The sequence below is a fragment of the Longispora urticae genome, assembly GCF_053902585.1.
The window spans coordinates 1-57,671 of record NZ_JAQZSH010000019.1 but is presented as its reverse complement, the minus strand read 5'-3'; the positions used below and the strand labels follow the sequence as shown (position 1 = coordinate 57,671).

Sequence of the window (57,671 nt, the reverse complement as noted above, 5' to 3'; positions counted from 1 at the left end):
ACCGCAAGGAACGCAGCCGCATCCACCGGGCCCGGTTCATCAACGCCATCGGCGCGTGCCTCACCGGCGTCGTGCTGGTGGTGGTGCTGGCGACGAAGTTCACCCACGGCGCGTACCTGGTGGTCATTGCCATCCCCGTGCTGTTCGCGATGATGCGCGCCATCCGCCGCCACTACGACCGGGTCGCCGAGGAACTCGTCCCCGACCCCGGCGGAATGGTGCTGCCCAGCCGGATCCACGCCGTCGTCCTCGTGTCGAGACTGCACCGGCCCACCCTGCGCGCCCTCGCCTACGCCCGGGCCACCCGGCCGGACACGCTCACCGCCCTGACCGCCGCGATCACCCCCGAGGAGGTCCGCGCCCTCCAGGCCGACTGGGACGACCGCGACATCCCGGTTCCGCTGACGGTGATCGAGTCGCCGTACCGCGACGTCACCGACACCGTCCTCGAGTACGTGGCCCGGCTCAACCGCGACCGCCCGCGCGACGTGGTCGTGGTCTACATCCCCGAGTACGTCGTCGGACACTGGTGGGAGCACCTCCTGCACAACCAGTCCGCGCTGCGGCTGAAGGCCCGGCTGCTGTTCGAGACCAACGTCATGGTCACCAACGTGCCGTGGCGGCTGCGGTCCAGCAAGGCCGAGCTCAAGCGGGTCCGGCTTCCCGAGGACCCCGCCACGCCGAAGGTCCCGACGCACTAGCGTTCCGACCATGAGCAACTCGTCACCCCCGGAGCTGAACCCGGAGTCGGCCCCCGGGTCGGCCCCGGAGCCGCGCCGCGCGGGGCTCGGCCGGGGTCGGACCCTCGCCGGAACCGCTTTGGCGGCCGTGGGTCTGACCGCCCTCACCGCCGGGCTGGCCGGCGCCCGGGGCGAGCTGTCGCTGGCCAGCGTCGTACTGCTGTACCTGGCCGCCGTGGTCGTCGTCGCCGTGATCGGAGGGGTCTGGCCCGCCCTGGCCGCCGCCGTGGCCAGCGACCTGCTGGTCAACTTCTTCTTCGTGCCGCCCTTCCACACCCTCACCGTGGAGAGCCGCGACCACGTCATCACCCTGGTCGTCTACGTCGCCGTGGCGGTCACCGTCAGCCTCGCCGTGGACCTCGCCGCCCGGCAACGCGCCGCCGCCGCCCGAAGCGGGGTCGAAGCCGCCCTCCTCGCCCGGATCAGCGCCGAACCCGTCGACGCCGGCTCCCTGGACCGGCTCCTGGAACGTGTCCGCGACACTTTCGGCATGGACACCGCCGCGCTTCTGGAGACCCGCGACGGCACCGAGCGGATCGCCGCCGCCGTGGGCGGCACCCCCGGCGACAAGCCGAGCCTGTCCGTGGCCGCTGGTGACAACCTGCGCCTGGTGGTGGACGGTCCGCCAGTGATCGCCGCCGACCAGCGGCTCCTGACCCGCCTGGCCGCGACAGCCGCCCGCGCCCTGCAGGCCGAACGGCTCGCGGCCGAAGCCGCCGGGGCCCGCGAACTCGCCGAGATCGACCGACTCCGCGCCGCACTCCTCGCCGCCGTCGGCCACGACCTGCGCACCCCGCTCGCCGGCATCAAGGCAGCCGTCTCCACCCTCCGCGAACCGGAGATCACCCTCACCGGCACCCAGGAGGCCGAGCTCCTCGCCACCGTCGAGGAGTCCGCCGACCGGATGGACGCCCTCGTGGAGAACCTCCTGGCCATGAGCCGCCTACAGGCCGGGGTGCTGTCGGCGGACCTGCGGCCCGTACCGCTCGACGAGATCGTCGCCACCGCGCTCCTGCACACGCCGGGCGGGCCGGTGGCCGTCGACGTACCCGACGACCTGCCCCTCGCCCACGTCGACCCGGGGCTCCTCGAACGCGTCGTGGCAAACCTGGTCACCAACGCACGACGCGCCTCCCCGCCCTGCGGCAGGATCAGGGTGCACGGCCGTCACGTCGGCGGGCGGCTGGAGTTGGCGGTCATCGACCACGGATCCGGCGTGCCCGCGGGGCAACGCGAGCGGATGTTCGCGCCGTTCCAACGCCTCGGCGACCACACCACCGACGCCGGCCTCGGCCTCGGGCTGGCGATCGCGCGCGGCTTCACCGAGGCCATGGGCGGCACCATCACCCCCACCGACACCCCAGGCGGAGGGCTCACCATGACCGTGACCCTGCGGATCGCGCCGTGATCCGCGTCCTTGTCGTCGACGATGACCGCCAACTCCTGCGCGCGTTGCGGATCAGCTTGACCGCCGCCGGCTACGAGGTCACCGTCGCCCCCGACGGCGTCACCGCGCTGACCGCCGCCAGCAGCACCGCGCCGGATGTGGCCATCGTCGACTTGGGCCTGCCCGACATGGACGGCATCGCGGTGGTGGAAGGGCTGCGCGGCTGGTCGACGGTACCCGTCATCGTTCTCTCCGCCCGGCACACCGAACAGGCCAAGATCGCGGCGCTGGACGCCGGAGCCGACGACTACGTGACCAAGCCCTTCGGCATGGGGGAACTCCTCGCCCGGATCCGCGCGGCCCTGCGCCGCACGACCCCCGCCAGCCAGCAGCCGGTCATCGTCACCGACGCGTTCACCGTTGACCTGACGACGAAGCAGGTGACCACCGCCGCCGGGGTGGTCCGGCTGACCCCGACCGAGTGGCACTTGTTGGAGATGCTGGTCCGGAGTCCGGGCATGCTCGTCACCCAACGCCAACTCCTCCAGGAGGTGTGGGGGCCGCGCTACGAGACGGAGACGAACTATCTGCGGGTGCACCTCGCCAACCTGCGTCGCAAACTCGAACCCGACCCGGCCCGGCCCCGCTACCTGCGCACCGAACCCGGCATCGGATACCGCTTCACCCCGTGACCGGGCACCTGGAACCCGCGTCCTCTCTCTTCTCGCCGGTGAGCTGAAACCCGTGTTTCCCGTAGAAACGCTTGGGACCGTCCTCTCCGGGCTCCCAAATAGGTCCATCTGGGTACCATCGCGGCGTCGGTGTCTTGCTGGGGGCGGCCTTCTTCGGCTCGGGTGCGTCGTGGCCGGTGGGGGGCCGACGTCAACGCCCGCCCCGCCTTCGCGGGGCCTTCTTCTCCGGCTCCGGTTCCTCGCCTCGGCCCTTGCGGGCATCGGAGACCGAGGCTTTCAGGGCGCCCATAAGGTCGAACGGCTTGCCCTTGCTGGAGTCCCACCGTTACGGCAGAGAATTAGGGTCCGAGCCCACTTGTGGAGCTCGACCGCTCGCTGAGGAGCGATCTCAATTTGAGGATCGTTGTCCTGGACCAGCGTCGCCGATGTACTTCTACTGCAAACGAATGCCGTGGAAGCCGGAAGCGGCGTCTGGTTCCATCATGTACGCGGTGGTGCCGCCGATGAGTCGTAGCTCGCAGATGTCTTTGGCTGGTTTTTGTGGGCTGGGGCACGTGATCCTGTGGGCGGAACGAGTAGAGGTGCCGGGTGCCAGGCGCACCGTGAGTTCATACCTCTTGCCTGGTCCTTGAAACCAGCTTCCGTGAAAGTTGTCGGACAATTCGTTGGTGTAGGTGTATTCGACGGTGGTGGTCTCGCCCCGTACCAGGTACGGGAGGAGCAGTTCGCTGATCATGAAGCCGAGGTCGGGGTCGATGACGGTGCGGCCACGTGTGGCCCCCGGGCCCGGTTGAAAGGTCGGCAGGCTGTTCGTCGTGGACTGGAACGACGCGGGCCTCGTGTGAGTTCCGCTGCGCAGTGCGCGTACCACCATGCGGCGGTGGTATCGCCAGCCCTGGGGCTCGACTGTCACGTCGTCGATGACGCTGAGCACGGCGAGGTTGGTGTGCTGATCGAGTCCGAGTTGCGCACTGGCCTGCCGCAATCGAACGTGACAGAGGTCCGGCCGCACGTCGTGGGGTGCGTCCGAGGTCGCGGGCGCCTCGAGGAACTGGCTCAGGGTCCCGGGCCGGAGTTCGAGGACGTCTTCCAGAACGCTGAGCGCGTGCTGGGAGCGGGGACCGTCCGGTCGCGTACTGCCACGTTGCCAGTTGCTGAGCGTGGGAACGCTCAGTGGCGCGCCCAGTTCGGTGAGGCGGCCACAGACCCGGGCCAGTGTCAGTCCTCGTGCTTCGATCGCCTCGCGTACGGCTGTGTGGAATGGCCGTGCCCTGTGGCATGGGAACCTCCGACTGCTGCGGGCCGTCGCAGCGTCCCAGCACGCCCCGTCACTGTTGAACACCCAACCCTGGCGGTGGGAGCTCGCTGGCGACGTCGCCGAGCTGTGGGCCCGCCGTGACCGGCAGGTCACCTCCATCGACCCCGACGGGCGCCTGCTCACCGTCAGCTGCGGGGCGGTCCTCGACCACGCCCGCGTCACACTCGCAGCGGATGGACACTCGTGCGTCATATCCCGGCTGCCGGACCCCCAGCGCCCAGATCTGCTGGCCGAGCTGCGCCTCACCGGGCTGCGCACCCCGGAGGCGGACGACTGGCGCCGGTACCAGTCGATGCTCATCCGCCACACCGACCGCCGTGCGTTTCCCAATATCGCCGTCCCGGAGCCGCTGTTGGAACGGCTTCGCCGAGCCGCGGAACACCGTGGGGCGCACCTTCAGATCCTGCGTCCCGAGGAGATGATCGTCCTGGCCGGTGCGGTCGACCGGGCCGAGGACATCGAACTCGACGACCCGGCCTACCGTGCGGACCTGGACACCTGGACTCACCGGCCTGCCTACAAGCGCGACGGCGTTGACGTCCCGGCTCCCGATCCCACCGTCCGCACCGTCCCGATCCGCACCTTCGACCCCGACCACACCGCGTCGATGGGGGAGAAGGTGGGCGACCAGGCCGCCCGGTACGCAATCCTGTTCACCGACAACGACGACCCCACCGCCTGGCTGACCGCCGGGGAGGCCCTCAGCGACGTCCTCCTCACGGCCGTCGCCGCCGACCTGGCCATCTCACCCATCAGCGATGTCATCGAGGTACCCGTCACCCGCCAACGCCTGCGCGGCTTGCTCTCCGGCCTGGGCTGGCCCATGATCGCTCTGCGGATCGGCGTCACGGAACGGCCCCCGGACCTACCGGCGACCGGACGCCACACGGTCTTCCCCCAGCACTGCGTCGATGTCTAACCGGCCTGTACTCACATACACGATTCTGGCCTACCTGGGGGCGTGGGCGTGGTGGCTCCCGATCGCCCTCACCGGTCACGTGGTGGACCTGCGGGCCTGGCCCACTCACATACCCGGCCTCCTGGCTCCCGCCCTCGCGGCGTTCGTCGTCACCGCACTGACCAAAGGACGCGCCGGGGTCGCCGACCTGCTCCGACGGGTGGGCCGCTGCGCCATAGGGGCCCGCTGGTGGCTGCTCGCCCTGTCTCCGCTGGCGTGTAGGGCGCTCGTGCTCGCCACGATGGCTGTGCTTGGGCACAAACTGCCAGCATGGTCGTCGTTCGGGCAGATCAACGGCTTCCCCCAGTGGGGTGTGCTCGGTACCTTCGCCGTCATCTTCGGCGTTAACGCGATCGGCGAGGAAACCGGCTGGCGCGGATACCTACAACCAACCCTGCAACGTCGCATGAGTCCCACCGCCGCGATTGGCGTCGTCTCCGTCATCTGGGCCGGATGGCACGTGCCCCTATTCCTGATAATGACCGGCTTCCGCGAATTCACGCCAGTCACGATCGTCGGCTGGCTATTCGGCCTATTCTCGGGTGCCGTTGTCCTGGGCTGGATGTACAACAAGACCGGGAGCATCCTCGCCGTCGCCATCTGGCACGCAAGCTACAACCTGGTTTCCGGAACCGTCGCAGCCCACGGACCGCTTGCCGCGACCACCAGCACGCTCGTCATATTCGCCGCAATCGCCCTGCTGATTGCCAACTGGCGCACGAACGGCACGACCCTTGGGCGAACCGACGACGTATCGAGAGAACACCTCCAGCGGGGTACGGCTGCGCGGCCTGGAGGAGCCGCATCGAAGTGAGTCGGAGGTAATGCGGCGAGCGAGTTTCTCCTCGACGCCCTCGCCACATCCCACACCCCATTGCCGCACCCGGCCTATCCAGCAGCCTCGAAGACCCGAGACGGCACCATCGACCTTGGGCTGAAACTCCGCCGGCGATGACCGCCGGCGCCTGCACGTGATCCTCTGGCAAGTCAGAATCCACCGCCGTCCCCGCATCGCGCGTCGCCCAACTCACGGGGCGTGGTTTCGCGTTCCCGACGGCCCACCGCACTGCGACATGACAACGGCACGGAGTATCAACCGAGACTCCCAAGGAGCCAAAATGGACGGCAGGCACCCTGCGGTGATGTCCCGAAGAGCCACGCAGCTCTTCGCGATCACCACACTCCTGATCACCCTGAGCCCACAGCCCACCTACGCGACACCGAAACCTCCAGACGCCAGCTCCGATGTTCTGGTGACCTACCGGGTCGGTCCCGCCCGAGACCAGATCATCAAACAGGCCGGACACGGACACGGCGATCTGCGCGACCCGGAGGCCCGTACGGCCTTCGTCGCACTGACTGGTGAGGCATACCGTGCGGCCAAGGCGGACTCACTGGGACGGGTACGCCGGGGCGTGGTGGTTCTGCGGGACTACGCGCATCTGCCGATTCAATTCGTGCGTGTGCCCTCGACGTCGGCAATGCGCGCCCTGGCGGCGGACCCGGGCGTCGAGGCGATCGAGCTGTGGATGAGAGCCTGCCTCTGGTTCGTCAGCCGGAGGTGGCCGCCGCCGACTTCCATGGAGCTGCGACCAGCGTCGCGGTCATCGACACGGGCGTCGACTACACGAACCCGGCATTCGGGCAATGTTCGAGCGCTGGCCCAGCATGCCGGGTCGCCTACGCCCAGGACTTTCCCGCCACCCGTGATGACGGACGCACCGACGACGACGGACACAGCACGAACGTCGCAGGGATCGTGCTCAGCATGGCCCAGAGAACTCGAATCATCTCACTGGACGTGTTTCAACGCGATGGAGCGCGCAGCTTCGCCGACGACACGAACGTCATCGCCGCCGTCAACTGGGTAGTTGGACACCAAGTCGAATACGGCATCGCGGCCATCAACCTCAGCCTGGGAGACGATTCCTGGAACACCCAACAGTGCAGAGGCGGAAAAGGCGAGGCCGCGTTCCGGGACGCGCGCCAGGTCGGTGTCGTGCCCGTCGTCGCTGCCGGAAACGACGCCTACCACGACAGTGTCTACCAGTCCGGGGTCAGTTGGCCGGCCTGCGTCCCCGGGGCACTGACCGTCGGCGCGGTCTATGACAGTTCCGAACCCGGGCATGACGTTGCCTGGGGAGACGTGACAACCAGGGACCTGTGCAACGACCGTGCCAGCGTGATCCGCGCCGACCGCATCGCCTGCTTCTCCCAGGGCGGTCCCTTGCTCGACCTTCTTGCGCCCGGAGCATGGGCGATCACTGTCCCCGCGATCGACACCCCAGCGAACGCCGACACCAAAGCCGGAACCTCACAGGCCGCCCCGCACGTCGCAGGAGCGGTAGCCGTGCTCTCCGCCGCAGCACCGTTCGCCACCCTGCAGCAGATCACCACAGCCCTCACCAGCACCGGGCCGATGATCCGCGACGACAGGGAAGCCCCGCCACGGTGGACCCACCGGCTGGACCTCGCAGCGGCACTAACCCGCCTGCGGGCAACCGTCGGCGCCGCCAGCTGGACCCACCCGATTACCAACAGCGGTACAGAGACGGCCTACCACCCCGACGGAGCGGTCACCATCGCCGACGGCTGCGCGACCGACACCAGCACCTACCAGAATGTCCGGCGGGATGGCTCCACTGCCTGGACGTACCCGGCCGGCGAGAACGGATACGACTGCTTGCGCCTCACGACACCCAGCCGCACCGACGGAAGGGTATTCACCCAGCTACGCAGCCGCGCCGACAACCGACTTCACATCGCGGCACTCAACGAGACCGGTCTGCTCTGGATCAACGACCTGCCTGAATACGGCTGCCCCCCGCCGTACGGAAGCGGAGCGTACAGGCTCACGGTCGGCGCGGACGGCAACGTCTACGCGCTGATCAACGCCACCGCGCCCGACTGCGGGCACCAAGACGTCCGACTGGTACGCATCGACGCCAGCACGGGCGCGATCGGCTGGGACAGCCTCCTGGGACCGATGGAGAAATGGGGCTACCTGGAATCCTTCGGAGCCTACGACCAGGGCATCACCGTCTCCACGATCACCTCGATCATCCGAGTCGACTACCAGGGGCACCAGCGCGACCTCCGCGATCATGACCCGGCTACCAGCCCTTACGGTGGCGTGACCGCCTGGAACGGGCGGCACTTCACCTTCCTGACGACCGACGCGCCGGAGCACTGCGACGGCACTTACGGCACGGTCGTCGCGGAACTCGCTGGCTATGACCCCCACGACCAGCAGCTCTGGACAACCGCAGCACCCAGGTGCGCGGAGCCTCTGGATCTGGACCCGACACCTGACGGCGGAGCCGTCGCCGTCGTCAAGATCGACGGGCACCCGACCGTCATCCGGTATGACAACCGCGGCCGCCGGATGTGGAGCGTCACCCCACCGGGCGAGTCATATTCGGCAGCCGTCGCGGTGGATGATCGCGGCCACGTTGTCGTCTTCGACGCCGCTCTCGACGCGGACCATCACCTCGCCACAAAGTCACTGTCTTGAGCTCGTCCGGGGCGCCGCCCGACGAGGTGGTGGACCAGCCGACCAACTAGCGGGGTCGGCTGCCGGCCGGGAATCCGTCCGAGCCGCCGTGGCCGCCCGCGTGGGGCCGAGATTGATCCCAGGAACAGACCCGATTCAGTCCGAAAATGTGGATGTGACCTTCACCAGGGCCCTCTTCCTATAGGGGCTGTGTGGGGCGGGTGGAACGCGGGGAGGCGCGCAAGCCCTCCATCGGCCCAGCTTGTTGGGTTCGAGCGGTACTATGCAGAGGTATCGATTTCCGCGGGCACGCCCAGAAGAGGCCATCGATGTATATCGCTAAATCCTATATTAGGTTCTTCCGTTCGTTCAATTTCGACTACCTACGCAAAGCGCATGACAAGTTCGTCGCGGATCCTTGGGACACATTGGAGTCGGGACTACAGTACCCGTTTGTTAAGGTGCTCCTGGAAAGCGGCGTAACTACCGTGGTTGGAGCCAACGAGTCGGGAAAGAGTCAATTGCTTGGGGCGATCAAGCATGCCCTGACTGGGGTGGGGATCGAGCGTGGAGACTTTTGTCGATACTCGCAATTCTTTGCGGTGGATAAATCGATGGCATTCCCTGACTTCGGCCTTGAAATCAGAGGCATGAGCGGCGAGGATCGAGAAGGCCTCGAGAAGGCGCTGGCCGCCAAATTTGAAAACGAAGTTGACGGCTTCTCTATGTTTCGAATTGGGGCCAAGGATCCAATTGTCTATATTCGACAGGGTGGTCAATGGAAAAGTTTTGCCGTTAACGATTCTGAGGCCTTAAGCACGATCCTTCCGCGATGGTTCGAGATTGACGCGAAGGTCGCTCTTCCTGAAAGCGTCCCTGTAAGGTATTTGGCCGAAGGGAAAAGGTCCAGTCAAACTGGCCCCCGTAAGGGGCGCCAAGCTTTATTTAAGACAGTGCTTGACAATCTGGACAACTGGTTTGGAACTGCGGAACAAGTTACCGCCGCAGCACCCCAGCTCATGAGCGCCTTTAGTGCTGCTAGCGCAGGGACAGATGCGCATGACAAGCAACTGGCCCTCGCCGATGACCTACTGCTCAAAGTAGCGAAGATCGACAGGACCGCGTTCCAGGAACTGTTGAAGGCTGCGGAAGCGGGCAATGACGGATTCGCGAACGGAATCGTCGAGCGGATGAACCGAAAGCTGGCGGCTTCGCTGAACTTTCCGAAATGGTGGTCCCAGGATCACCATTTCCAGCTTCTCTTAACGTTGCGCGACCAGGACCTTGTCTTCACGATTCGAGATAGGACCGGCACCGAGTACTCTGCTGAAGAGCGCAGCGGCGGGATGAAGTATTTTCTAAGCTACTTCGTGCAGTACCTCGCCCATGAGCCACCAGAATCAGGTGTTAGTGAAGTGCTGCTCATGGATGAACCCGATGCATATCTTTCCAGCACCGGCCAGCAAGATCTTTTGCGCATATTCGAGGATTTCGCTGCACCGCAGAATCCTGACCGCGTCGCTTGCCAAGTTGTCTACGTTACACATTCTCCATTTCTGATCGATAAAAATCACGGCGAGCGAATTAGGGTCCTTGAGAAAGGAGAAGGGGACGAGGGCTCACGTGTCGTTCGAAACGCCGCTCGAAATCATTACGAGCCTCTCCGCTCAGCGTTTGGAAGCTTTGTTGGAGAGACCACGTTCATCAGTAACTGCAACCTGATGCTGGAGGGCATGTCTGACCAGATTCTACTCGCAGGAATGTCGACGAGACTTCGTGCACAGAGAACCCCTACGTTGAATAACCTTGATCTCAACACGCTGACGCTTGTGCCATCTGGCTCCGCACCTCATATCCCTTACCTTGTATATTTGGCGCGCGGACGGGATGTCGATAGGCCGGCGGTGATCGTCCTTCTTGACAGTGACGAGTCTGGCAATCAGGCCGCCAAGGCCCTCCAGCGAGGGCCAAATGGAAAACCACTTATTGACGCTCGGTTCGTCCTGCAATTAGGGGACATTCCGAGTACCGACGTGGAGAGCGCGTCACCCAACGGGGTTCTGGCCATTGAGGACCTCATTCCCGTTGAGATTGGCGTCGAGGCCGTTAAGCTTTACGCAAACGCCTTCCTGCCTCCTGTTGACGCGAAAGAGATTCAGAGTCTCACGGCGGATGTTGTGAATTTCCACGGCGGGATTGGCATGCATGAGGCGTTGGAGGCGGCAGCGGCGACCATAGTTTCCGGATTCCATCTCGACAAGGTTGGCCTGGCTAGAAGCGTACTCGATGCCATCCGCAGCGATGAGAGTCTTACGGAGTTGGCTGCGACGATGGACACCAACTTTCGAGCGTTGTTCCGCGAGTTGGGGAGCCGTCAACGCCAGGCGCTTCGGGAAATAAGTACGGAGAAGACTGGCTCCAAAATCAAGCGGCTCAAGCGGTCCTTCCTTCTGGACTCTCCGGCTGGTGCGACCAAGGAAAGCGCCACACTCCTTCTTGAAGAGGTCGAAGCGGCCCTCGACAACTCCGTAGATGCGGAGGAGCTTAGAAGTCAGATTCGGTCCGTCAGGCGTCAGTTTGGGCTCGATGACGACCCGACCGATTACATTGAGGACTTCGCTGACTTCCGTAATGCGCTAGAGTCCCTGGTGTATCGTGAAATTAATGATGTTCAGGAAGATGAACAACACGTGTGACCAGCATTCCGGCACCTGCTGGTTGTTCCTTCCCGCACCATGGTGGACGGCCGCCGTATCCAGGCCGGGCCAGGTCGGCGGCCAGCGTGTCGAGGTCGGTGCCGGCGCAGCCGCGCAGCCCACGTTCGGCGGCGGTGATCAGGTCGAGGATCGCGGGAAGACCGAACCTCAGCGCCGGACCCTACCCGAGACCCTTCCGGATAAGCCTCGACCACCGGGCGGACTAGAAGTGGTGGCAACAGCGGCCAAGTACCTGATCGGACGGCTGTGGGGCCGCCGAAGGAAGTCAGCTGATCGTTGTGGACGGCATTGCTCAGTTCGCGCGCAATTTCGCGGTTCGGGCCGCTAATCATGCCGCTCGGCGTCGGATTTTGCTGAAGGCGTCGAGGGCGGTGTCGTCTGCGTCGGGGAGGGTGTGGAGGTAGCCCTCGGTGGTTCTGATGCTGCCGTGGCCGAGGCGTTCCTTGACGACCTGGAGGTCGGCGCCGCCGGCGAGGAGCCAGAAGGCGTGCGCGTGTCGGAAGTCTTTCATGACGATGTCGATGTCGAGCTCTGCGGTCTCGAGGGCGGGTCTGAGGATGCGGTCGCGAAACCACCGTCGTGGGATGTGCCCGTCTGTGTCGTAGGAGCGTGGTTCAGGTCACGGGCAATGTTATATGGTTACAAGATAGATGGCCCTGAATAAGATAGGGCCAGGATAGGGCTTCTGTGTCTACATTTCGGACACATGCCCCATAGCGGGCGGTACAACTGGTAGCAGCGAAGAATCCGCGCAATAGCGCGTGACCTGTGAAAACTCTGAAGTGGACACCGAACGCGAGAATCATTCGGAATCGGCATCAAGGTCACCTAAGCTAACGTTCTGAGAGGTTCGCGACAGATTCCCTGAGTCTCTCCGAGGCGAACTGTCGCATCGCTGACAGATTTCGGAGCCGTCGGCCGTGCTCCGGTCGTACGGTGATGGCACGAGGGCGCTCCGCGCGGTGTTCGGTGTGGTTGTCGGTGCGCTGCTCCTGCCGGCGCTGCTCACGCTCGTGTTCTCCGGCTCGTTGCCGGAGTCGGTCAGCCGGTGGAGATGGCCCACCGTGGTGGCGGCTGTGGTGCTGGCTGCCGCCTGGGCGATCGTCGAGGTTCGGGCCGGTCGGCCTGACCCTGCCGAGTTCGCTGTCGAGCAGATCGCGGACGGTTCCGCTCTTGACCGGGTGGTCGCGCGCAACGTGGGTCATAGCCCCGCCGCAGCGGTGCGGTTCGAGGTCGTCGACCGGCCCGGCGGTCACCTCTTGGTGGTCACGACGAACGCGGCCCCGGTGACGGTGGTGCCTCAGGCTGCGACCGAAGTGCGGTTCCGGAGCGCGTGGCAGGTGACGGGCAGGGGGTTAGACCTGCTGTGGGCCGATCGGCGGGGAGATCCTCGTCAGCCCGTCGACCTGCACTGACCCGGTTTCCCCGCTGGCCGTCGCGGACGTGGTGAGCAGCCGGATAACCATCGACTGTTTGCGGTGGACGTCGTCTGGAAGATGAGCACCTTCCGGGAGATCGGGGTACTCGGCGCGGGTCACCCACACCATCCCGGCCGGTGGGGCGGGTAGAGCTGGTTCGGTGTCGTGAGGTACGGCGAGCAGGGCGCTGAGGGCGGTAGCCGAGAGAAGAGTTCCCGCCGTGCGCTGGGTACGTGATGTCATAAGGCGAACCCTAGACCAACCTCTAAAGGGCCTCTGAGCTGGGCTTTTTATGTCTACGGTGCACTGTCGAGCGGGCCAGGTCAGTGGCCCTGCCGTCACTGGTGGGCGTCAGTCTGCTCTGTCGGCGGTGGGCACCGTCGGTGTCGCAGGGCCGGCCGCGCGCACGCGGCCGTGCTCGGGTCCGTGGGCGCGCCGGTGGTGGGGATGGCGCTGGCGTGTGGTCGTGGTCGAACGCGGGGAGCCCGACGGGGACGAGGAAGTGTCGGGTGGTGCTGGCCCTGACGGCCAGGGCCCTGATGGTGCGGGTCACGGTGCCGCCGGCGGGGGTGTAGTCGGTGGTCTGGGCGTACATCGGGTGCGGCCGGGTGGCGGCCGTCGAGGTGAGGGCGGAGGGCCCGTTGTTGGTGACGGTGACGGTGTGGGAGATATGTCCGAACAGGATGCCCCGGGTGCGGGTCGGTCCCGAGGGTGATGGTGAGGTCGGCGCTGGGGTGGGTGTAGCGGTCGGCGGTGCTGGTCGCGCTGGTGCCGCCCACGACGGTGACGCGCACGCCGACGGTGCGCTCTACGGACTCGGTGGCTCTGCGGTGGCCGGCTGGTGAGGACCGCTCGCCCCGGGGTGAATTGACTCGTCTGGGTAGGAATGCGCGGCGTAGGATTCCGCTCGTGAGCAACGACGCCGGCATCCGGCTTGCGCAGGGGGAACATCGCGAGTACTCCTACCGGGAGTTCACGAACTTCACGCGCCGGTTCGACCAGGAGGAGCTGCTCTTCGCCGTGGCCCGCGCCGCGCTGGAGGCGCCGCCGCGTATCAGTCCGGACCCGCGGTCCACGCGCACCCCTCTCTGGGCGTTGGCGGCGACGGTCAAGGCGTCGATCTGCCACGGGAACCGTTTCCGCTCGACCCGCGTGACCCCCAGGGACGTCCTGCGTGGGTGCCTGATGTACAACAACCTGCGGTCTGACGAACTCGACCAACCGGAGCTGAACTCGGGGTTCGCCATCCTGGTGCGCCTGATGTTCGAGCAGTTCCCCTACCAGATCTCCTCCTTCGAGGAGGTCTGCCGCCTGGAGGCGCTGTTCAGTGGCTACTCCGGCCGCAAGAGGCTGGAGGTCGTCACCGACTCCACCCTGGCCGATCTTCTCGGCGCGCCGTTGATCCCGACCGTCGGCGTGGCGATGATCCTGCACGTGTCGGCGCAGGTAAACGGCGGACTCTTCGATCCTGCGTGGATGGACCAGTCGAACTTCCAGGACGTGCTCGCTGTCGTGCCGCGCCGCGACGTGGAGTCCGTCATCAGGGCCGTGTTCTCCACCACCTTCGAGGAGTTCGCGCTACAGGCGGCGGAGACACCGGCGTTGGAGTTCCTGGACCAGTACATGTTCAACCCGCTGACCGCGCGCCCGCTCGTCCAGCTCCGGGACGGGCGCTACATCGCCCCCGTCCCGCAGCTGATCTTGAGGAAGTTGTCACCGTTGGAGTTGTACTACCCCGGGCTGGACCGGTGGGGGCAGGCGTTCGCCCGGGACATGGGCGAGCTGTTCGAGGACTACGTCGGACGCCAGCTCCGACACCTTCCCGACGCGGTAGTCCACGCCGAGATCAGCTACCGCAGCGGGAAGAACACAGTGGACGGGGTGGACTGGATCGTCGTGTTCGACAACCTGGTCCTGCTGGTGGAGGCCAAAGCCACCCGTGCCTCGGCCTCGGTGCGCGCCGGCGACCGGACCGCCACCGAGCCCTACCAGCGGATCCTGGGAAAAGGGTTCAACCAGATCAACCGGATGCACCGTGCGATCCTCGCCGGCGCCCCGGAACTCGCGCACATCCCCACCGACCGGCCCTTCCTCGGGCTCGTGAGCACCCTCGACGCGTGGCCCGCGGCCAACAACCTGGCCCGCCCGGGCCTGCCGGACACCGATGTCCCCACGATGGTGGCCTCCGCACGCGATATCGAAGCGCTGGTCTCCGCCGGCCAGCGGCGCTCCGCCAGCGAGATCCTGCTCCAGATCATGACCACCGGAGACCAGCTGCTCTCGGAGTTCGGCCCGGCGCTGGGCAAGCACCGGGCCGAAGGCGACCGCAACCCGCTGCTGGACCAGGCGTGGGCCCGCTACCCGTTCGGCCACCGCGCCGCACAGCGCCGCGCCACCACCTGACGAGCCCGGGCTTGCCGGATAATCAGCGGGTGACCTCGGCCCCAAAGAACCAGACCACCCGCTCCAGCGAGGGACTTTCGTCCTCGGACGGCGAGCGTATCGCCGTTGAAGGGCTTGTCGGGCAGTACCTGATCGCCGCGCAGAGGGTGTTGACATTCGCGGACCAGCTTGTCGAGGTCCGGGTCGCTGACCCGGAGGCCGGCGCGGTCGACGACTTCGCGATATACACCGCCGACGAGGTGCACGCCCTGCAGGTGAAGTGGCCGACTTACCCGGGCACCATCACGTTGAACCAGTTGTGCTCGGCGGGCAGGAACGGCCGTAGCCACGTGGGCGACCTCGCTGAGGGCTGGTCGCAGATCACGGAGCGGGAGACGGAGACGGGCTCGGGCCGGCAGGTGACGGTTTGGTTCGTCACCAGGGACCACGCCGCCAAGAACCCCGACAAGTTCTTCGACGGAATGCCGGGCGGTCACACATCGGCGTTCGTCCAGCACGCCCTACAGCTCGTGCAGGAGGTCCTGCGCCGCGGCGAGAAGCCGCCGGTGGAGCTGGTGTCGGCGTGGCAGGACGCGTTCGACAAGCTGCGGGCCGCCTCGGGCCTGCAGGAGCGGGAGTTCTGGGAGTTCTTGCGGTGCGTGCGCTTCGAGTTCGGGACCACGGCTGACACCGCCTGGTTGACGAGTTTCCGCCAGCAGGCCGGGCGGATGCAGCGGGACGCTGCGAAGCTGGCGGAGTACTTCTTCGGCAGGGTCGGGCTGGTCCGTTCCCAGGACCGCGTCGTGGCGATCCCAGCCGAGGAGCTGTGGAGGGTGCTGGCCTGGGACTCGCGGCCCGGGTTTCGTAACCCGCACCGTTTCCCGGTGCCGGCGGCGTATGTGCCCAACGACGACGTGGAAGTCGTCGTGCAGGACCTGGTGGGCTTCACCGACCGGGGATACGTGCTGCTGCAGGGGGCACCGGGCAGCGGGAAGTCGACGCTGCTGAGCGCCACCGCGCTGCCCGCAGCGCGGGTGGTGCGCTACTACGCCTACGTGCCGGACGTGCTGTCGGTGAGTGTGCGCGGCGAGGCGGCCAGCTTCATCGACGACATCTGCGCGGCGTTGAAGAAGAAGTACGGCGTGCGGACCACCGTCGGCGGCGCGGACGCCGGGGACCTGCGGCTGCGGCTGCTGGAGGCGTTGGACGGCTGCGGCCAGGACTTCCAGTCGAGTGGAGCGAAGACGGTCATCATCGTTGACGGGCTCGACCACATCCCCAGGGAGCAGAACCCGTCCAGGTCCCTGTTGACGATCCTGCCCACTCCCGAGGAGATCCCCGAGGGCGTGGTCTTCCTTCTCGGTAGCCAGACGGCTGAACTGCTACGCCCGGACATCCGGGCTCACCTCACCGATGCCCGCACGGTGCGGATGGGCCCGTTGGCCGCTCGTCAGGTCCTCGACATCGTCGACCGGGCCGGTGTCGGAGAGGTCCTTCCGGCCGGTCAGCGGCAACGGCTCGTCGAGGCCGTGGAGGGCCACCCTCTGTCGTTGACGTACCTGCTCAACACGCTGGCGACCGTCACTGCGACAGATGACGCCGACAAGGACAGGCAGGTCGAGCGGGTTCTGGCAGACGCGGCTGAGTACGGCGGCGACGTGGAGGCCCGCTACCGCAGCTACTGGCAGCAGGTGCGCGGTGAGGCGGACCTGCTGCGGCTGCTGGCAGTGGTGGCGTGGCAGCGCCGGCCGGTCGACGTACGGTGGCTGGCCGGCAGCTGGGGACAGGCTCTCGCCGGCAGGTTCACAGCGGTGGCCGGGGCGCTGTTTCACACCGAGGGCAACGAGTGGCACTTCTTCCACAACAGCTTCCGGTTGTTCCTGCGGCATAACACCACCGGCCCCGACGGCACGGACAGCGAAACCGACGTGCACGCCGACATCGCCGACCGGTGCCGTGACCTGGCCGGCGCGTGGCCCGGCCAGGCGTTCGACGAGCTCGCGCACCGCATCCTCGCCGGCCAGAACGATGAAGCACTTCGGGTCGCGCAGCCGGAATTCTTCATGGCCCAACTCGACGCACTGCGCCCGCACGACGACGTCCTCTCCGACATCCAGCTCGCGGTGAGCCTGGCCGCCGACCTCAAGGATATGGAAGCGTTCACCCGCCTGATCCTGGCCCTGATCCAGGCCGGGCAGCGGGAGATGGCCCTGTCCCGCGACGACGTCGCCGCAGCCCTCGCACGGTTCGCTCCGGCGGCCGAGGCGATGCCACACCTTATGAGTGGCCGGACCCTGCGGGTGCCGGAGATCGTGGCGCTGGATGCCGCCCGCCGGATGGCCCGCGCGGGCTCGTTCATCGAGGCGCGCCGGCTGTTCGTGGCCGCGGGTCCGATGCGTTCCGCGGTCACCGACGGCGGGGAGTCGTTGACGCGGGGCGGGGTCGACTTCCTCCGTGCCTGGGTCAGGGCGGCCACCTACCAGATGGTTCCCGCCGCTCTCCTCGCCCGGATCGACCGTGACCTCCCGGCGGTCGACGACGGCGACGTGGTGGGGCAGGAGCAGGACGTTCTTCGGGCCGACTACCGGGCCGTCGCGCTGAAGGCGGCGGTGTCGGAGTGGCAGAAGGCCGGGGAGGCCGAGGCGGCGGACAAGGGCCTGGACCTGTTGTGGGCGATCCGTCCGGCCTCTGCCGTCAGGGCCTCCATCAGCGTGATCCGCGCGGCCTGCGCCCAGGAGAAGATCACCCACGCCCGAGCGCTGATCGACGACCTGATGGCCCGCATCGACGCGGGCCCGCTAGCGGGGGAACTCGACGTGTCGTCGTCGACCGCGATCGCGGGCCTGCTGGTGCGCATCGACGGCTCAGACGAGCGAGCACGGCGATTCCTTCCCGACCAAGAAGAGCTGGAATCCGCACGCACCCCCGGCGGCCGAGCCGTTCCATGGGTGAGTTCCTTCGAACTGCACCGCCTACGCCATGTCCTGGCGGTCGGCAGGCCTGCCGACCAGGTCGTGCAGGCGTCGGCGAACCCGCGCGGTGCCGGCGTGGTTCGGTTCGGCCGGGCCCTGCTCACCGTCGCCGAGCTCGACGCGGCCGCCATCCGGCACGAATGCCTGGGCGCGCCCGCTCCAGTGGCCGTCCTGGCCACGGCCCGGACCCTGCTCAGGGTGTTTGAGGCCCCGACGAAGCAGACCTTCGACTGGACGGAATGGAGCAACGTCGCCGACTACGGCGAGGAGTACTTCCACCAACTCGCCCGCGTCATCGTCCGCGTCGAACCCGCGGCGATGGACGCGCTGTGCGCGTACGCCACCGAACGTTTCACGGCCGGGGAAGGCTGGTGGCCGCGACGTCGCCGGCAGTTGATCACCGGGTTCCTGCGGGCCGGTGCGTCCCCGGAGTGGGGGTTCGGGCAGTTGCGCCTGATCGAGGCCGACGTCACCCGGCCCGGCGCCACCGACCCGGACGACCGGGCCAGTGAACTCCTCGCGCTGGCCGACGGCTACCGACAGGCCCGGGCGGCCAAGGCCGCCCACGACGTCGTGAAGCTGGCGGTCTGCTCGGCGAGCGGGATCGGCAGCCAGGAAGACGACGAGCAGATGGTCGTGTGGGCCCGCTGGCTGCACAGCGCCGTACGCGCCGAACCCGACGCCGAGGTCAACGCCGCCCGGATCGTGGAGTTCCTGCAGCGCCTCGTGCCCTACGGCGGCGAGCAGTACGCGTGGCAGCTACGCAAAGCCGCAGCCGAGGCACTACGCGCGGCCTGGACCGTGCAGCCCGGGTGGGCACTGCAGGCGGGCCGTGCGGCCGTGCGCCACGGCCTGCTGGGTATGCCGGACCTTATCGCCGTCATCGTCACCTGCGCCGCCACCGACCCGACACTGACGCCGTTGGCGGTCAGCTGCACGGCGGAGATTCTGTTTCCGGTCCACGGGCACGCCCCCGACGGCCTGTGGGACCTGCTGATGCGCCACAGCGCCCGCCCCGCAGCGGACCTGCGCACCCTCGCCGACGCCACCCGCGCCCACAGCAACAGCGGACAACGCGCAAGTCACGCCACCGACGCGCGCCACGCCGTCGACGCCGCCGGCAAAGCCGCTCAGGTACGCGTCGACGACTACGACGACCTGTTCGCACTCGCCCCCACCCCCGACGACTACACCACGACCAGCTCGGGCTACGACCCCCTCGCCCAGGGCGAGCTAGTCGTGCGCGAAGAGCGGTGGTCGGCCCGCCGGGTCAACGACGCCGCCGTCACGCCGGCGGACCTGCTCCTGATCCTCCAGGACGCAGAACCAGTCGAAACCCGAACCACCTACGACTCCTTTCCCTGGCGGGAGATCCTGCCCCGGCTCCTGCCGACGGCGTCCGTGGTGCAGCTGGGCAGGATCGCCACCATCCTGCTCGACCATGACCTCACGGCCAACGAGCAGCTCCTCCTCGGGCGGACCCTGGCCGAACGCGGCGACCAGGCCACCGCACGCAAAGTTCTACGACACGCCGTCGCCCGCCCGGTCAACGGCATCGAGACCGGCGGCTGGAGCATCAACTGGGGAGAGACCACCCGGAAGGAGATCTGGGCACACCTCATCCGGCTCGGCGACCCGCAAGCCCAGCCGGACGCGCTCAAAGACCTCGCGGTCACCATCGGACTACAGAAGATCCACGCGCCCCGCCTGGCACCTGACCTCGAGGCGTGGATCGCCATGCTCGGCCGACCCGACACGCGCGCCACCAACTGGCCTGACATCGACAGCTACCTCAACCGGGTGGCGGCAGCCGACGACGACGCGAAGTTCCCCCCGCTGGACCCCACGCCACAGGGCGGCAGCCAGGCGGTGGGGGCCGTGATCGACATGATCGTCGGGTTCCTCGGGCACCCAGCCCGGTGCCTTGACTACGGAGCCCGCCGCGTACTCCTGGGACTCATCGACCATCCCGGCGACGACGCGCAGATGCGGGCCATCACAGAACACCTCACCGGAGCCCTGCGCGACGGCGGGTGGCCGGCCGAGGCCGCCGCCGCTGTTCTCGCCGCCGGCACCAACCCGCCCGGCGGGCACCCGCTGTGTCCGCTACTGCCGCCCGAGGTGAGCCAGGAACTCCACGACGCGATCGCGTCGGCGATCGCTGGCGACGACCTCATCATCGCCGACCTGGCGACCCTCGCCGCCGACCAGCACAGCCTGGGCTGGACCCGCCCGACCGTCCAAGACCTGCCCGTCGGCTACGACATCGCCATCCCGCCCGTGCCGTCCGGCCACCTGTACTCCCCAGACCCGGCAACCGGGGCGATCGCGCTGGGCTCTGACAACCCGCGCTTCGTCATCGCCCCCTACGACACGACGATCGACACCCTCGCCGGCGAGATCGACATACCGTCGTCCAACCTCTTGCACCGGGCCGCCGCCATCAGCCGTGACAACACCATCATCGGCCCGGCGCATTGGCGGCACCACAGCGGCGCCGACGCGCAAGACATTGCCGACCTGCTCAAACACGACGATCTCAAGGCCAGCCACCGGCCGACCTCCCTCCTTCGCGGACGCCGCGCCATCAGCAGGGTGTTGTCCGACCTCGACCGGGCCGGCCTGCTGCCCGCGCCGTCACCCGGAACCCGGACCCGCACGGCCAGCGACTGGGCGGGTCTCATCGAACCCGACCTCGCCCGGGCCCCGATCGGCCCGGTGTACCGCCATACCCGACTCCCCGCAGTCGCAGAACGTTCCTACGAGCCCGGGAACGGATGGCTCGACCAACTCGACCAGGCGCTCACCACCGCCACCGCGGACCTGTCCACCGGCCACGACCCCGTCCTCATCGCAGAAGCGTCGCGGTGGTGGCGCAACACCACCGAGAAGGCCGGAGAGATCCGCAAACGTACCATCTCCCCGGCGGCTCCTGACCTTCCTCGCGGCCGCCTGGCCCAGGCTCCGCACGCCCGACGAATGGGCTTCGACACCAGGTGGGGGCTCTCTGACTACCTGACTGCGGCGACATCACAGCGACTCGGTGACACCGCGCCGGACCGCTGGGTGTGTCAGGACGACCTTCTGCCCGCCGAAGCTGGACGATGGGAATGGCTGGGGCTGCACCCCGCTCTGTGCCGCACGCTCGGCTGGACTCTCGACTCCACCCAGTTGCTGCTGTGGCGGGGGTCAGACGGCGCGCCCCGCTCGTGGACGACCTGGTTCGACAACGCCGACGACTGGTCACCGGCCGCCGGATCCGACTTCGCCCACGGATGCCAGGTCATGATCACCCGCCAAGGTCTCGCCGAGCTGGAGACGTCCTTTGGCGCTATCGAGATCCATGCCTACATCGAGCGTTCAACACACGCAGATCCCGACGCCGTGACATGTTCGACGGTGATCCGGATAGAGACTGAACCCGAGACCTGACCGAAGACCCACTACGGGCGCGCGGATCGCCTGCCGACCGTGGAGTGATAGCTGCTCGACGGACACCTGGTCAAGACACGAGCGTGACATCTGTCGGCAATTCGCCAACGGCGCCCGAACGCACCGCTGGGACGAACTGCGGGGATATGGTGTCTCGGTGAGAGTGGCGCATGAGTTCACCACCGCCGACGTCGATGCCGCGATCGACTTCGTGGTGTTCAACGGCGCCGAAGACCGCGGACAGACCGTCTCGTACTCGCGAACATTCGACGCGGCCGGCCTGGTGTCACCGCAGAACCTCCACATGAGCGGCGAGTCCCAGATCGTCACCCAGTTCATGGAGCAGTTCCACTACCGGTGCGCCGAACGCGGACTGCCGCCCCTCGACGCCTTGGTCGTGCATGTCGCTGGGCAGCGGGAATCGTTCCCCGGCGCAGGCTACTTCCGGGTCAACGGCCACGACGACCCGCTCAGCACCAAGACCTCGCCCGACGCCGCGGCGGCAGCCACTGACTTCTGGCAGGCGCAGAAACAAACCTGCCGGGACTGGGGAGTGCAAAGCCGGCGCGGCCACGCCTAACAGCAGATCACCGCGACCCGCCTCGACCACCCGGTGTGGGGCTGGCAGCCCGTTCGGCGGGTCGGCCGCGGCGAGCGGCCCGGCGGCCCTCGCGAGCGTCGGTAGGTGACGGCCCGCGAGGCCGGCCCGCCGGCGTGATCGGCGGGCACACCTCGCGGTCGAGCCAGCATCACCGGCCTACCCGGTGGAGGGCGGCGAACACCGACACAGTGCTGCTGATGCCTACTGCCCAGGCCGTGCTGTGAAACGCGGCGAGTCCCGCGCTGAGCGCCACTAACAACGTGACGACGGTGTGCTGCCGACGCGGCGGGTCTGGCTCAACAGGTCCGCTGCGCCTCGGGTTCGGCTGTCTGAACTTCGTCATCTTCGTCATGACGTACTCCTTCCAGTGCGGCTCATCCCTTAGATGTGCCGCTCAGGAACGAGTTGAGCACCCCGGCGGGGCGCGTTCTTGGCGAAGGTTGCGGGGCTGGGTTCCCGGGTCTAGCGTCACCGTGTGGTGCGCAAATCGCCGAGCCCGGCCGATAAGGAACTCATCGCCTACGCCGCCGAACGCGGCGTGAAGGTGTCGCCGACCCAGCTCGAGCACCGGCCTGCTGGCCCGCAACGTGTGGCGGTCAACGGGACGCGGCAGGGTGTCGGCGCCAGCCGAAGGGGCCCACGACATGGTCACCTGGCTCGGAAGACACGCCAGGAAGGGCCGGCGTCCCTACGACCTGGCGATCGAGGCGTTCAACGACGGCTTGGCCGTCCCTGAGGCCACGGTCCGGGCCGCCTACCGCAACGCCATCCTCACGGTCGTGATCGACGCCGAGCAGTCCACCCCGATGCCTGACGACGGCGACCGCGAAGAGTGGATCGCCGAGGTCATCGACAAGACCATCGCGTCGCACCCCGGACCCTTTTCGATCCCTAGGCGGATTCGTCGCATCGACCAGCGACTGACCGCCGCCGGAGTTGACTGGGCGCCGTCGGCGATCGCCCAGCACGACAAGGGGCCCAGCAGCGAACCCATGACCGGTACCGACGCCCGTGCCTTGGCGCTCAATGCCGTGCTCGCAGGCAAGGAGGGAGTGACGGGCGGGGAGTTCGGTGACTTCCTTCGATTCATCAGTCCAGCGGGTGCCGCCAGTCCCTTCGCCTCGATGTTGGAGTACCCCGACGAGGGGGTGATCGACGCCGGAATCGCGGACGGAATCGGGCTGCAACTCCTGCACGCCGGTGACGTGCGAGAGGTGATGGTCGCAGCCATCGACGGCGCCTCACTGGAAGATCTCCGCGAAGCGTGGACTGCCCAGGAACAACGACACACCGCTGCGGTCGAGTTGTGTGATGCGGTGGAACGAGCCCTCGACGCCGGCGAGTTGACGGTCGCTGCCGACATGTGGCGAGCTGGCGTCGGCGTCGGTATAGGACGTCTGCAGGTGATATCCGTTCTGAAGGGCGGACGCTCGACTGCTGACCGGGCCCGTGACGCGGTGGAACTGCTGTGGTCGGCAGCCTTCGTCAGAATGCTGTTCACGGTGGTGCCTAACGGGGAGTATCACCTGCTACCGGTACTCCTGCCGCCGTACCTCCTCAGGCTCATCGGACCATTCCCGCAGCAGGACATCGCCGATCCCCCGAGTGATGCGACACCGTCTCAGTAGAACCGGCTCCGGAGAATCACAACGTCGACCAGGACCGCCGCGCAGAGCAACGCGGACCAGCGCTGGGGGCGCAGTACCCGGGCGCGCGGTTACTGCTTGACGCTTCGCGCTGGTCCGCGCTGACCCGAGTGGTCTCACGTCGCTAGGAACCGACTTGCTGGGGACCGCCATCTGTGGAGGCAAGGCCTGCGACGGGGGAGTCGGACTGCCCTGACTCGCGGTGCAGGTCGACCAGGGTCGTGCTGACCTGGCGTGCGATCGCGTTGGCGCGCCGTGCCACCACGTCTACGAGGTGCGCTTCGTTGAAACCGAGCAGCTGCAACAGCGCCAGCTCGACCATGACCGTCGTCGCGCTCATCGCGATCACCGTGCCGTCGGTGCCGGTGGCCTTCGGCAGCGAGGTGTGGCCGATGTCGTTGCGGGCCTTGCGCGTCGCCCACGCCCACGCCGCCGTGCACTCCTCGAGCTGCGGTCCGTCGCCGGGGACGCCGCCCCCGAGGAGTTCGGTGACTGCGGCCGTGGGCAGGCTGGATGCGAGGTCGAGAAGCCGCCACTCCAGGGTCGGTCGGTTGACTAGGACGTCCTTGAGCAACGGCACGCAGTCCGCCAGCTCCGCGTTCGCCCCGACCGCGTCGAAGATCGTCTTGCGGAGCAGCGCGAACGTGTCCTTCGGCATGGCGACGGCGGATCTGTTGGAGATCCGGTTCAGGTTCTCCGCCGCAGTCGCCGCCGACACCAGCCGCGTCTCCAGGACGCCGTCGCGGGCTCCCCGCAGACCGGCGATGGGGCCCTGCAGACGGGCGTGCTGGCGCGCCCAGGCCGGCATGACGTCGGCGAACGCGACCTGCTCCAACGTGAACAGCATGTTGCGCGCCTCGACGGGCTTGACGCTGTCGTCCCGGCGCGGCCACAACGGCAGGTGCAGCTTAGCCCGGGGGTCGGGCCGGCCGTTCTCCTCTTGCGGGAGACGCAGCTCCAGGGAGGTGATCGCGCAGTCGCGGCCCACGGCGAAGCTGAGCAGCCGCTGCACGGCCTGCACGTGGCCCAGCAGGTCGTTCACGCTGGCCGGCGTGGTGGGGGTGATGCGGACCGTGACTTGTTCGGTGAACGTCACCGTTTGGGCGAGACTCGTTCGCGTCTCGGTGGGTTGCAGGCTTTCCAGGAGCTCCACGACGGTGCCGTCCTCGAGCACAGCCGTGCTGTCGGGCGGCGTCGTGTACGTCGCCAGCACGCGGTCGGTGTACGGGCCGGGAGTGTGCAGCAGGTGCCGCCGCAGACCAGACCGGGCCGCCCACTCGGTCAAATTCTCCAGCGCGACTTCGATGCCGCAGAACACCGGAAGGTCGGCGGCGGCCTGGCCGTCCGGCGGGTCGAGCCACGCGCCGATGACCACGGCGTTCGCGTAGGTGGTGGGGAAGCCGTACCCGGAGACACCCAGGAGGGTGACAGCCTGCCCGGTGCTGCTCGTGCCGTGGACCACCGGAGCCGTGGCGGGATCAGTTCTGTCGGTCCAGCCTGTGGGCGTCCAGTGTGCCACGAGCGGCTTGCGTTCGTCGGTGTTCAAGGTGACGTGGCCGGCTTCATCCACCGTGAGTAGACCGGAGGGCTTGTGCTTCTCCCGCGGGCCGGGAACCCACCACGATCCACGCATCTCCACGCTCATGCATTCTCCTCATTCTCGAACGAGCCGGACGCTGGAATGATCCCCGAACTGGCGCAAATGGAGCAAACTGTGGGAACCTGGGGCGCAGCCCCTGCTCCGGCAGCCAGTGCTGTGGACCAGCGTCGCCCGATGGCGGTGGGCCCCAGACCAGAACACGATCATCAAATAGTGCGCCGATATTGTCCGCCCGATTTAATACGCGATGCTCCCAGCGTCTCGGACCGCTCGTAGGGGTGAGTTTGCGCAGTACGATCCCGGAGTGAAACCGTTTGGGCGATCTCAGGCCGGCCGGCTGACCGTGTGGCAGAGCCAGGCCCTGGAACATGGTCTGGCTCTTGAGGAGGGCAGCGACGACGCCTGCCGCAAGGTGCCGCTGAACCCGCCGCTGCGGGACCAGTTGCTCTGTCCCGTCTGCCTTGAGTTCAAGCCGTTCAACCAGTTCAGCCGCGACCACGCCCCGCCGCAAGGCGGACAGTCCCGACTCGGCCCTGCCTGCTCCGTCGTCATGGTCTGTATGGCCTGCAATTCCGAAGCTGGCTTCGGCTTCGAGCGCGAAGCTGCGGCCTTGCTAAGAATGGACGAAGTCGACGAGCTGGAAAACGACTGCGCGGTGCACGGCGGCCTGCGCTCGTTCACCGATGAGGTGACTGGCCTCAGCATCGTGGTGGATGAACTGCCGTTCGTGCTGGCGGATCTCAAAGCCGCCTACCTGCTGGCATTCGCGGTGCTGGGGTACCGCTACGCTCGAGCCTCCGAAGTCGATCCCATCCGTCACGCCATCCGGGCCGGCCGACAGCCCTCCGCAGAGAACTCCTACACCTGCAAGGTGGGGTCGGTCGACACGGAACTGGGATCGGTCCTGATGGAAGTGGGCGGCCCCTACCCCTGCGTCATCGTCCGCAGCGAGTCAGCTGCCGTGGTCCTGCCCCGTCCCGGCACCCCGATTGTCCCGCCGCCAGTATTGCTCACCAACGTGTTTAGCCGGAACTTCCCATGGCCACGCACGGTCGAGCACGCCCGAGACGACGCCGTGACTCGCGATGTACTCGGAGGAACCATGTTCCATGCCGATCTGTGCCACACGCATTGGCCGAAAGTGTTTCCTCGGATCCCCCAGCTGGGCCCCGTCCGCCCGCTGCCGGCACCAGGTCGCTGACCTGCGCCCGTGCAAGAGTCAACGCACGGCAGAGCAGGCCGCGAATCCGATGCCGTCGCGAGGAGTACTCCGAGACTAGCCGCGGAACCGCCTGGTCAGTTGTCGGCGACCATCGTCGAACGCCGGCCGGCGAACTGCCTGGGCTACTTGAGTGGGGGCCCGCGCCTGGACGCGGGCGAACGGGGCGGGCACAGTAGCTGGGTGACGTTCCGCCTGCCCGCAGCGCTCGAGAATGCCCAAGATCGTGCGGCCCTGGATCTGCTGAGCTACTACTACGGTCGACCGCCCGGGTCGGGCGGCGTGATGGGTGCACTGTTTGACACGTGGGACTCCGCGGGCACGCGTGCCGCCGACGCGAATCGGTTCACCGCCGATGACCTGGTCGCGATCGGGTTCTTGTCCGTGCGGGTTCCGGCCGGCACCGCCCGGATTCTGCTCTGGGACCAGGCGGCCGAGTTCACCGCCCTCTTGATGGAGCTGGGCGCAGATCGTGACTTGGCCGATGAGGCCGCTCCGTGGCCCTGCAGACTGGGCGGGGTGGCGGTTGCGGGCCGCGCTCCTGGATTTGGACGGGGTGGGCGTGACGACGGCGACCAAGCTGATGGCCCGCAAACGGCCCCGGCTGCGTCCAATCTGGGACCCGGTCGTCGCCGCCGTCACTGGCACCGGCCGCAGGCAGTGGGAACCTCTTCGAGTCGCGCTGCGCGAGGACGACCGGGCTCTACATCGCCGCCTACTGCGGCTGCGGAGCGCGGCGGGGCTCCCGCTGGAGGTGTCGCCGTTGCGGGTGCTGGACGTGATCTGCTGGCAGACCGGCCGTGGTTGATCGCTGACCTTCAGTTCAATGGAAACAGCCAGGCGGCCAATGTGATTATCGTAGCGAGGGCCGCGAGGACGAACCCAGCTAAGGCGATTTCTGCTTGCGGATCCGCGGCGGCAGCCCTCTTCCAACGTCCAGGGATGGGAATCCGGCTCAGTAGTCTGCGTGCCACCGTCGCGTACCGCCCGGGCAACACGACGACCACGGAGAGCATGGCTGACCACCACCAGGCATACAACCAGAGCACGGGGAACACACCTAAGATGGCGCATGCCATGACCATGTTCGTGAGTTCGCTGTGGTCAACGTTGGGTGCGCGGTAGCGATCCATCACGTATGGAACGAGCGTTTGTGCGGCAATCGCGAGGAAGTATACGGCCAGAAACCACATCGTAGCCACGTAGAACTTCCGGAACCGGTTTCGCCTTTCCAGAAGCTCCCACACCCGCTGGGCCAGCAGTGACTTGTCCTGCGACGGCCAGGAGCTCTCAATGTGCATGCGGGCAGATCCGGTGCCAGTTCGTGTACCTATCCACAGTTCAAAGGTCGGGCCGTCCTCATCTGCTGCCTTGCATGTCATTCGTAGGTTGACGAGGTGTCGTTGGCCGCCTGTGTGGACGATGATCTGGTCGATCGTCGGCGCTCGGAGTGTGATGTATTCCTTCGCTCCGAAGATTGTCAGTTTGTTTTGCCGTCGATCAACGTGTCTGATGTGCGTGTACTCAACGGTTGAGTCAGGGATGTGCTCGCGGGCGGCCTGTTCGATCTGTTTGATGTCGCTGATGGTGAGTCTGCGTGACCTGCCCGTGGCGGCCAGGCTCCTTGACCAGGCTTCCGGACGGTCCGGTGATGTCGTTGCTGACGGGTCAGAGTGGGATGTCATTGTCTCTTCCGGGGCCGAGTTGGGCTGTGGGTGAGTCGGCGCTGGGAACGCTGCTCCCTACCTTCTAGCTACCCAAATGGTCGGCTGGTCCGAGCGGCGCGCCCAGGTCCCACAAACCCGGCACCGCCGTCATCATCATCCGCCCAGTGTGGCCTTCCCGTGACCAGTGAGTCTGTCCGGAATCTGGCAGGGATTATGACTTCCTTCCGCCGAGAGAACTCCGATGATCGATTGCATCGCCCTGCCGGAGGCACGATCGTGGGGCGGCTGTCTCGACGGCATGGGAGCGTCGGATGGCCGGTTGCGGAGCAGGGCGTTGCCGCCCTTCGGGCCTGGGCCTAGCCGCTAACTCGAACTTAGGTTGAGACCGGCTGTCCATGTGGACTCGTAGACGTCCTCGCCGAAGAGTCCTTCCTCCCCACCTACTTCGAGTTGTCCACACCACCATCCTGCGCCACCCCGACTGGCCCGAGATCACCAGCGCAGAACGGGTCGCACTCGCAGGCGAGAAGTACGTCCTGACCACCGAAGAGTCCTACCTTCCGCACGAGCGAGGCGGGTACACCTTCGCCCCGCCAAGGCCAATCGACCCGCCCCGCAGGACCTAGCCCATCCCCGGCCAGCGGTCTGCCTGGGAGCGAAGGTTCTGCATGGTCGTAGAGCACCAGCAGTTGCCCTCGACGCTGATCGCAGGTTCGGACTTCGTCCCAAATCACCGTCGACACCGTGAAGCCGCCAGCCACAGCGAGCTGCTCCGGACGATTGACGAGAACGATGGGCTTTCTGCCTTGAGCTAGCCACCTAGGATGCCTGCGCCGGCGTGACGCGGCCCTTGAATCTCGGCGGTCGGCTGGAGTGCGAGGGTTGTTCGTGAACTCTGCGTAGCGCGCTCGTACGGCGGTGTGGGCTGTTCGGGTCCGGGCGGTTCACCGTCGAACGCCTGCGGCTGGTCGCGGCCGGGCTCGACATGTCGGTCAAGCCGGTTCTCAGCCGTCTGGCTGTCCGCGAAATCCTGCGGCGTCCCGCCTGCCGGGGCCGAGCTGGGCGGAGACCAGCGGTCGCGCGACTACCATCAAGCAGAAAGCCTGACCTGGGCGCTTATGTGATGCATTTCCCTTATGCTAAGTTACTTCCGGCACGTACGGCAGGTGTGAGGCTGGCTGGTTCCCCCGGCGAACCAGCGGATCGGCCGCGGAGTTGGGCAACTCCCTGCCACCATTTAGGACACCCTGCGACGCTGTCTGTACACGCGTCCTTGTAGCTGCCTGCCGGGGCGGCGGACACGAGGACTCATGGCACGCCGTAGCCTCCGGGAAGAGCTCGCCGACATCCTGTGCGAGTTCACCGGACAGAACAACACCCAGGCGATCACCGCGATGATGCGGGCCACCACCGACCTGAGCCGCTCCGACCGAGACCTCATCGTGGACGCACTCCGCGCAGCAGGCCGAAAGCCCGTCGCCATCCGCATCCCGCCGGACCTGCGCCAGCGACTGCTCCCCGAAGCAACCGATCCTGCTCAACAAGCCCTGGAAGCACGCATCCTTCTGGCGATGTCAGACGCGGTCAACCACCTGCACGAACGCCCCCCGAGGAGCTTGCTGCGTCCAGCACACCTGCTGCAGGGAGTCGATCCCCAGCCCGACGTCCTGCGACTACGCCTGCACCCCCACGCCGTCGGACCCCTCGCCGCCGAAACGCTGCCACGCACCAACGGCGAAGGACTGTCCGGAATCCCCGGCCTGCGCTACCGTCAGCACCGCAACCACGGCGAACTGTTCCTCCTCGGAGAACGTCCGACCGCTCGTGTCATTCTCGCCGGAGTCGACACCGAGGCATGGAAAGCCGCCGTGATCTTCGCCGAACAATCCGTGGAACTCGACCCCGACGACCCCATCACCTGGCACTGGCACAACAGTCAGCGGCTGACCCGGCCCGAGCGTGATGCCATCAAGGCCCGACGTCGGCGCTTCCCCGGACCTGCCGCGCTCGCCAGCGCTGTCCTGCGCCGCTACGGCCTCCTAGCCACAGAAGCGCTGTACCTACGCGCGTGGACCTTCATTGATCGTCTGTCCATCGAAGCCCCCGGACCCGCAGTCGCAGAACGACTCCAAACCCAGCTCAACCACCCCCTGTTCGGCCTGGACGCCGCAGAGGCAACCGACGGCCGAACCATCCTCGACCAGCACACATCCACACCCGGAGACCAACCTTGGAGACTCGACCTACGACGCGCCGACCTTCCCGACGCAGACGCCGACGAACGGCTCAACGAGTCGCAGCGCGATCCACACGGAGGATGGACTGCCTGGAACGCCATCTCCGAGTCACGCCAGCGCGCCGCCTGCACCGGCGAGGAACTGCGCTCGGCCGTCGCGGGCATCACCAGTTGCCCTGAGAACAGCTCGGGCCTAGACGACTGCAGCCCGGCCCAAAGAGACCTCCGATTCGTGCTCGCCCTCTACACCTTCAACGCCGGCATCATCGCCGCCCCACCCGGGTGGAGCGGCGTCCACACCATCACCGCCTACGACATCGTCGTCTCGCCACGCTTCGACGAACTCGTGCTGTTCACCAACGCCCCCGACAACCTCACCGGCTACTTCATCGGCACCGACACCGGCGGCGGCATTCCCGGCATGCGCATCGACACCCGCCCCAACGGCGGCACGTTCCGACTCCTGCATCTCCCCACCGGCGGACGCCTCACCATCACCAGCCGCACCGAGACCACCCACCTCCACCGCGTCGGAACCTGGAACACCCGCAACTGGCTCACCACCAGCACCGGGCTTACCCAGGCCGAGAAGACCGAACTCGCAGCCACCCCCACACCGACCGACGCGGCCAGCCAACTACTCGGAGCCCTGTTCACCCGCATCAGCTGCACCGACCCGAACGGCACCTGGGCCCTGGGAACCTGGTTTGACGACCCGCTCAACCGCACGCCACCCCGTGAACACCACGCCAGCGGCCCCACCCGACAACTCTGGGGTGCAGAAGACAGCTGGGAACTCACCTGGGACGACCACCCGTTCCCGGCCGACATCGTCGACTCCCTCACCGATCCGCACCACGGCCTGCCCGGCACCCAAGCGGAAGGTGCCGGACCCGACCACACACTCACCTACAAAGGGGCAACTCTGCGCCTTGGACCCTGGCCCAAAGGACTCCGTCCTACCAGGTGACAGCCACCCCAAAGGTGGACACCGACCGCGAGCGCATTTACTCCAGGGTCAAATGCGCTCGCGCAGCTCGGCCGGAAAGCTACAGGGCGTCTCTGCCTTGTGTGGCGACGGCGTGCTGTCAGCGGTCGGTGCCATCGATGTGGACAGCGTCGTCGAGGTTCAGCGCGTTCAGGATTGTCCAGGCCCGGCCGTTGGCTCGATCCGGGAAGTCACCCTCGCCGCGCAGGGTCCCTTCGAGCTGGTCGTTGTCGACCTCACCGACGCCGAACGGCGCTAACATCGCCGGATCCGCCCCCACAGACTCTTGGGGCACGGGGCGTCGGCGGCATACACCGCGTCGCCAACCTTCATCGTTGGCTGCGGAATAGCCGTCAGGCAGTGGCTGGCCGGCTCACCGGTAGTCGGCTCCATGCCTCGCTGAGGAGGGGATTGCGATCCGCTGGCCGCCACAGGGCGTTGAGTGTCGTCATCATCTCGCGCGTCCGGTGCTGGCCACCGTCGCCTGCGAGGTCGGTGAGGATGGTGGACAGGGCGCGGCGCTGGCCGATCGCTACGAGTTGTTCGATGTCGCGCGCGGACGCGACGATGGTGGGCAGCGGCGGCTGCGGCAGTACGGTACGGCCGAAGCTGTTGGCCGTGTACCACGGGTCGAGGGTGGCGACCATGCCGATGATCGGCCGGTCGGTCGGGATGTGGGAGAACTCCTCGGCACCGGTGTTGAGCAAGTCGAGGGTGATGCCGAGTTGTCCGAACGCGTGGCCCAGCGTGGCAGCGTAAATGCCTGCGGCGGACGGGTCGGCGGCGCGCGCCTGAAGGCGGGAGCGGGTCGCTTTCGCCTCGACGAGCACGACCAGGTCGTCGAACACGACGAAGCAGTCGATGCTATCCAGGCGCCGTCCTCCTTGCCGGTAGTTGATCTCCGGGTGGACGACCGCGTCGGGAAGGGTAGTGAACTGGCGGCGGATGTAGTCTTCGAAAACGAGGCCGAGGTCAGAGGCGAACGCCGAACCCCATCGGCCCAGGCCCAGGTAATACAGCTCCAGCGGTGCCAGCCGGCGGGGAATGAGTTGGGGGGCGGGCCGATGAGACGCCCGTCGGACAGCCTTACCAGTGGCCTAGACGTCAGCGGGTTGAAGGCGTAGCGGTCCAGGTCGACAAGCGGAGACTTGTCGCGGGCGTGGGCGTCCGCGGCGCGGAACTCAGCGATGGTCGAAGCGAAAGCGGAGTCGATCACGGCCAGGATCTCCTGCCGGGACATGAGCGCCAGCACCTCGTCGAAATTACGCTGGTCGAGCCACGCGGGGTCGAAGTAGCCGCCGTTGCGGTCGGCGGAGGTGGCGAGCATGATCGCGATACACGCCGCCGTCACCATGGGCGCGCCTAGAAGTCCGGCGAGCGACTGCTTCGTCAACACCCTGAGGGGCTTGTCTCCGGCGTAGTCGTCGAACAACGCGATGGAACGGGTGAGCTCCTCGAAGATCGAGCTCTGGTAGGGGAACTGCTCGAAAAGGGTCCTGGTGAGTATCGCGAACGGCGAGCTGAGCTCCGGGTGGTCGAGCTCGTCCTCGACCAGGTTGTTGTGCATGTGACAGGCCGTCCGTACGTGTCGGTCGGTGGGCACGGCACGTCGGTGAGGGTTGCCGTGCACGATCACGGCCCGGGCCACTGCGGCCAGCGCCCAGGGCGGGGTCGCCGCGAACAACTGCGATGCCGCCGAGTCGTCGAGCCGCTGGGGGAGGAGCCGTGCTCGCCGGGCCAGCGCGGCCAGGAGTTCCTCCTGGTTGAACCGGCGAACGAAGTCGCTGAACTCCTTCAGCGTGTACGTTCGGCCGTCCGTTGTGGCCACGGATCGATTGTCTCACCTGTGCACAACGAAATATGCTGTTCATATCTAGCCAAGATATGGCAAATCCTCTCAATCGGAGAGGCTGAACTGTCCGCGGCGATCCGTCCCCGACGGTAGCGCTGGGCCTGCCTCCACTCGTGGGCCTCAGCGTCGCTGGTGATGAGCTGTAGCGCGACGGCCGGTGTCCAGATACTTCCGCACCGCTTCGTTCTCAATGACACCGACGATAGGTCGTCCGAGGGGCGCAGGGCCGTTGGCCCCTGTGTCGGTGGCTGTGCGCATCGCCTACCATATGAGCCGATCCCAACACGGCCCCCGACATTCGGTCGGGGGTTCGGGCTGTCTGAGGGCCGCTGTCTGTCTTCGTCCTGAACATGCTTACGACGTTGGTTGCCGAGGTGCATTGCCCTCTCGTGGGCACATCCACGCCCCAGTCGGCGCATGCGGTGACGAGGAGCGCGGGTCGTTGGCCAATTTCTGATCGTCGCCAGCAACTGCCCCGACTGCCGGTCGACGCGCCGAAGTTCCATATTGGACCAGGTGGGAACCAGTAGGTGGAACAGCTTGCTGGGAAGCTTTAGGTGGCGTGGCTCAGATCATGGATGAGCCTGGGGCGCCCTTACTCGTCTTGTCCTTTGCCTTGAGGTCCATTTCGTGGAGCCCAGGCGGCTTCACTACGAGGTCAGTCGATAGGCGTGGAATACTCTCACGAGAGTCGGAGGCTCAACGCGCTGAGTGCTACATGCTCAACGAACAATGAGTAGAACAGACGCAGGTGGCCGTGCCGGCGGGTGCGCCGCAGAGTGCGAGTCAGAAAGAGTGCCTTGTCGTGCGCGAGGCGGGAGCGGGACCAGGCAGCTTGAGGCGCAGGGGATGTCGTGATCCTCAATGGGCTCTAATACTTCGACCCGATCGCGTGCCCAGCTCTAGGGCCATTCCTGAAGTACGGAATATCTTTTACTAATCGGATCTGCCGGCCGCCTTGCCTACATAGAGTGATGAAAAAGTACTGCGGAGACGTCTCGAACGTAGGCATCGGGGGCGTGGAATGGCGCCTTCGGGGCGCCTGGAACACAGGTTCTTGGTCCACGAATGTTGCACATGCCACCGGGGGACAACGCAGGACGACGAGAGATGACGAGAGCTGTTGTTCCAGCTCAGTGGCCCGGGCGCACGTGCGCCCGGCCCACCGCAAGGTCTAGCTGACCCGCACGTCGTCGACGGCCCAGTACCAGTTGTTGACGCCGACCAGCCGGAAACCGACCTGCACGCTGGTCGCCCCGGCCGGCGCGGTCAGCGTCAGGCTGTCGAGTCCGTTGACCGAGTCGGCGGAGTACGTCTTCACGGTCTGGGTCGCGCCGCCGTTCCACTTCACGACGACGTAGCCGCGCTGGTTGCCCTCCTGGCGGTACCAGTGCGTGAGGTTGACCTTCACCGTCGACCCGGCGACCGCCTTCGACGGGGTCCACAGGGTCGAGTCGTAGGTCTTGCCGGTGGACGCGGTGGTGTCGGCCCACTCGTCGGAGTCGGCGACCGCGATGGTGCCCCGGCCGCGGACGAACGTCTCCCGGCCCTGGTCGCGCTGCGCGGAGGTCCAGAACGCGTCGGTGGTCAGCGACCAGCCGGCCCACTCGGTGACCCCGCCGGCGGGCAGGGCGGAGGTGTCGCGGCTCCAGCCGGTCGGCAGGACGGAGTTCCAGCCCAGGATCGACGCCGGGATCGACTCCATCACCGCCGGCTTCAGGGTCACGGACTCGAACGGGTCGGCGTCGACCACGGTGACCGGGCGGCCGTCGAGCACCGCGGGGACCGCCACCCCGAGGTGGGTCAGCGCGGTCGCGGACAGGTCCACGAGGCGGGTGGTCTTCGGCTTGGCGACGCCGACGCCGTCACCCCAGGCGAGCACGAACGTGGTGCGCTCGTCGAGGGTGCTGCCGCCGTGCCCGCCGCCCGGGGTGTGCCCGTGGTCGGTGCCGACCAGGACGAGCCACTTCTCGTTCGCGCGGTTCGGGCGGGCGGCGACGGCGGCGAGCAGCCGGCCCACGTACCCGTCGATCCGGGCGATCTCGGTGAGGTAGGCCTGGCTGGACGCCCCCGAGTTGTGCCCGACGATGTCGACCTGGCCGAAGTAGGCGAACGTGGCGTCGGCGGCGTCGTCGCGCAGGTGCGTCTCGGCCTTCGTGGCGATGGTCGCGTCGTGGCCCACGTACCCGTCGGCGTCGCCGTTGTAGACGAGCTTGGTGTCCAGGCCGTTGCCGATGATGTTGTCGCCGATGGCCTTCCAGTCCATGGCGGCCCATGTGTTGAGGGCGGGGTTGGCCGACTCGGCGCGCGACAGCCAGTCCGGGTACTGGTTCAGCTTGTTCCCGCTGAACGAGTTGTCCTTGACCAGGTGCTTGTCGGGCCACACGCCGGTCAGCATCGTCGACCAGCCGGGGCCGGAGGAGGTGGCCGCCATCGGGTTGGCGTACAGCAGGCTGCGGCCGTCGGTGCCCTCGGCGCGCAGCTTCTTGAGGTTCGGGGCGTTGGCGGCGTCGACCCGGGTGGCGAGCAGTCCGTCGATGCCGATGTGCAGGACGTGGGGGGTGGGCGCGGCGGCGTGCGCGGGGGTCGCGACGACGGCCGTGCCGAGGGCGAGGGTGGCGGCGAGCGCCAGGACGTTTCGGGGATGCACGGGTACCTCCGATAATTGGTCCAGACCAGTAATATAGACGTTCTCCTTGGTCCGAAACAGCCCGGTGAGTCCGGGTGGAGCGCCAGATGAACATCAGGTGCCGGCCCGGGGCCGAGCCCCGCCGGACCCGGAAACGGACCCGGGCATGGTTACTCTGGGCTACATGTTGGCGAGCAGGCCGGTCCGCGAGGGCGTCCCCGAGCACGGACGCGTGCCCAAGTACTTCACCGTGAAGGCCCGCCTGGTCAGCCGGCTCGCCGAACTGGGGGAGGGCGCGCCGCTGCCCGCCGAACGCGAACTCGCCGCCGAGTACGCCGTCTCCCGCGCCACCCTGCGCCAGGCCATCTCCGAACTGATCCTGGAGGGCCGGCTCAGCTCCCAGCAGGGCCGCGGCACCTTCGTCGCCGCCCCGAAACTCATCCAGCCCCTGGGCCTGGTGTCCTACACGGAGGCGGTGCGCACGATGGGCCGCGAGCCCAGCCGGCGGATCGTCACGGCCGAGCGGGTCCCGGCCGGCCCGGTGCTCGCGGGGGTGCTCGGCCTGCCGGCGGACGCCGAGGTGCTGCACCTGGAGCGGGTGCTGCTCGCCGACGGGGAACCGATCGGCCTGGAGAGCACCCACCTGTCCGCCGACCGGTTCCCGACCCTGCTGGAGGTGCTGGCCCCGGGCGCCTCGCTGTACCGGTGCATGCGCGAGGAGTTCGGCGTCGAGCTCGCCGAGGCGGAGGAGCAGATCGAGACGGTGCTGGCCAGCCCGCGCGAGGCGCTGCTGCTGGGCGCGAACCCGGCGCTGCCGATGCTGCTCGTGCACCGGGTGTCCCACGACGCGGCCGGGGCGCCGGTGGAACAGGTGCGCTCGCTGTTCCGGGGCGACCGGATCGGGTTCGTGACCCGGCTGCGGGGGTAGCCGACGGCAATGGGCGCCGCTGCCCGACAAGCGGCGCGTGCGTCGGCAGCCTCCCGCTGAGGGTGCCCGATCCGCCGACCGTTGGTCACCAGCCGCGCGTGACCGCCCCGCTACGCCGGCAGGATCTGCCGCAACCCCAGAGGCACCCCACGCCGGTACTGCCGCTCGCGCGGATACCCGATCGACACCTCCTCGAACCGCACCCCGTCCTCCACCGTGGTGCGCGGGATGTGCAGGTGCCCGTAGACCACGACCTCCGCGTTGAACCGCAGGTGCCAGTCCGCCGAGCGGGTCGTGCCGCACCACTGGGCGAACTCCTGGTACCGCAGCGTGCGGGTCGCCTCCCGGGTCAACGGGAAGTGGTTGACCAGCACCGTGCGCGCCCCGTCGAGATCCACGAGCCGCTTCTCCGTGTACTCCACCCGCGCCGCGCACCACGCCGCCCGGTCCGGATAGGGATCGGGGTGCAACAGCGCCTCGTCGGTGGCCACGATCCCCGCGTTGTACGCGATCTCCAGCCCCTCGGCCGGCGTGCTGGCCCCCTCGGGCATGAACGAGTAGTCGTACAGCAGGAACAGGGGAGCCACGGTGACCGGGCCGCCCTCGCCCTCGTACACCGGAAACGGGTCTTCCGGGGTGTGGATGCCCAGCCCCCGGCACAGCTCCACCAGGTGCCGGTAACGCGCCTCGCCGCGCAGCGCCTGCGGGTCCTTCGGGTGCGTCCACAGCTCGTGGTTGCCCGGGGTCCACACCACCGTGCCGAACCGGGACGCGAAGAACCGCAGGGTCCCCTCGACGTCGGCCATCGCCTCGCCGATGTCGCCGGCCACGAGCAGCCAGTCCTCCTCGGACTCCGGGCGCAGCCCCGCCACGACCTCGCGGTTCTCCGGATAGCGCACGTGCACGTCACTGATGGCGAACATCTTCACCCCCGAATCCTACGTGGGCCGCGCGTGCCGATTCTGTCGCCTGAATGCGGCATCCGGGCGACAATGGGCACATGCCCCGACCTGGCCCGGACCTCAGGACAGTGTTCCGCTGGGGCGCCGCTGCCGCCGCCGGGGCGGGCGCCCTGTTCCTCGTCGGCTGGGCCGTCTACGGCGTCCGCGACCTCCTCGTCCAGGTCTTCATCGCGATGTTCGTCGCCATCAGCCTCGACCCGGCCGTGCGCTGGCTCGTCCGGCACCGGATCCGCCGCCCCTGGGCCGTCACCATCGTCATCCTGTCGGCCGTCGTCTTCGTCGCCGGCTTCCTGCTCGCCGTCGTCCCGCCCCTGGTCCAGCAGGCCCAGACCCTCGCCGACGACGCGCCGCACTACCTCGACCAGCTGCGCCGGCAGTCCGAGCGGCTCCGCGGCCTGGAGGACCAGTTCCACTTCCGGGACAAGCTCGACGCCTGGCTCCGCGACCTGCCGGCCACCCTGGGCACCCAGGCGCTCGGCTTCGGCCGCCGGTTCTTCGGCGCCCTCGCCTCGTTCCTGCTGATCTTCGTCCTGTCGCTGTACTTCATGCTCGACCTCCCGCGCCTCCTCGACCTGCTGGTCGGGGCCGTCCCGGAGAGCCGGCGCGAACGGGTCAGCCACGGCGTCAACGTCCTGATCGACAAGATCGGGTCGTACATGATCGGCAACATCGTCATCTCGCTGATCGCCGGGGTGGCCGCGTTCGCCGCGCTGGAGATCCTCCGGGTGCCGTTCGCCCTGCCCCTGGCGTTCCTGGTCGCGTTCACCGACCTGATCCCGATGATCGGGGCGACCCTGGGCGCGGCGATCTGCGTCCTGGTCGCGCTGGCCTCGGTGCCGCTGTGGCCCCAGGCGATCGGGGTGGTGATCTTCTTCGTGGTCTACCAGCAGCTGGAGAACTACCTGATCGCGCCGAGGGTGATGCGCAACGCCGTGGACATGCCGGCGATCGGGGTGCTGCTCGCGGCGCTGGTCGGCGGGCAGATCCTGGGGCTGGTCGGGGCGCTGATGGCGATCCCGCTGGCCGCCGCGATCAAAATCATTTATGTCCGGGGTCGGGAGGCCCGGCGGGAACGGGCGGCGGAGGCGGCGCCGGCCGGGGAGTGACGGTCACGGCGTCCAGACCCTGGCGTTGCGGAACACGCTCTCGGCGACGGGGTCGACGCCGTCGGGTGCCCGGCCCCCGTCGGTGAACACGCCGATGCTGCCACGGCTGAACGTCGGGTCGGTGGCGGCCAGGACCTTCCCGCCGTCGAGGTGGACGGTGAGGCTGGTGCCATGGGCGACGACAGCCAGGGTGTGGAATGTGCCGGGGTCCGGCGCCGACAGGTACGCCTCCGCGAGGTCGGGTTCCGGGTTGCCGGCGACCCCCTTGCCGAGCCAGACGTGTCCGCTGCGCCCGATCTCCACCAGGTACCAGCTACCGGGTCCGCTCTGGCGGAAGAACAGGCCGGCGGCCCTCGCCGTGCCGAAGGAGAACTGCACCTCGTAGGTGTAGTCGGTGGCCGAGGTGTTGTTGTAGCACTCGTGGTACTTGTTCGTGGCCGTCGCGTGCAGACCGTCCCCGCGCACGGGACAGGTACCGGTGTTGTCGCTGAGATTCTGCCAGCGGGAACCCGACGTCATCGGGTCGTTGAGAACGAGCGTGGCGTGCGAGGGCCGGTAGGGGTTGGGCGTGCCGGGTGAGGGCCGCCCGCCGCCGCCGACCGGGGTGGGCACGGGTACGGGAGGCGGCTCGGTGACGGGAGGGGTGGTCGGGGGCGGAGCGTCCGGGGTGGGGGAAGGGGCCGGTGCCGTGGTGGGCGCCGTGGGCCGGGGATGGCCCGCGGTCGGCTGGACCACGGGCGGGGTGGTCGTCCGGGGACGCCAGGCGAGCACGCTGGCGGCCACGACGGCCACGACGCACAACCCGGCGACCCAGGCCAGCCGCTTTCCCCGACGGGTACGGACGAAGCTGGTCAGCGCCGAGTTCCTGACGAACGTGGCGATGGACGCGCCGCCGATCGCCACGATCGCGGCGACGACGGAGACGACCTGGCCGGTACGGGTGAGGATCTCGGGCATGTTCGGGATCGAGATGATGGTCGTGGCGTACAGGATCACGACCATCAGGACCGCCGCGAGGGCGGCGATCACCACCAGACGGACGACGGGCAACGCGGTGGGCGCCGGCGCGGCGGGGCGGGACGGGGATTCGTCATCGGGAGTGGACATCGGGTCTCCTGACGTGAGGGCCACGTCGAACAGATACCGCCTCCCGCCGGCCCCCGCGGCGCAACTGTCACCAACCCGTCGCGCTGGGACGTTGCCGCACGGCCCGCCGGACGCATGGACGGCGCTCCGGACACCGACCGTGAGCGGAGTTTGGCCGGAGTGGCGGGCATCGGGCACGATGGTCGCCGTGACGCGGCGATCCGTATTCCTCCCCCTGACCCTCACCCTGGCCCTCGCGGCGGTCCTCACCGCGACCGCCTGTGGTTCCGCCGACGAGCCCGGCAAGTCCACCGCGACGACGGCCGCCCCCTCGCCGTCGGGCAGCCCGGTGAAGAAGGAGCCGTTCACCTTCGCCCTCACCCCGGCCGCCGACGCCAGGAACCTGCCGATCTCCACCGAGCTCGGCACCGCGGTCACGGGCGGCAAGGTCACCACCGTCGACCTGGTCACCGGCGGCAAGAAGGTCGAGGGCGCGCTCCGTCCCGACGGCACCGCCTGGGTCCCGGCCAAGCCGCTGGCCCCCGGGGCGTCGTACACGGCGACGGTCACGGCCACCGGGGACGACGGGAAGACCGAGACCCGCACCACGGCCTTCACCACGATGGCCCGCCCCGGCAGCCGGGTCGGCACCGGGATGTACCTGTTCACCGGCGGCACCTACGGCGTCGCCATGCCCGTCGTCGTCGAGTTCGTGGACTTCCAGGTCCCCGAGGCCGACCGGGCCGCCGTCGCGCGCCGCCTGTTCGTCACGAGCGACCCGCCGCAGCTCGGCGCGTGGCACTGGTTCGGTGGCAACCAGGTCCTCTACCGCCCCAAGGAGTACTGGAAGCCCGGCACCAAGCTCACCGTCCGCACGGGGCTCGACGGCCACCCGCTCGGCAACGGGAAGTACGGGGACCAGGAGCGCTCCGCCACCGTCAGCATCGACGCGTCCAGCCGGATCCTCGAGGTCGACAACGCCACCAAGCAGATGGTCGCCAAGAAGGACGGCCAGGTCGTGAAGACCATGAAGGTCAGCCTGGGCAAGACGTCCACCCCGTCGTCGAGCGGCAGCCTCGTCGTGATGGACAAACTCGAGAAGACCATCTTCGACTCGTCCACCTACGGCGTCCCGGCGAACTCCCCCGACGGGTACCGCTCGGAGATCCGCTACGCCCAGCGCCTGACCTGGAGCGGCGAGTTCATCCACGCCGCCCCGTGGTCCGAGGGCGACCAGGGCGTGCGCAACGTGTCCCACGGCTGCGTCAACGTCTCCTGGGCGGATGCCGAGTGGGTGTTCGGCTTCACCATGATCGGCGACCCCGTGGTGATCAAGGGGACCGAGCGCCAGGTGAAGCCCGGCAACGGCTGGACGGCGTGGGACGTGCCCTGGGACGAGTACGCCAAGAGCCCCTGACGCCGGCCGGGTCAGCTCTCCGGCAGCGCGACCGGCCGCCAACCGCTCCGGTCGCGGGGCTCGGCCGTGAAGTCGTACCGCACGGCCCCGTCCGCCCGCAGCCCCACCAGCGACCCGGAACTCGTCGCGTACCGCCGCCCGCCGAACGACCGGTCCACCAGCAGCGCCCGGTCGTCGTCCCCGGGCAACCCGCCGCCGCCGAGCATCCCCAGCCACCCGCCCCAGGCGTCGGCGGGGGACAGCCCCGGCTCCGGCGCGGGTGGCGGCACTACGTCGAAGCCGGCCATCGCGTACCCGACCCGCGGATGCGCCGGGTTGTCGACGCCGAGCGAGGTGACGATGTGCCGGCCCTCGGCGAGCCGCACCCGGTCGAGGGTCACGCCGTCCCAGCTCAGCAGCACCGCCGAGTCGAGGGTGCACCGCAGCAGGTGGAAGCCCGCGTACGGCTCCGGGTCGAGGTCCAGCGTGCCCAGCGCCGCCAGGGGCAGCGCGCCCCGGGAGGCCGTGACCGTCGCGTCCCGGTCCGTCGGGATCTGGTTGAGCACCACGGCGACGACCGGCCCGTCGGTGTCCACGGCGAGCCACGTCCCGCCGGCCACCCGGTCGATCCCGCCCAGCACGTGCGCCCCGAGGCCCGGCCAGTGCGCGGCGGGCGGCGACCAGGGCCGGTCGGCGAACTCGTCGCGGATCCCGGCGAGCAGCACCGGCCACGTCCGACTGCGGTCGAGGTCGAGGAACACTGTGCACATCCCGCAACCCTAACCGCCGACCCACCCCTTCGACGGGTACGCGGCCCCGCCCACCCGACCGCCAGCCCCGCACTCCGATGCGCACCGGGAGACCCGGGCGCCAGCCGTCGGCCCGCGTCCCCGGCGGGCATGATGGGGGTGTGCGGATTCGAGCGGTCACCCCGGAACTCCTCGTCACCGAGCTGGCGGCCCGGATCGCCGCCGCCCCGCCCGACCGCTGGGTCCGGGTCGCCCTCGACGGCGCGCCGGCCGCGTACCCGGACCGGCTCGCCGCCGACCTGGTCGACCCGCTCCGCGCCCTCGGCCGGCCGACGCTGCGGGTGTCGGCGACGGACTTCCTCCGCCCGGCGTCGCTGCGCTACGAGTTCGGCCGCACCGACCCCGACTCCTACTACCAGGACTGGCTGGACACCAAGGGCCTGAACCGCGAGGTGCTCGACCCGCTCGCCGAGGGCGGCACCGGCCGGGTGGTCCGGGCGTTGTGGGACGCGGCGGCGGACCGCGCGACGCGTACCCCCTACGAGGTTCTCGCCCCCGGCGGCGTCGTCCTGGTCGACGGCGCGCTGCTGCTCGGCCAGGGGTTGTCCTTCGACCTGGCCGTGCACCTGTGGCTGTCACCGGGGGCGCTGGCGCGGCGCACGCCGGAGGGGGCCCGCTGGACGCTGCCGGCGTTCGCCCGGTACGAGGAGGAGGTCGGCCCGACCGGGTTCGCCGACCTCGTGGTCCGGGTGGACGACCCCCGCCGCCCGGCCGTCTACTCGCCGCTCGACGCCTGACGCTCACAGGTCGAAGACGGTGCGGTGGCAGCGGGGCACCGTACCCGGATGAGGGTCTTCAGGCTCTGGCCAGGCCGCCGTAGAAGTTCGTCGGGACGTCCGCCGGGGTCTCCCCGTCGGCCAGGCCCCACGCGGCCGCCGGCAGGATCCCCTCGGCGGTGAGCGTCCACGGCCCGAGCAGCGCCGCGAACTCCGCCGGCTCGCGCATGTGGAACGGCTCGCCCATCATGGCCAGGACCTGCGGATGGTCGGTGAGCAGCCGGCTGTCGAAGTCGAAGGCCAGGTGGCTGCCGGCCGGCACCGCCGCGTGCAGGTCGACCAGGGCGCGGCGCAGGGTAGCGTCGTCGAAGAACACCGGCAGCCCGAACACGGCCACGCCGACGGGGGAGCCGCCCCAGTCGGGCAGGTCGACGGTGCCGAGGTCGGTGCGGTCCGGGCCTCCGATCGGCGCGGGACAACCTGCCCGGGAGATCTATCAGGAAGCCTTCCTATCCAATACGCTCGATGGCGTCACCTCACCCCCTCGGGAGGATCGTCATGAGATCCAGAACCCTGTTCGCCCTGGTCGCGGCGTTGGTCGTCGTGTCCGGCGCGGCAAGCCCAGCCCTCGCCGGCCCGACCGGCCCCGCTCCGGCACCGGCATCCGCACCCGGCCTGGTCCACGGCCGCAACACCGCGCCCACCCAGCCGTGGGACGCCGCCGGCGCCCTGGCCTCGGACGCGGACGGCACCCGGCCCCACGCCGCCAGCGCCGCCGCCGGTCGGATGTCGACCCTCGTCCCGGTCCCGGTGACCGTCCAACCCGCCACCGGCGCCGACTACGCCCTCACCGCCGGCACCCGGATCTACGCCGACCCCGGCGCCGACGGCGTCGCGAACTACCTGGCCGGCGTCCTGCGCCCCGCCACCGGCTACCCCCTCCCGGTCCAGCCGGGCCCCGGCACCGGGATCTCCCTGCTCCTCACCGGCACGGACCCGAACCCCGAGGGCTACCAGCTCGACGTCTCCTCCTCGAAGGTCGTGCTGCGGGCCAGGACCGCCGCAGGCCTGTTCCAGGGCGTGCAGACCCTCCGCCAGCTCCTCCCGGCGAAGGTCGAGAGCCCGACCGCCCAGCCCGGACCGTGGCCGGTGGCCGGCGGGCACGTCGTGGACCACCCGCGCTACGCCTACCGGGGTGCGATGCTCGACGTCGCCCGGCACTTCCGCCCGGTCGCCGACGTCAAGAGGTACATCGACGAGGTCGCCCGATACAAGATCAACTATCTGCACCTGCACCTGACCGACGACCAGGGCTGGCGGCTCGTCATCAACTCCTGGCCCCGCCTGGCCACGTACGGGGGCAGCACCCAGGTCGGCGGCGGCCCCGGCGGCTACTACACCCAGGCCGACTACACCGCCATCGTCGGCTACGCGGCCGCCCGGCACATCACGGTCGTCCCCGAGGTGGACATGCCCGGGCACACCAACGCGGCGCTCGCGTCGTACGCGGAACTCAACTGCGACGGCAAGGCCCCGCCGCTGTACACCGGGGTCGAGGTCGGGTTCAGTTCGCTGTGCGTGAACAAGGAGCTGACCTACCGGTTCGTCGAGGACGTCGTGGCGGAACTGGCGGCGCTGACCCCCGGCCCGTACCTGCACCTCGGCGGCGACGAGGCCACCTCCACCACCCCGGCGGACTACACGAAGTTCGTCAACCGGGTGCAGGCCATCGCCCAGGCGCGCGGCAAGACCGTGCTCGGCTGGCACGACGTGGTGAACGCGACCCCGCTGCCGACGACCGTGGCGCAGTACTGGGGGACCGAGACCAGTCACGCCAAGGTCGCGGCGGCCACGAAGGCGGGCACGAAGCTCATCATGTCGCCGGCGAGCAAGGCGTACCTGGACATGAAGTACACGTCGTCCACGCCGCTCGGCCAGGACTGGGCCGGACTGATCGAGGTGAGGACGTCCTACAACTGGAACCCGGGCGCCTTCCTCAGCGGCGTCAGCTCCTCGGCGGTGTACGGCATCGAGGCCCCGATCTGGACGGAGACCCTGGCCTCGCAGCGCGACGTCGAGTACATGGCGTTCCCCCGGCTGGCCGCCCTCGCCGAACTGGGCTGGTCGCCGTGGTCCACCCACGACTGGAACGCGTTCAAGGTGCGGCTCGGCGCGCAGGGCCCCCGGTGGAAGGCCGCGGGGGTCACCTACTACCGCTCGCCGCAGGTGCCGTGGGCCGCGTCCTGACGAAGCGCGCCGCGGAAGCCGCCGCGTGCGGGTGGTGAACGGCGCCCGGTTCCGGGGAGGGCGCCGACCCTCCCCGGAACAGAACCAGATCAACGGCATCAGAGGGTTACGGTGAGCGGTGACCGGTCACCGGAGGCACTGCCCACCGCGCACCGGCCGCGCCGCCGTCCCTGCACTCCGGCCCGGCGGCGCCGGGTCGGCGCGGCCCGCGTCCGGTCAGTGCGCGTCGCCGCGGGGCCGGCCGTAGCGGACGACGAGGGCCAGCACCCCGAGCGCCGCCAGGTACGGCAGGTGGGGCAGCAGGTCGGGGGCGGTCAGGGCGTGGGCCTGGGCGGGGCTGACCTCCGTCGTCCACAGCGCGCCCCCGCCACCCCAGCCGAACAGGCTCACCGTGGCCCAGTTGCCGCCCCAGTGCAGCCCGATCGGCAGGGCGAGCCCACGGCTGCTGAGCTGGGCGTACGCGAAGAGCACCCCGCCCAGGGCCGGCATGGCGAACGCGAACACCGCGCCGATGCCCCAGTACGGCCGGCCGATCACGTGGTACGCCCCGAACAGGGCGCTCGTCACCACCACGGCCAGTACCGGTCCGCCGAGAGCGGCCAGGCGGTCCAGCAGGTACCCCCGGAAGAGAAGTTCCTCGAACAGCACCGAGCAGAGCATGAACGCGAGCCCGCCGAACACCGCCGCGGGGGAGGGCCGGAACTCCCAGCTGGCCCCGACCGCCGCGGCCCGCACGACCGCGATCAGGGAGAACAGCAGCACCCCGGCGGCGAACCCGAGCCCGAGCTGCTTCCACCGGAACGGCGGCGCCCCGCCGTCCAGCCGCAGGCAGATCCAGGTCACGGCGAGCAGTGCCACCGCGAAGGCCGGGGCGGAGCCACCCGTGACGACGGCGAGCGCGAACGCCGGGACGAGCAGCGCGAGGAACCGCAGGAGTCTGAGCATCGTGTCCACCCGTTCGTGACGGTGTCCGGTACGCCAGACCATGGTCCCCGCCGGAGGGCGGATACGGAAGCCCTCCGGCGCCCGCCCGACGGCGCGGTCGTGGCGTCGGGCCCGCGGCGGACGGGAGCGGTCGTCGCGTCGCGTCCTACACGCAGGTGACCTTGTAGTTCACGCTGCCGTATCCGGTCGACATCCCGTTGGGCGAGGTCAGGCGTGCCTCCAGCGGGTAGGCGTAGTCCCCGGAGGCGCTGGCGGTCAGCGTGAACGTCGGCCACGCGAGCGGATACCCCGGCCCTGTCAGGGTGACGGTGCGCGGAGTGAACGTCTTCATGTTCGGCGAGTACAGCGTGTACGTGATCGTGATCGGGTAGCTACTCGGAATCACCTGGACGTACACGTCCACGCTCACCGCCTTCGGACACGCCCCCGTGTACCGGAACGGCGTGGCCTGGATCGTGTCGATCGTGAACGAGGTCACCCTCGGTGCCGGTGCGGGCGGGTTCGGCTGGGGTTGGGGCTGCTGCGCCGTCTGCCGTGGCGCGGTGGTCCGTCCCACCCCGCCGTCGCCGGGCCCGACGTCCGTGGGGGAGGTGGGGGCAGCGGTGTCGGCGGTCGCCGTGGCCTGGTCGCCGAGGGTCGGGGTCGGACCCGGGGTCGACGGGCCGGAAGTACGGTCCACCACGGTCGCCGGCAGCCCCGTGCCGTCGGCGCCGCGCTCCGGGGCGGATCGGGGGTCGCTCGCAGCCAGACCGGTGACCATGGTCAGGACCAGCACGGTGGCGGCGGTGGAGAGTACGGCGAGGCGACGCCGCCAGCCCGCGGGCGGGACCGGCGGGTCGGCGACCGGGTGAGGTCCGGTTCCCACGGGCACGACCGGGCGCACGGCGGCGCCGGGCGGGGCCCCGTTCTCGCCGCCGGAACCGGTGGGGGGCGGTGCGGCGTGCGGACCCGGGTCCCCGGAAGGGCCGAGGGTGTTCGGGCCCGCTGCGGGAGGTCCGACGGGGGGCAGCGGGGCCGCAGTGTTCCGCGTTTCGGGGAGATTCGCGTCGGGCGCCCCCGCGCGCGGCGGCGCCGTCGGCCCGACAGCCGCCCCGAGCTGTGCCGCACCCCGTTCCGGGACGCCCTGCGATGCCGGGGCGGGTACCCGTCGCGGAGTCTTCGGAGGTGTCGGGCCTGCGACGGGTGGTCCGGCCCGGGTGGGATCCTCCGGCACCTCGGCCGGGGCGGGCGCGTGGTCGGTCGACGCGGCGTCGCGGACCCCCTGGGCGCTCCGGCGCGGCGCCGCACCACGGGCGGCCTGCCCCGTGTCAGCCGCACCACCCGCCGCACGACGGGCGGCCTGCCCCGTGTCAGCCGCACCACCCGCCGCACGACGGGCGGCCTGCCCCGTGTCAGTCGCACCATCCGCCGGACCGGTGGCGGCCTCGTCGCCGACAGGAGATGGTGGCTTCCGCCCGCCTCCCGGACGTGGACGTTCCCTACCCGGAGCGCCACCGGTCTCAGGGGTTCCGGCAGGGTCGGCGGTAGCGTCCGGGGCACCTGCACCGGAGCCCGGCCGGGCCTCTGAAGGTGACCGGCCTCCCGGGCTGTCGACGGCCCGCGGACCCCCTGAGGACCCGGCGTGCCGGTCCGGCCGGGCCTCGGCGGGAAGGAGCGCGCCCGCCGCCAGCAGCGACGTTCGCACCCCCGGGCCGGTGTACAGCAACGCGCCCTCGACCGTGGCCAGTTCCGGCTGTTCGACCACCACCGGGGCTACGCCCAACGCCGTGTGCAGCAGGGTCGCCACCAGCGGCGTGCGGCTCGCCCCGCCGATCAGGTACAACCCGGCCAGGTCGGCGGGAAGCAGGCCTGCGTCGAGGATCGCGGCCCGGGTGGCGGCCACGGTGCGCTCGAAGACCGGGCGGGCGAGGCGTTCGAGCTGCTCGCGGCCGAGTGGGGCGTCGGTGCCGAACAGTGGCACCGGGATCGTCGTGCCCGAGGACCGGGACAACATCTCCTTGCCGGTACGCACGTCCGTGTGGAACTGGCGGTTCGCCCTGTGTTCCTCGGACGTGGCCGGCTCGACCAACCGCCGCCACCGGTCCGCGTCACGGCCGGCGTATCCGGCACCCAGGTGCGCCACGATCGCGGCGTCCACGTCGAGCCCGCCCGCGTCGGGCAGCCCGGAGTTGGCCAGCACCTCGAACGAGTCGGCGGTCCGGCGGACCACGGAGGCGTCGAACGTGCCGGCGCCCAGGTCGTACACGAGGGCGTGGGCGCCGACGGCGAGGGCGGCCCGGCCGGCGACGAAGAACGCGGAGGCGGCCACCGGCTCGGTCACCAGCCGGACGTCGCCGAGCCCGGCGGCCGAGGCGGCGGCGGTCAGGATGCCCCGGCGGCGCGCGGCCCAGGACACGGGGCAGGTCAGCACCACCCGGCCGGACAAGGGGCCCGCCTCGGCACGGACCCGGCCGAGCACGGCGGCGATGAGGTCCACGACGGGTACGGTCCGGTCGCCGAGCAGCACCGTACCGTGGTCGATGCGCTGTTTGGGGTTGGGCTCGAGGGCCTCGGGGCGGGTGCGGCCGGCGTACAGCGCGTCGTGGCCGACCAGCAGCGCGCCATCGGGATCCGCCCACACCGCGGACGGCAGCACCGGGGACCCGTCGACGAACAGGGGCCGTGCGACCCCGTCCCCGTCGGCGAGCATGGCGACGGTGTTGGAGGTGCCGAAGTCGATGCCGAGTCGGTTGCCGGGCGTACGCACCGGTCCACGCTAACGACAGCCGGGGCGGATCCGACATCGGCCGTTTGACCACAGTGGACCCGGCTGTGGCGGCGGGGTGTGCGGCTAGAACACCGGGCGGCCCAGGCGGGCGAACAGTGCCTCGCGCACGGCCGACAGCGACGCCTCCAGCGCCCCGAACAGCACCGCGTCGTCGTCCACCCCGGTCACCGCGATCGGCGTCCGCAGCTCGCCGAGTTCGCCCAGCGCCGCCTCGACCGCAGCGCGCAGCGGGTCGGCGCCGGCCTGCGACACGTCCCCGGCGAGGACCACCAGGGGCGGGTCGAGGACCGCCACGACAGCGGCGAGCCCGACGGCGATCCGCTCGGCCAGTACCCCGATGAACGCCCGTCCCCGCGCGGCCTCGGAGTCCCCGCCCGGATCCGTGCCGCCGGCCGCCCCCGGAATCCCGGCCACCGCCATCCCGACCACCTCGTGCGCGGTCCCGGCGACGAACCCGTACTGCGCCGCCAGCCCCAGCACGGCCGGCCCCCCGACCAGCTCCTCGAAGTCCGGCCGCCGGGCGGCCCCGGGCAACCCGACCGGCATGTACCCGATCTCCCCGGCCCCCTGCCGAGCCCCGCGCAGCAACGTCCCCCCGAGGTCGATCGCCAACCCGACCCCCTCCCCGAGCCACAGCATCGCGAACCCGGCGGCGGGATCGGCGGAGGCCACTCCCCGGTGCCGCTCGGCCACGGCCGCCAGGTTGACGTCGTTGTCGACGTGCGAGGACCGGTACTCCCGGCGGACCTCCCCGAGCAGCCCCGGCCGCTCCCACCCGGGCACGTGGATGTGCCGGACGACGTCGGTCCGCTCGTCGTAGGACCCGGGGATGGCGATCTGGACGTGGTCGAGCTGGTCGACCCGCAGCCCGGCGCGCCGGCACACCTCCTCGACCGCGCCGGTCACGGCGGCGACGGGGTCGGTGGCCGCGAAGTCGACCGCGACCTCGATCCGGCCGCGGGGGGCGCCGGTCAGGTCGCAGACGGCGGCGGCGACGGTGGAGGCCTTGCGGACGGACACGGCGGCGGCGTACCCGGCCTCGGGGTTGGCCGCGTAGATCTCGGCGGTCGGGCCCGGCCCGCCACTCTGGGTGCGCCCGACGGTCAGGGCCAGCCCGGCGTCCTGGAGCCGGCGGAGCACCTCGGAGGTGGACGGCTTGGACAGGCCGATGAGCGCGCGCAGGTCGGCCCGGGTCAGGGGACCGCTGTCGAGCAGGTGCGCGAGCGCGGCGGACTCGTTGATGGCTCCGAGGAGCCGGGACGAGCCAGAGACCCTAGCCATCTTGCCGCCTTCGCGAGTGGTAACGGAGTGTGGACACCAAGTGTCTCAGCCCTTCACGGACGCCGCCGCCAGCCCGTCGACCACGTACCGCTGGAAGGCCAGGGCGAGCAGGACCGGGGGCAGGGTGGCGAGGACGCCGCCGGCCGCGACGAGCCCGAAGTCGGCGCTGTAGCGGCCGGTGAACTCGGCGATCGCGACCGGCACGGTCTTCGCGTCGGGGGTGGCCGTGAAGATCAGGGCGTAGAGGAACTCGTCCCAGGACATCAGGAACGTGAACATCATCGTCGCGAACAGGCCGGGCCGGGCGACGGGGAGGACGACCCTGACCAGGGCGCCGAGCCGGCTGCACCCGTCGACCCGGGCGGCCTCCTCCAGTTCGACGGGCAGCGCCAGGAACTGGTTCGTCATGATCCAGAGCACGAAGGGCGTGGTGAACGAGGTGTACACGACGATCAGGCCGAGTTTGCTGTCGAGGAGCTGCAACTGGGTGAGCACCAGGTACAGGGGGATGAGCAGCGCGATCGGGGGCAGCATGTACGCGATCAGGAACGCCACCATCGTGCTCCGCCGGAACCGGAACCGCAGCCGGGCCAGCGCGTAGCCGCCGAGCACCCCGACGACCATGGACACCGCGACCGTGCCGAGCGCGACGACGACGCTGTTGCCCATGGACTGCCGGAACATGCCGGCCACGTCCGAACCGCCGGAGTGGGCGATGGCGTCGTACCGCGACCAGGTCGGGTGTGCGGGGAGCCAACGCAGCGGCCGGGCGAGCAGGTCCCGGAGCTCGGACACGCTGGCGATGACCAGCCAGGCCAGCGGGGCGAGGAACACCACGGACACGAACGCGGCGGCGGCGTGGATGAAGATCTTGTACCTCACAGGAGTGCCCCCCTCTTGCGCAGCGTCCGCAGGTAGACGATGGACAGCACCAGCACCACGGCCGTGACCAGGTACGACAGCGCCGAACCGTAGCCGAGCCGCTGGTCGGAGAACGCCCGGACGTAGGTGTAGAACGCCACCGTCTGCGTCCCGCTCGCGGGCCCGCCCCCGGTGATGATGTAGACGATGTCGAAGATGCGCACCGTGTCGATGGTGCGCAGGACGAGGACGATCACGATGCTCGGTACCAGCATCGGCACGGTGATCGAGAAGAACGACCGGATCGGGCCGGCCCCGTCGATCCGGGCGGCCTCGTACAGGTCGGACGGGATGTTCTGCAGGCCCGCGAGCAGCAGGAACGCCACCAGGGAGGTGTTCTTCCAGACGTCGGCGGCGATGACCATGTTCAGGGCGAGGAACGGGTCCGCCCCGAGCCACGACTGGTACTCGTCCATCAGCCCGACCTGGGTCAGCAGCGCGTTGAGCGCCCCGTACTGCCCGGAGAAGATGTACCGCCACATGGCCCCCGACACGATCGTCGGCAGCGCCCACGGCACGATCACGATGGCCCGGAACAGCCACCGGGCGCGCAGCGGCGCGTTGAGCAGCAGCGCGATGCCCACCCCGAACACGACCTCGAAGAAGATCGAGGTCAGGGAGAAGTACGAGGTCTGCCACACGGCGCGCCAGAACCCCGGGTCGGCGAGCGCCTCGCCGTAGTTGGACACGCCCACGAACGGGGTGCTGTCGTCGAGCGGGCCGTCGACGTCCAGGACGGACATGACGAGGGTGCGCACGACCGGGTACACGACGACGCCGAAGACGACGAACGCGGCCGGGAGCAGGAGGAAGAGCGCGAAGCGCGCCTCGCCCCGCCCCGGGCGCGCGGGACGCGTGGGCGTCTCCTGCTCCCGGGGCGGGGCGACACGGTTGAGCTGGTCGGTCACGTGAGCTCGCTCGCGGCCGCCGCCGCCGCGTCGTCCAGGGCCTTCTGGACGGGCTTGCGGCCCAGCAGGGCGTTGTGGATCTCGCCCTGGAGGATCTGGGACACGGCGTTGTAGTGGTTCACGCCGGGCCGCAGGATGAGCGAGTCGAGCTCGGCCTTCGCCGCCGCGACGGTCTCCGGGCTGGTGGCCACCACGGAATCGCGAGTGTAGGAGGCCTTCCACACCGGCAGGGAGCTCTTGGCGTACTGCTCCTGGACCGCCGCGCTCGTCAGGTGCTGGATGTACTTCCAGGCGTCGTCCTGCTTCTTGCTGGTCGCCGGCACGGACAGCGCCATGGACCCGTTGCACCCGGGCCGCTTCCCGCCGTCGCCGGCCGGGGTCTGCCCGATGGTCACCTTGCCCTTGACCTTGCTCTCCTTCTCGTCCTGGGTCTTGGCCCACATGAAGGTCCAGTTCAGGACGAAGGAGGCGTCGCCGTTGGGGAACGCCTTGGCGACGTCGTCCTCCAGGCTCTCCAGGGAGGCCGGGTTGCTCAGCCCCTCGTCGAGGGTGGACTTCATGAACTGCAGGGCCTTGACCCCGCCGCCGGTGTTGAAGGCGGGCTTGCCGGCGGCGTCGAGGAACGTGCCCCCGAAGGCGCCGAGCAGCTGGGTGTAGTCGCAGATCACGGCCTCGGTCTGCTTCCAGCTCCAGATCAGGGGGTACTTCACGACCCCCTTGGCCTTGATCGCGCGGGCCGCCTCGACCACGCCGGCCCAGGTGGCCGGCGCGGTCGGGGCGAGCCCGGCGCGGGTGAGGTGCTCGGTGTTGGAGTACAGGTACTTGGCGTCCAGGATCCACGGCACGCCGTAGAACTTGTCCTTGTACACGGCCGTGGACAGCGCCCCTTCGAGCATCTGGGTCTTCCACTCGGCCGGCACCCGGGGGGTGAGGTCGGCCAGGAGCTTCTTCTCCGCGAACTCGGGGGGCCAGATCACGTCGATGAGGACCACGTCGAAGGTACCGGCCGGGGCGGACGCGACGATCTTGTCCCGGAGCGCCTCGTACGCCACGAAGGTCTTGTTGATCTTGATCTTCGGGTTGTCCTTCTCGAACTGCGCGGTCATCCCCGAGATGTCCGCCTCGGAGTACCCGGCCTGCTGCATGAACAGCACGTTCAGGGTGCCCTCGGCCGATCCCGAGGACGCGCCGCAGGCGGCGAGTGCCGCGCCGACGCCCGTGAGCCCGATCGTGCTCAGGACGGTGCGCCGTGACCAGTTGTCCATCTAGTACTCCAGAAATGTGCGGGGGGTCAGGAGGTTTCGAGGAAGTCCACGTTCGGACCGCCGTTGGCCGTGGTCGCGGTCGCGCGCACGGTGCTGGTGCCGGTGGTCGCCGGCACGGTCAGGGTGACCGTGGTCCAGGTGTCCCACGAGCCGGTGCCGTTGAAGGCCACGCCGCTGGCGACCACCGTCCCGTTGACGGTGATGTCCATCGGCCGGTTGACGGCCGTCCCGTTGGCGTAGCGCAGGGTGAGGGTGGTGGTGCCGGCCGGGACGGTCCAGGTCACGGAGCCGCCGACGATGTTCGTGTAGTCCACGAACCCGGTACCGGAGTAGCCGAGATGGTTGCTGGCGACCGTGGCCTGGGACAGCGCGGCGTCCTCCGCCTCGGCCCGGACCACGGTGGAACCGCCGCCCGCCGGTACCGTCTGGGTCGCGCTGTTCCAGCCGGACACCCGGACCTTCGGCGCGGCCCCCTGCAGATCGGCCGTCCGGTAGGTCGCCGTCAGCGTCACCTGCTCGCCCGGCCACAGGCTCACCGCGTTGTCCGACCAGCGCACCGGCAGCACCGGCTTGCCGCCCGCCCCGACCAGGTGCGCGTCGAGGTAGAACGCGGGGGTCTTCGCCGTCCCGGTGTTCCTGAGCGTCACCGACGTGACCGTGTCCGCCCCGCTGGCCACCGACGACGCGGTCGCCGACACCGGCGCCTGCGCCATGCCGTTGAGACCCTTGAGGTCGGCGTAGGAGCTGGTGGGGACGTAGTACCAGTCGTTCTTGGACCAGTCGATCACGTCGTCCTTCGTGGACAGCCAGTACACGTTGCGGCTGACCTCGCGCCCGCTGGCGTCGGTCAGCAGCAACCGGGCCAGGTAGGTGCTCGACAGCCCCGTGACCGACGCCGGCACGGTCAGCGCGGTCGCCTTCCCGCCGCCACCGGGGGCGCTCAGGCCGGTCGCCGTCTGGGAGAACTTGTTCGTGCCGTCCGGGTTGAACAGGTCCACCTTCACGGTCAGCCCCGCCGCGGCCCCCGGCTGGGAGTTGACCACCACGACCTGCCGGTTGTCATAGGAGTACTGCACGTGCAGCGGCTCCCCGGCCTTCTTGGCCCCGTAGTACGAGCCGCCCTGGTCCATGTAGTAGTCGAACAGCTGCCAGTGCAGGGACGTCCACGGGCTGTTGAGCATCCAGTAGATGACGCCCGTCGACGGGTTGGAGGCGTCGGTGAAGTTGCGCCCGAACGACTCGAACTGCGCCCTGGTGTTCTCGTACTGGGCGAGCTGCGCCTTGCGCACGTAGTCGTCGAGGCTGGTCGGCGCCCCGTACCGGCCGGTGATCGCGTTGTCGAAGATCTTCAGCGTGCCGAAGGTGGCCGACTGCGACCGGTGGTACTGCGTCGCGTTGTAGTTCTTCCACAGCGTGTCCAGCTCGGCGGACGTCATCATCCGGCGCAGCGTGTCCAGGGTCGGCACGTCCGGCCCCGCGCTGGTCTCCGAGGCGAACCCGAAGGCCCCGCCCTCGCGCTTGTTGTACCAGTAGCCCGGCGGCACCCAGTCGTACGGCCCGGGCATCTTCATCCCGGACGCGCCCGTGATCGGCGCGGACCGCTCGGCCGCCGCCGCCACGATCGGGGTCGGCCAGTCGGCGGCGGTGAGGGCGTCCACGTAGTTCTTCTCGATCGTCGCCGACGGGGCGAAGTCGCTGCCGATCAGGAACGAGATGACGCTCGGGTGGTCGCGCAGCCGACGCGCCTCGGCGGTCATGGACAGCTTCGCGGTCACGTAGTCGGCGGCCGTCCACTTGTCGCCCGGCTCGCCGCCGTTGACCTCGCCCTCCCACTTGTCGCAACACTCCCAGCCCGGCAGGGTCAGGATGCCCATCCGGTCGGTCATGGCGAAGAACTCGTCCGGCTCGATGTGCCCTTCCAGGCGCACCGTGTTCAGCCCGAGGTCGAGCACGTAGCGCAGCTTGTCCTCGGCGGCGCCCGCGTCCCAGCGCAGGAACAGGTCCGGGGACCAGCCGCCGCCCTTGATCAGGATCGGCTTCCCGTTGACGCTGTAGCGCCGGTGCCCACTGGCGTCCAGCGGCGCCTTGACCTCGCGGATACCGAACTTCTCCTGGTACGTGTCGGAGACCGCGCCCCCGACGCTCGCCGTCAGGTTCAGGTCGTTGAGGGTCTGCGCGCCCATCCCGGCCGGCCACCACAGCCCCGGGTTGTTCACCGTGACCTGCCCGAACGTGACCGTCTTCGTCTCGTGCGCGTTGAGCGCCACTGTCTGGGTCACCGCCGTGCCCGCGACGTTCCCGGCCACGGTCGTACTCACGGCGGCGTTGGAGTCGTTGCGCACCTCGGCCTTCACGGTCAGGTCGGCCCGGGTCAGCCCCGCGTCGAGGGTGGTGACGACGTGCCCGCCGCGCAGCGCGACCGGTCCGCCCCGGTGTACCCGCACGTCGCGGACGATGCCCATGTTCTTGTCCGGCGGGGTCTGGGCCCAGTCGATCCAGCCCATGGACAGGTCCTTGTTGGGGTCGTTCGGGTACACCCGGATCGCGACGCTGTTCGTCCCGGCCCGCACCAGCGCGGTCAGGTCGAACTCGTGCTGGGTGTACGCGCCCACCACCTGGGTGCTGGTGGCCACCTGGGTGCCGTTGACGAAGATGTCGGCCCGGGACAGCACGCCCGACAGGTCCACGTAGGTGCGCGTGGACGTGTCGGTGACGGTCAGGTCGGCCCGGTACCACCAGGGCACCTGGAAGTCCGCCGTCGGGATGTTCTTCATGTTCGTCGAGAAGAACGGATCCGGGTACTTGTTGTTCTGCAGCAGCCCGGCGAGCACTGTCGACCGGGCGCTCACGGGGTACCAGCCGGCGGTGTCGTACCCGGGCTGGGAGATCTGCGCCCCGGTGCCCGACGTCTTCGCCGAGGACTGGAGCAGGAAACCGGGGATCGCGGTACTGCTGCCGGGGGCGGAGGGGACCGCGAGCACGGCGGAGGGGTGCGCGTCGGCACGGGTGGGGGAGCCGGCGACGATGCCGGTCCCGGCGAGGACCACGGCGACCGCGGCGGCGAGGGGGAGCCGCAGCCGGGCGCGGGTGGTGGGGTGTTTCGAGGGGGAGTCCACGATGCCTCCTGAGGGGCGGCGTTAGATAGGTAGGCTACCTAACCAATGGAGCGTAGCGACGGCCCTCGATCCTGACAAGACACTGGCCGCGCCGGATGCCGAGTGCTCCCCGCCCCTGTGCGACTTCCGTCCTGGTGTCACATCGCCATATAGGTCCTCATTGCGGGCGGGTCGACCGGGGTAATCAAGGGTCAACCGGGCAAAGCGCTTTCTGACACCAAGATGCCGTGCACGTTGGTGCCAGCTCCGCGGTAGTGACTCCACCCGGAACCGCTGGCAGAGTTCACCACATCGGAAGAACGCGCCACATCGGAGCGGAACTTCCAAAAACCATTTATTACACACACGGGTGGAGTCTGTTATGAAGGTATTCGGAACGTGAGGAAAGCAGCCATCATCGTCGGCGTCGGAATCGCGTTCACGCTGACCGCCTGCGGCGTCGCGGACAAGCCCACGGCCGGTGCGGTGCCGGTGCCCACCGTCTCCGTCGCCGGTAACCCGGCCGCGACCGCCAGCCCCGCGCCGACGGCCACCACGGCCACCACGGCCACCACGAGCCCGGCTCCACAGTCGGGGGTGACCGACATCGGCTGCCCCGCGACCCCGGACGTGTTGTTGGCGGCACTGAAGGCCAAGGGCAGCGACATCTACACCCGGGCCGCGAGCCCCGCGGCACTGCACGACGTGTCGTGTCACGAGAAGTTCGCCGTGGCCGCGACGGTCCCCGACGGGCAGCACCAGCCGTCCCGGATCGTCTTCGGCTACGACGCCGCCAGCAGGTCCTGGCGTCCCCTCAATCTCGGGTCCTCCGGCTTCTGCGCCGGCTACGTCCCCGACCACCTCGCGGCGAACCTCGCCGGCTGCACCTCCTGAATCCCTCTCCCCTAAGGACACCTCTCTGATGAGTACCACCCTGCTCCGCCGTGCCGTCAGCACGCTCGCCGTCACGGCCGTCACCGCCGGTTCCCTGATCGCCGCGGTCGCCCCGGCCCAGGCGGCGTTCACCTCCGGCATCGACGGGTACATCACCCGGTCCGAGGTGATCGAACGGGCCCAGTACTGGGTCGACCACCAGCCCGGCCCGTACAGCCAGTCCGAGTTCTCCCCCGGCCCCACCGGCGACCGCGACTACCGCCGCGACTGCTCCGGATACGTCGACATGGCCTGGCACACCGGCTCACACCACTGGACCGGCAACCTCTCCGCCATCTCCTACGAGATCCCCCGCGCCGACCTCAAGGCCGGCGACATCCTCAACGACGCCGCCAACC

General features: G+C 69.0%; 39 protein-coding genes and 2 pseudogenes (1 of these 41 running past the window's edge). 23 read left to right on the top strand and 18 right to left on the bottom strand.

Annotated features, from left to right (window positions below; all coding sequences use genetic code 11):
- The 3 genes in view from PT931_RS09650 to PT931_RS09640 are tightly spaced (at most 10 nt apart) and all read left to right on the top strand, a layout consistent with a single transcriptional unit that may run on beyond the window.
- Positions 1-701: the final stretch of an APC family permease gene (locus tag PT931_RS09650; protein WP_456245360.1), read on the top strand. It extends 1,288 nt beyond the left edge of the window; the window shows 701 of its 1,989 coding nt (coding positions 1,289-1,989); the start codon falls outside the window, past its left edge; the stop codon is at positions 699-701.
- 10 nt (positions 702-711) lie between these two features.
- Complete coding sequence (locus PT931_RS09645; RefSeq protein ID WP_456245359.1) at positions 712-2,148, top strand: sensor histidine kinase; 1,437 nt, start codon at positions 712-714, stop codon at positions 2,146-2,148.
- Positions 2,145-2,819 (top strand): response regulator, encoded by a 675-nt coding sequence (locus tag PT931_RS09640; RefSeq protein ID WP_456245358.1) that lies wholly within the window; start codon positions 2,145-2,147, stop codon positions 2,817-2,819. Before PT931_RS09645 ends, PT931_RS09640 begins: the two co-directional genes overlap by 4 nt.
- Positions 2,820-3,252: 433 nt before the next feature.
- Here PT931_RS09640 and PT931_RS09635 read toward each other — a convergent pair whose 3' ends face one another.
- Positions 3,253-3,753 (bottom strand): hypothetical protein, encoded by a 501-nt coding sequence (locus PT931_RS09635; protein WP_456245357.1) that lies wholly within the window; start codon positions 3,751-3,753, stop codon positions 3,253-3,255.
- 319 nt (positions 3,754-4,072) lie between these two features.
- Between PT931_RS09635 and PT931_RS09630 the strand changes: the two genes are divergently transcribed.
- The 4 genes from PT931_RS09630 (at position 4,073) to PT931_RS09615 (ending at position 11,284) form a co-directional block, all read left to right on the top strand.
- Positions 4,073-5,056, top strand: coding sequence for an Acg family FMN-binding oxidoreductase (locus PT931_RS09630; protein ID WP_456245356.1), 984 nt, complete (start codon positions 4,073-4,075; stop codon positions 5,054-5,056).
- The gene (locus PT931_RS09625; protein ID WP_456245355.1) at positions 5,049-5,909 is read left to right on the top strand and encodes a CPBP family intramembrane glutamic endopeptidase; all 861 of its coding nucleotides are present in this window, start codon (positions 5,049-5,051) and stop codon (positions 5,907-5,909) included. The genes PT931_RS09630 and PT931_RS09625 overlap by 8 nt, the downstream gene beginning before the upstream one ends.
- A gap of 711 nt (positions 5,910-6,620) precedes the next feature.
- A complete protein-coding gene (locus PT931_RS09620) occupies positions 6,621-8,609 on the top strand; it encodes a S8 family peptidase (RefSeq protein ID WP_456245354.1) in 1,989 nt (662 codons plus the stop codon).
- A gap of 308 nt (positions 8,610-8,917) precedes the next feature.
- Positions 8,918-11,284 (top strand): ATP-dependent nuclease, encoded by a 2,367-nt coding sequence (locus PT931_RS09615; RefSeq protein ID WP_456245353.1) that lies wholly within the window; start codon positions 8,918-8,920, stop codon positions 11,282-11,284.
- Positions 11,285-11,633: 349 nt separating this feature from the next.
- Here the strand turns inward: PT931_RS09615 and PT931_RS09610 are convergent, their stop codons facing one another.
- Positions 11,634-11,864 (bottom strand): tyrosine-type recombinase/integrase, encoded by a 231-nt coding sequence (locus PT931_RS09610; protein WP_456245464.1) that lies wholly within the window; start codon positions 11,862-11,864, stop codon positions 11,634-11,636.
- 403 nt (positions 11,865-12,267) lie between these two features.
- Here PT931_RS09610 and PT931_RS09605 point away from each other — a divergent pair, with 403 nt between their 5' ends.
- From PT931_RS09605 to PT931_RS09585, 5 genes are all read left to right on the top strand, one after another.
- Entirely contained in the window at positions 12,268-12,720 is a 453-nt protein-coding gene (locus PT931_RS09605; protein WP_456245352.1) for a hypothetical protein, read from the top strand.
- Between the two features lie 912 nt (positions 12,721-13,632).
- Positions 13,633-15,126, top strand: coding sequence for a hypothetical protein (locus PT931_RS09600; RefSeq protein WP_456245351.1), 1,494 nt, complete (start codon positions 13,633-13,635; stop codon positions 15,124-15,126).
- 29 nt (positions 15,127-15,155) lie between these two features.
- Entirely contained in the window at positions 15,156-21,509 is a 6,354-nt protein-coding gene (locus tag PT931_RS09595) for a hypothetical protein (protein ID WP_456245350.1), read from the top strand.
- A 157-nt stretch (positions 21,510-21,666) separates the two neighbouring features.
- Positions 21,667-22,089 carry a hypothetical protein gene (locus PT931_RS09590; protein ID WP_456245349.1) on the top strand — a complete coding sequence of 141 codons (423 nt, stop codon included), beginning with the start codon at positions 21,667-21,669 and terminating at the stop codon, positions 22,087-22,089.
- 665 nt (positions 22,090-22,754) lie between these two features.
- Complete coding sequence (locus tag PT931_RS09585) at positions 22,755-23,738, top strand: hypothetical protein (RefSeq protein ID WP_456245348.1); 984 nt, start codon at positions 22,755-22,757, stop codon at positions 23,736-23,738.
- 142 nt (positions 23,739-23,880) lie between these two features.
- On the opposite strand, the gene PT931_RS09580 is transcribed toward PT931_RS09585, so the two are convergent.
- Entirely contained in the window at positions 23,881-25,401 is a 1,521-nt protein-coding gene (locus tag PT931_RS09580) for an ApeA N-terminal domain 1-containing protein (RefSeq protein ID WP_456245347.1), read from the bottom strand.
- A gap of 259 nt (positions 25,402-25,660) precedes the next feature.
- Between PT931_RS09580 and PT931_RS09575 the strand changes: the two genes are divergently transcribed.
- The 3 genes and pseudogenes from PT931_RS09575 (at position 25,661) to PT931_RS09565 (ending at position 27,383) form a co-directional block, all read left to right on the top strand.
- Complete coding sequence (locus tag PT931_RS09575; RefSeq protein WP_456245346.1) at positions 25,661-26,557, top strand: hypothetical protein; 897 nt, start codon at positions 25,661-25,663, stop codon at positions 26,555-26,557.
- 9 nt (positions 26,558-26,566) lie between these two features.
- A pseudogene (locus PT931_RS09570) lies at positions 26,567-27,055 on the top strand (DUF6308 family protein); the annotation flags it as partial.
- Between the two features lie 4 nt (positions 27,056-27,059).
- Positions 27,060-27,383 carry a DUF6308 family protein gene (locus PT931_RS09565; RefSeq protein ID WP_456245345.1) on the top strand — a complete coding sequence of 108 codons (324 nt, stop codon included), beginning with the start codon at positions 27,060-27,062 and terminating at the stop codon, positions 27,381-27,383.
- A gap of 10 nt (positions 27,384-27,393) precedes the next feature.
- Here PT931_RS09565 and PT931_RS09560 read toward each other — a convergent pair whose 3' ends face one another.
- On the bottom strand, positions 27,394-28,260 hold the full coding sequence (locus PT931_RS09560) for a CopD family protein (protein ID WP_456245344.1): 867 nt from the start codon (positions 28,258-28,260) through the stop codon (positions 27,394-27,396).
- 1,292 nt (positions 28,261-29,552) lie between these two features.
- Between PT931_RS09560 and PT931_RS09555 the strand changes: the two genes are divergently transcribed.
- Complete coding sequence (locus PT931_RS09555) at positions 29,553-31,448, top strand: hypothetical protein (RefSeq protein ID WP_456245343.1); 1,896 nt, start codon at positions 29,553-29,555, stop codon at positions 31,446-31,448.
- 118 nt (positions 31,449-31,566) lie between these two features.
- Here the strand turns inward: PT931_RS09555 and PT931_RS09550 are convergent, their stop codons facing one another.
- The 3 genes from PT931_RS09550 to PT931_RS09540 all read right to left on the bottom strand — a co-directional run bounded on the left by PT931_RS09550 (position 31,567) and on the right by PT931_RS09540 (position 35,968).
- Positions 31,567-31,728, bottom strand: coding sequence for a hypothetical protein (locus tag PT931_RS09550; RefSeq protein ID WP_456245342.1), 162 nt, complete (start codon positions 31,726-31,728; stop codon positions 31,567-31,569).
- 91 nt (positions 31,729-31,819) lie between these two features.
- On the bottom strand, positions 31,820-32,314 hold the full coding sequence (locus PT931_RS09545; RefSeq protein WP_456245341.1) for a hypothetical protein: 495 nt from the start codon (positions 32,312-32,314) through the stop codon (positions 31,820-31,822).
- A 2,178-nt stretch (positions 32,315-34,492) separates the two neighbouring features.
- Entirely contained in the window at positions 34,493-35,968 is a 1,476-nt protein-coding gene (locus PT931_RS09540) for an alkaline phosphatase family protein (protein WP_456245340.1), read from the bottom strand.
- Between the two features lie 163 nt (positions 35,969-36,131).
- Between PT931_RS09540 and PT931_RS09535 the strand changes: the two genes are divergently transcribed.
- Positions 36,132-36,875, top strand: coding sequence for a GntR family transcriptional regulator (locus tag PT931_RS09535; RefSeq protein WP_456245339.1), 744 nt, complete (start codon positions 36,132-36,134; stop codon positions 36,873-36,875).
- Positions 36,876-36,985: 110 nt separating this feature from the next.
- On the opposite strand, the gene PT931_RS09530 is transcribed toward PT931_RS09535, so the two are convergent.
- Positions 36,986-37,798, bottom strand: a complete 813-nt coding sequence (locus tag PT931_RS09530; RefSeq protein ID WP_456245463.1) for a metallophosphoesterase family protein — start codon at positions 37,796-37,798, stop codon at positions 36,986-36,988.
- A gap of 77 nt (positions 37,799-37,875) precedes the next feature.
- Between PT931_RS09530 and PT931_RS09525 the strand changes: the two genes are divergently transcribed.
- Positions 37,876-38,943 carry an AI-2E family transporter gene (locus PT931_RS09525; protein WP_456245338.1) on the top strand — a complete coding sequence of 356 codons (1,068 nt, stop codon included), beginning with the start codon at positions 37,876-37,878 and terminating at the stop codon, positions 38,941-38,943.
- 3 nt (positions 38,944-38,946) lie between these two features.
- Here PT931_RS09525 and PT931_RS09520 read toward each other — a convergent pair whose 3' ends face one another.
- A complete protein-coding gene (locus PT931_RS09520) occupies positions 38,947-40,050 on the bottom strand; it encodes a family 16 glycoside hydrolase (protein WP_456245337.1) in 1,104 nt (367 codons plus the stop codon).
- A gap of 178 nt (positions 40,051-40,228) precedes the next feature.
- Between PT931_RS09520 and PT931_RS09515 the strand changes: the two genes are divergently transcribed.
- On the top strand, positions 40,229-41,446 hold the full coding sequence (locus PT931_RS09515) for an Ig-like domain-containing protein (RefSeq protein WP_456245462.1): 1,218 nt from the start codon (positions 40,229-40,231) through the stop codon (positions 41,444-41,446).
- A gap of 11 nt (positions 41,447-41,457) precedes the next feature.
- Here PT931_RS09515 and PT931_RS09510 read toward each other — a convergent pair whose 3' ends face one another.
- Positions 41,458-42,195: an NRDE family protein gene (locus PT931_RS09510; protein WP_456245336.1), complete on the bottom strand. Its 738-nt coding sequence runs from the start codon at positions 42,193-42,195 to the stop codon at positions 41,458-41,460.
- A gap of 140 nt (positions 42,196-42,335) precedes the next feature.
- On the opposite strand from PT931_RS09510, the gene PT931_RS09505 reads away from it, so the two are divergent.
- Entirely contained in the window at positions 42,336-42,971 is a 636-nt protein-coding gene (locus PT931_RS09505; protein ID WP_456245335.1) for a uridine kinase, read from the top strand.
- 58 nt (positions 42,972-43,029) lie between these two features.
- Here the strand turns inward: PT931_RS09505 and PT931_RS09500 are convergent, their stop codons facing one another.
- Positions 43,030-43,347, bottom strand: a complete 318-nt coding sequence (locus PT931_RS09500; RefSeq protein WP_456245334.1) for a hypothetical protein — start codon at positions 43,345-43,347, stop codon at positions 43,030-43,032.
- Between the two features lie 161 nt (positions 43,348-43,508).
- On the opposite strand from PT931_RS09500, the gene PT931_RS09495 reads away from it, so the two are divergent.
- Entirely contained in the window at positions 43,509-45,197 is a 1,689-nt protein-coding gene (locus PT931_RS09495) for a beta-N-acetylhexosaminidase (RefSeq protein WP_456245333.1), read from the top strand.
- Between the two features lie 216 nt (positions 45,198-45,413).
- Here PT931_RS09495 and PT931_RS09490 read toward each other — a convergent pair whose 3' ends face one another.
- The 7 genes from PT931_RS09490 to PT931_RS09460 form a co-directional block, all read right to left on the bottom strand.
- Positions 45,414-46,142 carry a CPBP family intramembrane glutamic endopeptidase gene (locus tag PT931_RS09490; protein WP_456245332.1) on the bottom strand — a complete coding sequence of 243 codons (729 nt, stop codon included), beginning with the start codon at positions 46,140-46,142 and terminating at the stop codon, positions 45,414-45,416.
- Between the two features lie 145 nt (positions 46,143-46,287).
- Entirely contained in the window at positions 46,288-48,888 is a 2,601-nt protein-coding gene (locus PT931_RS09485; RefSeq protein WP_456245331.1) for an Hsp70 family protein, read from the bottom strand.
- A gap of 84 nt (positions 48,889-48,972) precedes the next feature.
- Positions 48,973-50,190 (bottom strand): ROK family transcriptional regulator, encoded by a 1,218-nt coding sequence (locus tag PT931_RS09480; protein ID WP_456245330.1) that lies wholly within the window; start codon positions 50,188-50,190, stop codon positions 48,973-48,975.
- Positions 50,191-50,235: 45 nt separating this feature from the next.
- The gene (locus PT931_RS09475; protein ID WP_456245329.1) at positions 50,236-51,072 is read right to left on the bottom strand and encodes a carbohydrate ABC transporter permease; all 837 of its coding nucleotides are present in this window, start codon (positions 51,070-51,072) and stop codon (positions 50,236-50,238) included.
- Positions 51,069-52,019 carry a carbohydrate ABC transporter permease gene (locus PT931_RS09470; protein ID WP_456245328.1) on the bottom strand — a complete coding sequence of 317 codons (951 nt, stop codon included), beginning with the start codon at positions 52,017-52,019 and terminating at the stop codon, positions 51,069-51,071. The genes PT931_RS09475 and PT931_RS09470 overlap by 4 nt, the downstream gene beginning before the upstream one ends.
- Complete coding sequence (locus tag PT931_RS09465; protein WP_456245327.1) at positions 52,016-53,284, bottom strand: extracellular solute-binding protein; 1,269 nt, start codon at positions 53,282-53,284, stop codon at positions 52,016-52,018. The genes PT931_RS09470 and PT931_RS09465 overlap by 4 nt, the downstream gene beginning before the upstream one ends.
- 26 nt (positions 53,285-53,310) lie before the next feature.
- Complete coding sequence (locus tag PT931_RS09460) at positions 53,311-56,400, bottom strand: glycosyl hydrolase 2 galactose-binding domain-containing protein (protein WP_456245326.1); 3,090 nt, start codon at positions 56,398-56,400, stop codon at positions 53,311-53,313.
- 378 nt (positions 56,401-56,778) lie between these two features.
- Between PT931_RS09460 and PT931_RS09455 the strand changes: the two genes are divergently transcribed.
- Both PT931_RS09455 and PT931_RS09450 read left to right on the top strand, forming a co-directional pair.
- Entirely contained in the window at positions 56,779-57,273 is a 495-nt protein-coding gene (locus PT931_RS09455; protein WP_456245325.1) for a hypothetical protein, read from the top strand.
- Between the two features lie 28 nt (positions 57,274-57,301).
- A pseudogene (locus PT931_RS09450) lies at positions 57,302-57,671 on the top strand (hypothetical protein); the annotation flags it as partial.

Bases quoted from the DNA above. Each gene is read 5' to 3' on its own strand.
- PT931_RS09550 (WP_456245342.1), bottom strand. From the start codon at position 31,728: ATGTTAGCGCCGTTCGGCGTCGGTGAGGTCGACAACGACCAGCTCGAA.
- PT931_RS09580 (WP_456245347.1), bottom strand. From the start codon at position 25,401: ATGAGCGTGGAGATGCGTGGATCGTGGTGGGTTCCCGGCCCGCGGGAG.
- PT931_RS09560 (WP_456245344.1), bottom strand. From the start codon at position 28,260: ATGACATCCCACTCTGACCCGTCAGCAACGACATCACCGGACCGTCCG.
- PT931_RS09520 (WP_456245337.1), bottom strand. From the start codon at position 40,050: ATGTCCACTCCCGATGACGAATCCCCGTCCCGCCCCGCCGCGCCGGCG.
- PT931_RS09495 (WP_456245333.1), top strand. From the start codon at position 43,509: ATGAGATCCAGAACCCTGTTCGCCCTGGTCGCGGCGTTGGTCGTCGTG.
- PT931_RS09645 (WP_456245359.1), top strand. From the start codon at position 712: ATGAGCAACTCGTCACCCCCGGAGCTGAACCCGGAGTCGGCCCCCGGG.
- PT931_RS09535 (WP_456245339.1), top strand. From the start codon at position 36,132: ATGTTGGCGAGCAGGCCGGTCCGCGAGGGCGTCCCCGAGCACGGACGC.
- PT931_RS09565 (WP_456245345.1), top strand. From the start codon at position 27,060: ATGAGGCCGCTCCGTGGCCCTGCAGACTGGGCGGGGTGGCGGTTGCGG.
- PT931_RS09515 (WP_456245462.1), top strand. From the start codon at position 40,229: ATGGTCGCCGTGACGCGGCGATCCGTATTCCTCCCCCTGACCCTCACC.
- PT931_RS09585 (WP_456245348.1), top strand. From the start codon at position 22,755: ATGGTCACCTGGCTCGGAAGACACGCCAGGAAGGGCCGGCGTCCCTAC.
- PT931_RS09480 (WP_456245330.1), bottom strand. From the start codon at position 50,190: ATGGCTAGGGTCTCTGGCTCGTCCCGGCTCCTCGGAGCCATCAACGAG.
- PT931_RS09490 (WP_456245332.1), bottom strand. From the start codon at position 46,142: ATGCTCAGACTCCTGCGGTTCCTCGCGCTGCTCGTCCCGGCGTTCGCG.
- PT931_RS09510 (WP_456245336.1), bottom strand. From the start codon at position 42,195: ATGTGCACAGTGTTCCTCGACCTCGACCGCAGTCGGACGTGGCCGGTG.
- PT931_RS09555 (WP_456245343.1), top strand. From the start codon at position 29,553: ATGGCACGCCGTAGCCTCCGGGAAGAGCTCGCCGACATCCTGTGCGAG.
- PT931_RS09465 (WP_456245327.1), bottom strand. From the start codon at position 53,284: ATGGACAACTGGTCACGGCGCACCGTCCTGAGCACGATCGGGCTCACG.
- PT931_RS09625 (WP_456245355.1), top strand. From the start codon at position 5,049: ATGTCTAACCGGCCTGTACTCACATACACGATTCTGGCCTACCTGGGG.
- PT931_RS09615 (WP_456245353.1), top strand. From the start codon at position 8,918: ATGTATATCGCTAAATCCTATATTAGGTTCTTCCGTTCGTTCAATTTC.
- PT931_RS09525 (WP_456245338.1), top strand. From the start codon at position 37,876: ATGCCCCGACCTGGCCCGGACCTCAGGACAGTGTTCCGCTGGGGCGCC.
- PT931_RS09530 (WP_456245463.1), bottom strand. From the start codon at position 37,798: ATGTTCGCCATCAGTGACGTGCACGTGCGCTATCCGGAGAACCGCGAG.